General features: G+C 62.8%; 53 protein-coding genes and 1 pseudogene (2 of these 54 cut by a window edge). 27 read left to right on the forward strand and 27 right to left on the reverse strand.

Translation table 11 applies throughout. From position 1 onward, the window contains the following. The 9 genes from ACYVNQ_RS03045 to ACYVNQ_RS03085 all read left to right on the forward strand — a co-directional run. On the forward strand, nucleotides 1-604 hold the 3' end of the coding sequence (locus ACYVNQ_RS03045; protein WP_460900788.1) for a phospholipase A. The gene continues 794 nt to the left of window position 1, outside the view; the window shows 604 of its 1398 coding nt (coding positions 795-1398); its start codon lies beyond the left edge, outside the window; it ends in the stop codon at nucleotides 602-604. Nucleotides 605-711: 107 nt separating this feature from the next. Continuing rightward, the gene (locus tag ACYVNQ_RS03050) at nucleotides 712-915 is read left to right on the forward strand and encodes a DUF1289 domain-containing protein (protein ID WP_460900789.1); all 204 of its coding nucleotides are present in this window, start codon (nucleotides 712-714) and stop codon (nucleotides 913-915) included. A 333-nt stretch (nucleotides 916-1248) separates the two neighbouring features. After that, a complete protein-coding gene (locus ACYVNQ_RS03055; protein WP_460900790.1) occupies nucleotides 1249-2229 on the forward strand; it encodes an aldo/keto reductase in 981 nt (326 codons plus the stop codon). Between the two features lie 82 nt (nucleotides 2230-2311). Continuing rightward, complete coding sequence (locus ACYVNQ_RS03060) at nucleotides 2312-3166, forward strand: LysR family transcriptional regulator (RefSeq protein ID WP_460900791.1); 855 nt, start codon at nucleotides 2312-2314, stop codon at nucleotides 3164-3166. Between the two features lie 196 nt (nucleotides 3167-3362). Then, the gene (locus tag ACYVNQ_RS03065) at nucleotides 3363-3689 is read left to right on the forward strand and encodes a DUF4148 domain-containing protein (protein ID WP_460900792.1); all 327 of its coding nucleotides are present in this window, start codon (nucleotides 3363-3365) and stop codon (nucleotides 3687-3689) included. A gap of 80 nt (nucleotides 3690-3769) precedes the next feature. Then, the gene (locus tag ACYVNQ_RS03070; protein ID WP_460900793.1) at nucleotides 3770-5248 is read left to right on the forward strand and encodes an aldehyde dehydrogenase; all 1479 of its coding nucleotides are present in this window, start codon (nucleotides 3770-3772) and stop codon (nucleotides 5246-5248) included. A gap of 137 nt (nucleotides 5249-5385) precedes the next feature. Next, nucleotides 5386-7491, forward strand: a complete 2106-nt coding sequence (locus tag ACYVNQ_RS03075) for an FUSC family protein (protein ID WP_460900794.1) — start codon at nucleotides 5386-5388, stop codon at nucleotides 7489-7491. Continuing rightward, nucleotides 7460-7876 carry an ester cyclase gene (locus tag ACYVNQ_RS03080; RefSeq protein WP_460900795.1) on the forward strand — a complete coding sequence of 139 codons (417 nt, stop codon included), beginning with the start codon at nucleotides 7460-7462 and terminating at the stop codon, nucleotides 7874-7876. Before ACYVNQ_RS03075 ends, ACYVNQ_RS03080 begins: the two co-directional genes overlap by 32 nt. 931 nt (nucleotides 7877-8807) lie before the next feature. Continuing rightward, nucleotides 8808-9011, forward strand: coding sequence for a cold-shock protein (locus ACYVNQ_RS03085; protein WP_460900796.1), 204 nt, complete (start codon nucleotides 8808-8810; stop codon nucleotides 9009-9011). Nucleotides 9012-9216: 205 nt separating this feature from the next. Here the strand turns inward: ACYVNQ_RS03085 and ACYVNQ_RS03090 are convergent, their stop codons facing one another. Then, nucleotides 9217-10653, reverse strand: a complete 1437-nt coding sequence (locus ACYVNQ_RS03090; protein ID WP_460900797.1) for an aldehyde dehydrogenase family protein — start codon at nucleotides 10651-10653, stop codon at nucleotides 9217-9219. Nucleotides 10654-10940: 287 nt separating this feature from the next. Here ACYVNQ_RS03090 and ACYVNQ_RS03095 point away from each other — a divergent pair, with 287 nt between their 5' ends. From ACYVNQ_RS03095 to ACYVNQ_RS03110, 4 genes are all read left to right on the forward strand, one after another. Continuing rightward, nucleotides 10941-11780: an ABC transporter permease subunit gene (locus ACYVNQ_RS03095; protein WP_460900798.1), complete on the forward strand. Its 840-nt coding sequence runs from the start codon at nucleotides 10941-10943 to the stop codon at nucleotides 11778-11780. Next, the gene (locus ACYVNQ_RS03100; protein ID WP_460900799.1) at nucleotides 11777-12544 is read left to right on the forward strand and encodes an ABC transporter ATP-binding protein; all 768 of its coding nucleotides are present in this window, start codon (nucleotides 11777-11779) and stop codon (nucleotides 12542-12544) included. The genes ACYVNQ_RS03095 and ACYVNQ_RS03100 overlap by 4 nt, the downstream gene beginning before the upstream one ends. Before the next feature lie 33 nt (nucleotides 12545-12577). Then, entirely contained in the window at nucleotides 12578-13585 is a 1008-nt protein-coding gene (locus ACYVNQ_RS03105; protein ID WP_460900800.1) for an NrtA/SsuA/CpmA family ABC transporter substrate-binding protein, read from the forward strand. Between the two features lie 94 nt (nucleotides 13586-13679). Beyond that, on the forward strand, nucleotides 13680-14921 hold the full coding sequence (locus ACYVNQ_RS03110; protein WP_460900840.1) for an acyl-CoA dehydrogenase family protein: 1242 nt from the start codon (nucleotides 13680-13682) through the stop codon (nucleotides 14919-14921). Nucleotides 14922-14972: 51 nt separating this feature from the next. On the opposite strand, the gene ACYVNQ_RS03115 is transcribed toward ACYVNQ_RS03110, so the two are convergent. The 9 genes from ACYVNQ_RS03115 to ACYVNQ_RS03155 all read right to left on the reverse strand — a co-directional run bounded on the left by ACYVNQ_RS03115 (nucleotide 14973) and on the right by ACYVNQ_RS03155 (nucleotide 26468). Next, a complete protein-coding gene (locus ACYVNQ_RS03115; RefSeq protein WP_460900801.1) occupies nucleotides 14973-15266 on the reverse strand; it encodes a TM2 domain-containing protein in 294 nt (97 codons plus the stop codon). Nucleotides 15267-15327: 61 nt separating this feature from the next. Then, a complete protein-coding gene (locus ACYVNQ_RS03120) occupies nucleotides 15328-16008 on the reverse strand; it encodes a hypothetical protein (RefSeq protein WP_460900802.1) in 681 nt (226 codons plus the stop codon). A gap of 17 nt (nucleotides 16009-16025) precedes the next feature. Further along, nucleotides 16026-16832 carry a TPR end-of-group domain-containing protein gene (locus ACYVNQ_RS03125; RefSeq protein ID WP_460900803.1) on the reverse strand — a complete coding sequence of 269 codons (807 nt, stop codon included), beginning with the start codon at nucleotides 16830-16832 and terminating at the stop codon, nucleotides 16026-16028. A gap of 36 nt (nucleotides 16833-16868) precedes the next feature. Beyond that, nucleotides 16869-19877 carry a tubulin-like doman-containing protein gene (locus ACYVNQ_RS03130; RefSeq protein ID WP_460900804.1) on the reverse strand — a complete coding sequence of 1003 codons (3009 nt, stop codon included), beginning with the start codon at nucleotides 19875-19877 and terminating at the stop codon, nucleotides 16869-16871. Between the two features lie 67 nt (nucleotides 19878-19944). Then, nucleotides 19945-20862, reverse strand: coding sequence for a DUF4384 domain-containing protein (locus ACYVNQ_RS03135; protein ID WP_460900805.1), 918 nt, complete (start codon nucleotides 20860-20862; stop codon nucleotides 19945-19947). 49 nt (nucleotides 20863-20911) lie between these two features. Then, a complete protein-coding gene (locus ACYVNQ_RS03140) occupies nucleotides 20912-22270 on the reverse strand; it encodes a caspase family protein (protein ID WP_460900806.1) in 1359 nt (452 codons plus the stop codon). A 125-nt stretch (nucleotides 22271-22395) separates the two neighbouring features. Continuing rightward, nucleotides 22396-23139 (reverse strand): hypothetical protein, encoded by a 744-nt coding sequence (locus ACYVNQ_RS03145; RefSeq protein WP_460900807.1) that lies wholly within the window; start codon nucleotides 23137-23139, stop codon nucleotides 22396-22398. A 700-nt stretch (nucleotides 23140-23839) separates the two neighbouring features. Next, on the reverse strand, nucleotides 23840-25432 hold the full coding sequence (locus ACYVNQ_RS03150; RefSeq protein WP_460900808.1) for an ABC-F family ATPase: 1593 nt from the start codon (nucleotides 25430-25432) through the stop codon (nucleotides 23840-23842). A gap of 136 nt (nucleotides 25433-25568) precedes the next feature. After that, nucleotides 25569-26468 carry an NAD(P)-dependent oxidoreductase gene (locus ACYVNQ_RS03155; RefSeq protein ID WP_460900809.1) on the reverse strand — a complete coding sequence of 300 codons (900 nt, stop codon included), beginning with the start codon at nucleotides 26466-26468 and terminating at the stop codon, nucleotides 25569-25571. A gap of 288 nt (nucleotides 26469-26756) precedes the next feature. Between ACYVNQ_RS03155 and ACYVNQ_RS03160 the strand changes: the two genes are divergently transcribed. Then, nucleotides 26757-26966: a dodecin gene (locus ACYVNQ_RS03160; protein ID WP_460900810.1), complete on the forward strand. Its 210-nt coding sequence runs from the start codon at nucleotides 26757-26759 to the stop codon at nucleotides 26964-26966. A 258-nt stretch (nucleotides 26967-27224) separates the two neighbouring features. Then, nucleotides 27225-28154, forward strand: coding sequence for a LysR substrate-binding domain-containing protein (locus ACYVNQ_RS03165; RefSeq protein ID WP_460900811.1), 930 nt, complete (start codon nucleotides 27225-27227; stop codon nucleotides 28152-28154). A gap of 113 nt (nucleotides 28155-28267) precedes the next feature. Here the strand turns inward: ACYVNQ_RS03165 and ACYVNQ_RS03170 are convergent, their stop codons facing one another. After that, a complete protein-coding gene (locus tag ACYVNQ_RS03170) occupies nucleotides 28268-29656 on the reverse strand; it encodes an 8-oxoguanine deaminase (RefSeq protein ID WP_460900812.1) in 1389 nt (462 codons plus the stop codon). Nucleotides 29657-30159: 503 nt separating this feature from the next. On the opposite strand from ACYVNQ_RS03170, the gene uraH reads away from it, so the two are divergent. From uraH to ACYVNQ_RS03190, 4 genes are all read left to right on the forward strand, one after another. Then, nucleotides 30160-30513 carry a hydroxyisourate hydrolase gene (gene uraH / locus ACYVNQ_RS03175; protein WP_460900813.1) on the forward strand — a complete coding sequence of 118 codons (354 nt, stop codon included), beginning with the start codon at nucleotides 30160-30162 and terminating at the stop codon, nucleotides 30511-30513. 98 nt (nucleotides 30514-30611) lie between these two features. Further along, nucleotides 30612-31805: a urate hydroxylase PuuD gene (locus tag ACYVNQ_RS03180; protein ID WP_460900814.1), complete on the forward strand. Its 1194-nt coding sequence runs from the start codon at nucleotides 30612-30614 to the stop codon at nucleotides 31803-31805. Nucleotides 31806-32059: 254 nt separating this feature from the next. Next, entirely contained in the window at nucleotides 32060-32329 is a 270-nt protein-coding gene (locus ACYVNQ_RS03185; protein ID WP_460900815.1) for a helix-turn-helix domain-containing protein, read from the forward strand. Further along, on the forward strand, nucleotides 32326-33690 hold the full coding sequence (locus tag ACYVNQ_RS03190; RefSeq protein ID WP_460900816.1) for a type II toxin-antitoxin system HipA family toxin: 1365 nt from the start codon (nucleotides 32326-32328) through the stop codon (nucleotides 33688-33690). Before ACYVNQ_RS03185 ends, ACYVNQ_RS03190 begins: the two co-directional genes overlap by 4 nt. 100 nt (nucleotides 33691-33790) lie before the next feature. On the opposite strand, the gene ACYVNQ_RS03195 is transcribed toward ACYVNQ_RS03190, so the two are convergent. The 11 genes from ACYVNQ_RS03195 to ACYVNQ_RS03245 all read right to left on the reverse strand — a co-directional run bounded on the left by ACYVNQ_RS03195 (nucleotide 33791) and on the right by ACYVNQ_RS03245 (nucleotide 44009). Beyond that, nucleotides 33791-34327 (reverse strand): ureidoglycolate lyase, encoded by a 537-nt coding sequence (locus ACYVNQ_RS03195; protein ID WP_460900817.1) that lies wholly within the window; start codon nucleotides 34325-34327, stop codon nucleotides 33791-33793. Beyond that, the gene (gene alc / locus ACYVNQ_RS03200; protein WP_460900818.1) at nucleotides 34324-35334 is read right to left on the reverse strand and encodes an allantoicase; all 1011 of its coding nucleotides are present in this window, start codon (nucleotides 35332-35334) and stop codon (nucleotides 34324-34326) included. The genes ACYVNQ_RS03195 and alc overlap by 4 nt, the downstream gene beginning before the upstream one ends. 70 nt (nucleotides 35335-35404) lie before the next feature. Beyond that, on the reverse strand, nucleotides 35405-35926 hold the full coding sequence (gene uraD, locus ACYVNQ_RS03205; protein ID WP_460900819.1) for a 2-oxo-4-hydroxy-4-carboxy-5-ureidoimidazoline decarboxylase: 522 nt from the start codon (nucleotides 35924-35926) through the stop codon (nucleotides 35405-35407). Continuing rightward, nucleotides 35923-36870 (reverse strand): allantoinase PuuE, encoded by a 948-nt coding sequence (gene puuE / locus ACYVNQ_RS03210; RefSeq protein ID WP_460900820.1) that lies wholly within the window; start codon nucleotides 36868-36870, stop codon nucleotides 35923-35925. The genes uraD and puuE overlap by 4 nt, the downstream gene beginning before the upstream one ends. Before the next feature lie 139 nt (nucleotides 36871-37009). Then, entirely contained in the window at nucleotides 37010-37894 is an 885-nt protein-coding gene (locus ACYVNQ_RS03215) for an aspartate/glutamate racemase family protein (RefSeq protein WP_460900821.1), read from the reverse strand. Between the two features lie 60 nt (nucleotides 37895-37954). Then, nucleotides 37955-39445 (reverse strand): NCS1 family nucleobase:cation symporter-1, encoded by a 1491-nt coding sequence (locus ACYVNQ_RS03220; protein ID WP_460900822.1) that lies wholly within the window; start codon nucleotides 39443-39445, stop codon nucleotides 37955-37957. Nucleotides 39446-39734: 289 nt separating this feature from the next. After that, complete coding sequence (locus tag ACYVNQ_RS03225; protein WP_460900823.1) at nucleotides 39735-40460, reverse strand: GntR family transcriptional regulator; 726 nt, start codon at nucleotides 40458-40460, stop codon at nucleotides 39735-39737. A 346-nt stretch (nucleotides 40461-40806) separates the two neighbouring features. Beyond that, nucleotides 40807-41733: a muramoyltetrapeptide carboxypeptidase gene (ldcA, locus tag ACYVNQ_RS03230; RefSeq protein ID WP_460900824.1), complete on the reverse strand. Its 927-nt coding sequence runs from the start codon at nucleotides 41731-41733 to the stop codon at nucleotides 40807-40809. A 38-nt stretch (nucleotides 41734-41771) separates the two neighbouring features. Next, nucleotides 41772-42302: a tRNA adenosine(34) deaminase TadA gene (gene tadA, locus ACYVNQ_RS03235; RefSeq protein WP_460900841.1), complete on the reverse strand. Its 531-nt coding sequence runs from the start codon at nucleotides 42300-42302 to the stop codon at nucleotides 41772-41774. Between the two features lie 134 nt (nucleotides 42303-42436). Then, on the reverse strand, nucleotides 42437-42838 hold the full coding sequence (locus ACYVNQ_RS03240; RefSeq protein ID WP_460900842.1) for a DnaJ family domain-containing protein: 402 nt from the start codon (nucleotides 42836-42838) through the stop codon (nucleotides 42437-42439). A gap of 526 nt (nucleotides 42839-43364) precedes the next feature. After that, nucleotides 43365-44009: a 2'-5' RNA ligase family protein gene (locus ACYVNQ_RS03245; protein ID WP_460900825.1), complete on the reverse strand. Its 645-nt coding sequence runs from the start codon at nucleotides 44007-44009 to the stop codon at nucleotides 43365-43367. A 159-nt stretch (nucleotides 44010-44168) separates the two neighbouring features. Between ACYVNQ_RS03245 and ACYVNQ_RS03250 the strand changes: the two genes are divergently transcribed. Then, nucleotides 44169-45272, forward strand: coding sequence for an outer membrane lipoprotein (locus ACYVNQ_RS03250; protein WP_460900826.1), 1104 nt, complete (start codon nucleotides 44169-44171; stop codon nucleotides 45270-45272). A gap of 34 nt (nucleotides 45273-45306) precedes the next feature. On the opposite strand, the gene ACYVNQ_RS03255 is transcribed toward ACYVNQ_RS03250, so the two are convergent. Next, nucleotides 45307-46137, reverse strand: a complete 831-nt coding sequence (locus ACYVNQ_RS03255; RefSeq protein ID WP_460900827.1) for a response regulator transcription factor — start codon at nucleotides 46135-46137, stop codon at nucleotides 45307-45309. 184 nt (nucleotides 46138-46321) lie between these two features. Here ACYVNQ_RS03255 and ACYVNQ_RS03260 point away from each other — a divergent pair, with 184 nt between their 5' ends. The 4 genes from ACYVNQ_RS03260 (at nucleotide 46322) to ACYVNQ_RS03275 (ending at nucleotide 51475) form a co-directional block, all read left to right on the forward strand. Next, nucleotides 46322-47170, forward strand: a complete 849-nt coding sequence (locus ACYVNQ_RS03260; protein ID WP_460900828.1) for a carbon-nitrogen hydrolase family protein — start codon at nucleotides 46322-46324, stop codon at nucleotides 47168-47170. A 163-nt stretch (nucleotides 47171-47333) separates the two neighbouring features. Further along, a complete protein-coding gene (locus ACYVNQ_RS03265; RefSeq protein ID WP_460900829.1) occupies nucleotides 47334-48674 on the forward strand; it encodes an APC family permease in 1341 nt (446 codons plus the stop codon). Nucleotides 48675-48774: 100 nt separating this feature from the next. After that, nucleotides 48775-49986 (forward strand): putative DNA modification/repair radical SAM protein, encoded by a 1212-nt coding sequence (locus ACYVNQ_RS03270; RefSeq protein ID WP_460900830.1) that lies wholly within the window; start codon nucleotides 48775-48777, stop codon nucleotides 49984-49986. Between the two features lie 13 nt (nucleotides 49987-49999). After that, on the forward strand, nucleotides 50000-51475 hold the full coding sequence (locus ACYVNQ_RS03275) for a UdgX family uracil-DNA binding protein (RefSeq protein WP_460900831.1): 1476 nt from the start codon (nucleotides 50000-50002) through the stop codon (nucleotides 51473-51475). A 170-nt stretch (nucleotides 51476-51645) separates the two neighbouring features. On the opposite strand, the gene ACYVNQ_RS03280 is transcribed toward ACYVNQ_RS03275, so the two are convergent. Together ACYVNQ_RS03280 and ACYVNQ_RS03285 are read right to left on the reverse strand one after the other, a co-directional pair. After that, nucleotides 51646-52368: a MerR family transcriptional regulator gene (locus tag ACYVNQ_RS03280; RefSeq protein ID WP_460900844.1), complete on the reverse strand. Its 723-nt coding sequence runs from the start codon at nucleotides 52366-52368 to the stop codon at nucleotides 51646-51648. A gap of 36 nt (nucleotides 52369-52404) precedes the next feature. Continuing rightward, nucleotides 52405-52632: pseudogene (locus tag ACYVNQ_RS03285) on the reverse strand (MerR family transcriptional regulator); the annotation flags it as partial. A gap of 268 nt (nucleotides 52633-52900) precedes the next feature. Here ACYVNQ_RS03285 and ACYVNQ_RS03290 point away from each other — a divergent pair. Further along, nucleotides 52901-53632, forward strand: coding sequence for a DUF4397 domain-containing protein (locus ACYVNQ_RS03290; protein ID WP_460900832.1), 732 nt, complete (start codon nucleotides 52901-52903; stop codon nucleotides 53630-53632). Between the two features lie 28 nt (nucleotides 53633-53660). Here the strand turns inward: ACYVNQ_RS03290 and ACYVNQ_RS03295 are convergent, their stop codons facing one another. Then, the gene (locus ACYVNQ_RS03295; protein WP_460900833.1) at nucleotides 53661-54512 is read right to left on the reverse strand and encodes a polysaccharide deacetylase family protein; all 852 of its coding nucleotides are present in this window, start codon (nucleotides 54510-54512) and stop codon (nucleotides 53661-53663) included. Beyond that, nucleotides 54509-55603, reverse strand: coding sequence for a glycosyltransferase family 4 protein (locus ACYVNQ_RS03300; RefSeq protein ID WP_460900843.1), 1095 nt, complete (start codon nucleotides 55601-55603; stop codon nucleotides 54509-54511). Before ACYVNQ_RS03300 ends, ACYVNQ_RS03295 begins: the two co-directional genes overlap by 4 nt. Nucleotides 55604-55918: 315 nt before the next feature. Here ACYVNQ_RS03300 and ACYVNQ_RS03305 point away from each other — a divergent pair, with 315 nt between their 5' ends. Next, the gene (locus tag ACYVNQ_RS03305; RefSeq protein WP_460900834.1) at nucleotides 55919-56236 is read left to right on the forward strand and encodes a helix-turn-helix transcriptional regulator; all 318 of its coding nucleotides are present in this window, start codon (nucleotides 55919-55921) and stop codon (nucleotides 56234-56236) included. After that, nucleotides 56229-57101 carry the 5' portion of a type II toxin-antitoxin system HipA family toxin gene (locus ACYVNQ_RS03310; RefSeq protein ID WP_460900835.1) on the forward strand. It continues 414 nt past the right edge of the window, so 873 of the gene's 1287 nt are visible here — the first part of the coding sequence; it begins with the start codon at nucleotides 56229-56231; its stop codon lies beyond the right edge, outside the window. Before ACYVNQ_RS03305 ends, ACYVNQ_RS03310 begins: the two co-directional genes overlap by 8 nt.

Raw genomic sequence — 57101 nt, forward strand, 5'->3', positions numbered from 1 at the left:
CCTGAGCTCGAAAAGCTTCGTCGACAATCTGTACTTTGGTTACACGCAGACGTCGATCTGGGATCTGACCGCCAACTCGCGACCGTTTCGCGACACCAGCTACCAGCCGCAGCTGTTCTACTACGTGCCCGATACCGGCTGGCGCGCGTCGTGGTTCACGCGCATGGGCATCGCCGCGGGCGTCGGGCACGAGTCGAACGGCAAAGGCGGCAGCGATTCGCGCGGCCTCGACACGCTGTTCGTGCGCCCGACCTGGGAGTTCGGCAATCTCGATGCGGCGCATTGGGTCGTGTCGCCGAAGTTCTACGTGTACGCGGGCACGAGCGATAACGACGATATCGCCGACTATCGCGGCTACGTCGACCTGCTGGTCAAATACGGCAGCCCGGATGGATGGCAGCTCGCCACCACGCTGCGCAAGGGCACCCAACACTGGTACGGCAGCATCGACACGCAACTGACCTATCCGCTCGCGAAGGTGCTCGGCAGCGCTTGGGGCGGTTATTTGTGGGTGGGTTATTTCAACGGCTACGGCGAGGATCTCCTCGACTACAACCTTCGCCAGCACTGGATTGCGCGGATCGGATACAGCATCGCGCGTTGATTGAACGCCGCCGCCTGCGCGACACGCGAAAATGCGCCGCACGCTTTTCGTTTACCATGACGGACCGTTCGCGTTCCCCGAATTTCCCGCGCAAGGCTTGTGTTCAGATGGCTTCTAACCTTCACGATCTTCCCGATAGTCCGTGCATCGGCGTGTGCTCCACACTGTTCGACGAAGTGTGCAAAGGCTGCGGCCGCACCGCCGTCGAAGTATCGAACTGGGTGTTCCTGAGCGACGACGAGAAGCGCGCCGTGTGGGAGCGGATCACCCGCGACGGCACGGCGATGCGCTTCAAATACGACAAGCTCTGACGGCTGCGCCGGCGTGCGGCGTAACGCCCGCCCAGAACCTGATACCGAAGCCGATCACCCGCGTGAAGCCGGCTTCGGGCACAGGCGCATTATTGACACCGACGTCAAGTGAGAACAGCGCGCTGCAGTGCCGCGAGACTCGAAATAGTCGATTGAATGCCGCCCGGTTCCTTTCTACCATTACGATACATTCGTTGAGCCTGACCGCTCGGGCGAATGATGCCGGTTCATTCGGCAGACGAAAATCGTGGCCATCGGTACGACATCGTTTGTGCATCCGGCAGCGAAGCTGCCGATGACCTGTCGCATTGCTTCAATGTGAGGAGCGGACAGATGGACTACGTACAGTTCGGGTCGACTGGGCTTGAGGTTTCCCGCTTATGCCTTGGATGTATGACCTATGGCGACCCCGGTCGCGGCACGCATCCGTGGACACTGGATGAGCAGGCAAGTCGCCCGCTGATCCAGCAGGCAGTCGAAGCGGGAATCAATTTTTTCGACACCGCAAATTACTACTCCGACGGAACCTCCGAGGAGATCGTCGGCCGCGCGCTGCGCGATTTCACGAACCGTGACGACATCGTCATCGCCACAAAAGTGTTCTACCGGATGCGTCCCGGTCCAAACGGCGCGGGCCTGTCGCGTAAAGCGCTTTTCAGCGAAATAGACAACAGCCTGCGGCGCCTCGGCACGGACTATGTGGATCTATACCAGGTTCATCGCTGGGACTACCGCACGCCGATCGAAGAAACGCTGGAGGCGTTGCACGATATCGTCAAGGCCGGCAAGGCGCGTTACATCGGTGCATCGTCGATGTACGCGTGGCAGTTCTGCAAGGCGCTCTACACGTCAAGGCTGAATGGCTGGTCCAGCTTCGTGAGCATGCAGAATCACCTCAACCTGCTGTACCGCGAAGAAGAACGCGAGATGCTGCCGCTTTGCAACGATCAGCGCATCGCCGTGATTCCATGGAGTCCGCTCGCGCGCGGGCGTCTCACGCGTGACTGGAACGAAACGTCTGAGCGTCAGGGATCGGATACGTTCGGCAGCGGCCTGTACGATGCGTCGCTCGATGGCGATAAACGCGTTGTCGATGCGGTCGCGCAGATCGCGCAGCTGCGCGGTGTCCCGCGCGCCCAGGTGGCATTGGCCTGGGTTGCGCAGAAACACGAAGTCACGGCGCCGATCATCGGTGCGTCGAAGCCGCATCATCTGGGCGATGCGCTTGCCGCCCTTTCGCTGTCGCTGACGGACGAGGAAATCGCCGCCCTCGAAACGCCCTATCTGCCGCATCAGATCGCGGGCTTCGATTGAAGCAGCTCAAGCTTCGGCAGCGCCCGTGCCTGTCGCATGTCCCGTCTCGAGAAACGAACGATCACAAAAGAAGGAGAAGGCGATGTTCGACTGGGAGGATCTACGCTACTTCGTCGCCTTCAGCCAGGAACAATCGCTGGCGAAGGCGGCGCGGCATCTGAAGGTCGACCACGCGACCGTCGCGCGGCGCATCGCGTCGCTCGAGCAGTCGCTGGAACTCAAGCTGGTCGATCGCCGCCCGCGCGCCTATGTATTGACCGCCGATGGCGAACGGATCGCCGAACGCGGCAAGCGCATGCAGGAAGAGTCGTTCGCCGTCGAGCGGATGTCGATCGGCGGACAGGATGTGGTGTCCGGCGAGGTGGTGGTCAGCGCGCCGCCGTCGATGGCAAACAGCGTCATCGCGCCGCATCTCGGCAGGTTGCGGGCGCAACATCCGGCGGTGTACGTCCGCTTGATTGCCGATACGCGCAATGTATCGCTGATACGACGGGAGGCGGATATTGCCGTGCGGCTGAGCCGGCCGGCCGAGGTGGATCTGGTCGCGCGCAAGGTCGCCGTGATCCGGTTTGCGCTGTATGCGTCGCCGGCATATCTGGCGTCGCACGTACCCGAAGACTATGAGTTCATCGGCTACGACGACAGCATGGACGGGTCGGCGCAACAGATCTGGCTCGACGCCCAGGCCGGTTCGCGTCCGGTCGTCTTGCGCAGCAACAGTCTCGACGTACAGGCGAGCGCCGCGCGGGCCGGCGTCGGCGTCGCTACCCTGCCCTATTTCCTTGGCGACTGGGATGAGAGTCTGAGCAGCGTCGAAGAGACAGGCGAACCCTTGACGCGTGAAGTATGGCTGTCGATCCACAACGATCTGCGGCACGCGCCTGCCATTCGCAGCGTGATGCAGTTCATCGCGAGCTGTTTCCCGGGGAACGGGTAACCGGACAAACGGCTAACGGCCGACGCAGGGGCCGCGCGGCGGCCCTTGTGCATTTTCTCCTGGACCACACGCACATTTCGGGAATTGGCGGATAGAAGACCGGTGGCAATAATGCATTCACCGATCGACGCAAGGCAAAAAGGCAGTTCGCAGATCCGCCGCCTGAGCGTCGAAACTATCCTCCAAGGAGCACGAAATGAAACGCTTTCTGATCCCCGCTGTTGTCGCTGCGGGTGCAATCGCATCGTCGGCGGTGTTCGCCGACCCCGCCGCCGATGGCAAGACGCGCGCGCAAGTGCGCACCGAACTGATCCAGGCACGCGCTGCGGGCCTGTTCGATGCGCCCGACGCCACCTATCCCGCCGCTCAATTGCGCGCCGCCGCCACGCCGCAGACCGTCAACGCGACAGCCGCGGACGACCGCGCATCGGCCGTCGGCGCCGCCACCGCGGGCCGCTCCGAAAGCGGACGTCGAACCGTCACCGCGCCGAAGGCACGCGACAGCATCTATTTCGGTCAATGACCGTCGAGCAACGGCAGAGCCGGCACGTCCCACAGGCGGACGAAGCGCCGGCTCATCGCAACCAGTCAAGGAGTAACGTGATGGAACAGTTCAAGATGCGCATCGGTAGCGAGTGGCGCGATGCGAGCGATGGTCGGACCTTCGAAAGTCTGAACCCGTACAACGGCGAAGTCTGGGCCGAATTGCCGCGCGGCACCGCCGACGACGTCGACGCCGCGGTGCGCGCCGCACATGCGGCTTTCAAGAGCGGGCCATGGGCGACGATGACCGCAAGCCAGCGCGGCATGGTGCTGCACAAGATCGGCGATGCGATCGCCGCTCATGCCGAAGAACTGGCCGATATGGAGGTGAAGGACAACGGCAAGCTGAAGGCCGAAATGCTTCTGCAGATGCAATATCTGCCGCAATGGTTTTACTACTTCGGCGGCCTTGCCGACAAGATTCAGGGCGACGTCACGCCGTTCGACAAAGCAGGCATTTTCCACTACACCACGTTCGAACCGCTCGGTGTCGTCGCGACCATCGCGCCGTGGAATTCTCCGTTGCTGCTCGCGGTGTGGAAAATCGCGCCGGCGCTTGCAGCAGGCAACACGGTCGTGATCAAGCCGTCCGAGTTCTCGTCGGCGTCCTCCATCCTGTTTGCGAAACTGTGTGAAGAGGCCGGCGTGCCGGACGGTGTCGTCAATATCGTGACCGGCTTCGGCAAGGAAGTGGGCGAGCCGCTGGTCGGTCATCCGCTGGTGGCACGTGTAGCGTTTACGGGCAGCGAAAGCGGCGGCCGCCACGTCTATGAGAATGCGGCCCGCTCGTTCAAACGTGTTTCGCTGGAACTGGGCGGCAAATCGGCCAACATCGTGTTCGAGGATGCGAACCTCGACGACGCCGTAAAGGGTGCCGTCACCGCAATTTTTTCGGCAACCGGGCAAAGCTGCATGGCCGGTTCGCGCCTGCTGGTGCATTCGAGCATCCATGACGAGTTTGTCGAACGGCTGGTGAAGTTCATGCAGGACGTGCGGCTGGGCGACCCGATGTCGCCGGAAACGAACATGGGCCCGGTATCGACGGAGCCGCAATTCGACAAGACGCTGTACTACATCGATGTGGCGAAGCAGGAAGGCGCACGCTGCGTGCTGGGCGGTGCCCGCTCGACACGCCCGGGCACGAAGAACGGCCTCTTTGTGGAGCCGACCATTTTCGTCGACGTGCGTAATGACATGCGGATCGCCCAGGAAGAGGTCTTCGGACCGGTCCTCGCAGTAATCAAGTTCGACTCGGAAGAAGAAGCGATCGCCATTGCCAACGACAGCAACTACGGTCTTGCAGCAGGCGTCTGGACCACCGATTTGCGCCGCGCGATGACGGTACCCAAGCGCCTCGAAGCGGGCAGCGTGTGGGTCAACGCGTATCGGCTCGTCAGCTATCTCGCCCCGTTCGGCGGCGTGAAGGCTTCCGGGATCGGCCGTGAGAACGGCATCCGTGCGGTCTACGAGTATCTCGAATCGAAGAGCGTGTTCATCAATCCGACCCCGGGTGTCGAAAACCCGTTCGTGCTGAGCTAGCCGGCAGCGCGTCAGCCATGACGATCGTTGCGGCATTGCGCAGCAGCGATCGTCGATTCGTTCAAATGTTCTTCGCATAGGCAGATCGCGCTGTGCCGAAGGTCGAAACGGGATAGCGAGGCAAGACAATGCGTTCGATGTGGATCCCTTCTCGCAGCCTTGTGAGGTTCGCGGGCCGCACCGCGCTGGCCGCGACGCTCGGACTGCTCTGCTCGATTCTGGCTGGCTTGCACGAACCGCATTGGGCGGCCTGGACGGTGGTTTCCGTCGGGATTGCGGTGCGCGGCGACGGTTTGCAAAAGTCTCTTAACCGAGCGATAGGAACCGTGGTTGGCGCGCCGGCTGGCGTGCTTCTGGTGTTCGTCGCGCAGGGTAGCGAGCCGCTGCTCGTCGGCATGCTCGCTGTGTGGCTCGCCACGTGCGTCTATGCGGGCGTCCTGCTGCGCAACTACCGCGCCTACGCGGCGGTGCTGGCGGGCTATAGCGCAGTCATCGTGGCGATGTCCGTGACGGGCGAAGCCGGACAGCTGTTCGAGCTCGGCAGAGACCGCTGCGCCGGCATTTTCATCGGCATCGGCTGCGCGCTGCTCGTGCTCCTGTTGTCGCGCGACGTACAAGGCGGACAGGCAAACCAACGTATTCGGCACGCGATCGCTACGGCATGCGCGTGGGGCGCGGAGCGGCTTGCCGGCGTGCCTCGCGCACCGGCTGTCGATGGCTCCGGCCCGCAACGGTTGCGCGGGCAGCTGGGCGCTATTTTGGCGCTTGACGGCGCTGTTCATGGCTCGATAGCCGAGTCGCCGGCGTTGTGGGCTCGCTCGGGCCGCTCGCACAGCGTGGTGTCGGCGCTGCTCGACCTGCTCGTCACGTCGCGAGGCGTCGAGCGGAACTTCGAAGAGGCCGCGGCCAGCAAGAATGTGATCAGCGCCGGGATCGACCATGCCGCCGCTGAAGCATCGGTATTGCTTGCATCGATTGCGCACGCATTGCGCGGCGATCCGGCGGGCGAGTTCGGAACGCTGCGCGCCATTCGCCAGCAGACGCACGCGTTGCGCCGCAGGCTCGCGTCCATGCGCGCGGACCACCCGATCGAACGCCGCCGCATCGATCTTCTGTCAGCGCTCGTCGGCGCAACGCACGCAGCGTTGGGAACCTATGCCGCCTTGACCGGGGAACAGGAAGACGGCACCACGCCCGGCTATCCCGCGCCGGTCTATGCGTTTGATCGCAGTTACGCGGCAGCCGCGGCGCTACGCGCAGGCCTTGCGCTGCTGTTAGCCGGCACCGTCTGGATTGCCACCGGCTGGCAAGGCGGACCGCTGTTCGTCGCCTTCACGGCGATTGCGATCGCGCTGTTCGCGATCCGGCCCGATCCCCGCCATACGGGCATTCACTTTCTCGCTTCGGGTGCAGTTGGGGCTGGCGTGGCATTGCTGTTCTACACCACGGTGATGCCACACCTTCCACATGCGGCTGGCGTCGCGTTCGCGGAAGGCGGCATCGTTTTGCTGGCGATTGTCATCTCGTCGTTGCTGTCGAATCCGTTCTGGGCGTCGGGTTTCAGCCTTGTGTTCCTGGTCGTGTCGGATCCGCAAACCATTGCTCATACGACGGCCGGCGCCGTGAGCGGACACGCGCTGGGCGTATTGGCGGGCTCTGCACTGGCTGCGCTTGCATTCCATGTCGTTCCGTCACGCAGCGTTGAAAACCGGTGGCGCAAGCAGCGTCTCAAACAGATCGTGGACACAATCGGGACGCTGGTTGACTCGCCCGTCGAGCCGCATACGACCGGCACGTATCACGCATGGCAAAGCCGCAGTATCGACAGCCTCGTGCGACTTGCGTTGCCCAGCGCATCCGGAAAGGAAGTGGACGAATGCATGACGTGGATCGAGATTGGAATCGAACTGCTCAAATTGCGCGATGCTTTTCGTGCGGATGCTGAATGGCTTCCAATGGAGGCGAGAAAGGCGATTGACGCATTGTTCGCAGATCTCGGCGATCGCGAACCTCGAACATGGCACGCGCGGCTAGTCGCCGCCAATGCTGAACTGCAGAACGAGACTGGCGTGGCAGATCAGCACTTACTGGGTATCCGCACGAGGATTCTTGAACTCGCCTCGCTCTTGAAGCGCGTTACCGCGGCAACCGACCGCAACGAATCGGAATCCCTTTTTCCGCCTCGTTTTATCAGCCACCGGAGATTTGAAAATGGCACGGCAACCGTCGGTCCAGATCGCTGAGCGATTCTGGCGTGAAGTATGGCAATTGCGTAATCCGGACGCCGCGGACCAGCTGGTTTCGGAGGACTTCACTGTCACGTCCGGCGGTCAGGACATCCGCTCGCGCGAAGCATTCAAGAAGTGGGTGGCAGCGTTTCTCGCAAGCATCGACGATTTTGAATTCAATGTCGTCGAGACCTTCCAGAACGAAGCGGGCGACCGGGTCGTCAGTCGCTGGCGTGTGACCGGAAAGAACAATGGTTTCATGGGTTCCGAACCCAGCGGCTTGCCGATCGACATGACCGGAACTGCCGTGCTGCAGGTCGATGAGGACGGTTGGCTGCGGCACAACTGGGTCGAGCGCAGCGCGCTGGAAGTGCTCCGCAGCATGCAGGCAAGCAGGTGATTCGCACGTGAGGCTGCGCCGTGATCCGGCGTCGACCGGAGAGCGGCCGCCGCCGCTGCGATCCGGGACTTGGGCGATGCAGCGCCGCATCCCCGCGCGCAATTATTGGCGTTACCCGCGGTTACAAATGATGGGCCGCGGTAATAGGTGTCCGCGCTTGCGGACCCTATCCTTTCATGTGTAAGCGGACCGTATCGCAGTGGGACGGAAGCCATCATGAAACGCGCACTGAATTCGCTTGTCGCCGCAGTTGTCGTGGCCTGCGTGTGCGATGTAGCGTCGGCGTACGGGAGCGTGGGGATCTACATCGGTGGCCCCGTCTATGTAAGCCCGCCGCCGGTTTATCGGCCCTATCCTCCGCCTGGGGTTTACCAGGGGTATCCGCCAGTAGTGGTGTACGGCGCGCCGCCCGTCCTGTACCGACCGCCGCCCGTCATTTACGGACCGCCTCCCGGCTACTACTACCGCTACGGGTACGGTTATCGCGGCGGCTGGGGTCGACCGTACTGGCGAGGCAACGGATATGGCTATGGCGGCCGTCCGGGCTGGCAACATAACCACCGGTATCGGCGCCATTGAGCGAGGCCGTCAATCGGGCGCTACAGCCGTCCAAAAGCGCGCGCCGCAGCCTCAGCCCCCTCACGAATCGACTTCGCATGTGGGTGGGATGCTGCTTCGGTAACAGATGCAATGTTATTGCGCACGAAGTAGCAAATGCCGGCGGCGAAGCGAAGTTGAAGGAATATTTGACTGTTCACCCATGAAACGCACACTATTCGTGTCTGGCAATTGAGGACTGGGTAGTGCAACGCACGTTCAGACACAAATGCCTATTGTGGACGGCAATGTTCTCTGTTAGAAGAGAACGGCACGTCCGGCGACGTCAGCCTGGCGTCACCAACACATTAGTTCTTTTCGGAGTTTCAGCAAAATGGCAACGGGTACCGTGAAGTGGTTTAACGACGCAAAGGGTTTTGGTTTCATTACGCCGGATGACGGCGGCGAAGACCTGTTTGCACACTTCTCCGAAGTTCAGGGAAGCGGCTTCAAGACGCTGCAGGAAAACCAGAAGGTCAGCTTCGAAGTGAAGCAGGGCCCGAAGGGCAAGCAGGCTGCGAACATCCAGCCGCAGTAATACAGCGCACTAATACGGCGCAGTAATACGGGTTAACGCTGGTCACAGCGAATAGTCCTTTCTCTGCGAAATCTCCTGTGAGTCCAATGACTTACAGGAGATTTCCGCAGGGAATCCAACGCTCCATCTTCCCCCTTCGCATGGACATCTGCGCCGCCGGCGCGAGCAAGTCGAGTTCTTGTGCAATAAACGCGTTACCGCGTACCTACACCGGCCTGCTTACCGCCAGTTGCATGGCCTTGTACTCCAGGTATTCCTCGAGCCCATACGTGCCGTTCTCGCGGCCGTAGCCGGATTGCTTGTAGCCGCCGAACGGCGCGTTCATGTTCCACGCTCCACCGTTGATATTGATCTGCCCGGTACGAATGCGGCGCGCGACGGCCAGCGCACGCTCGTCGCTGCCCGCCCACACCGCGCCGGCCAGACCATAGATCGAATCGTTGGCGATGCGCACCGCTTCTTCTTCGTTCTCGTACGTGAGCATCGACAGCACCGGGCCGAAGATTTCTTCCTGCGCGATGGTGGCCTTCGGATGCACGCGGCCGAATACGGTCGGCTTGACGAAGAAGCCTTTCGATACGCCATCCGGCATGCCGGGGCCGCCGGTCACCAGCTCCGCGCCCTCCTCGATGCCGCGCCTGATGTATTGCTGCACGCGTTGCTGCTGCGCGGCCGACGCGAGCGGACCGAGGCGCGTGCGTTCGCCACGCGGATCGCCAGCGGTATAGGTTTCGGCGGCGGCGCGGGCGAGCTCGCGCGCCTCGTCGTAGCGCGCTTGCGGCACCAGCATTCGCGTATGCGCGGAACAGGTCTGGCCAGAATTCAGGAAACACGCGCTGACGGTTGCCTTGATCGCGGCGGCGAAGTCCGCGTCGTCGAGAATCACCGCGGCCGACTTGCCGCCCAGTTCGAGCGCGACACGCTTCACGGTTGCCGCGGCCAGTTCGGATACGCGCTTGCCGGCGCGCGTTGAACCGGTGAACGACACCACATCGACCGACGGATGGCTCGCGAGCACTTCGCCGACCACCGTGCCATACCCGCAAACGAGGTTGAACACGCCATGGGGCAAGCCGGCTTCGTGGATCGCTTCGGCCAGCACGAAGGCGTTCAGCGGCGCGATTTCGGACGGCTTCAGTACGACGGTGCAACCGGCCGCCAGCGCGGCAGCGACCTTCAACGTGATCTGATTGAGCGGATAGTTCCATGGCGTGATCGCCGCGACCACGCCGACTGGTTCACGCACCACCAGCGAATTGCCCACTTTCTGCTCGTATTCGAACTCGCCGGCGAGCTTCGCGTACGCGTTCCAGTTGTACACCGCGCTGGCCACCTGAATCGCGCGCGACAACTTCACCGGCATGCCCACTTCGCCGCAGATCAGATCGGCCAGTTCTTCGCTGCGGGCCTTCAGGTTGTCGGCAATTTTCTTCAGGTACGCGCCGCGTTGTTCGGCGGGCGTGGCGGCCCAACTGTCGAAGGCCGCTCGCGCGGCAATGATTGCAGCCTCTGCGTCTGCTTCGACGCCTTCGGGAATACGACCCATGATCTGCTCGGTGCCCGAGTCGATCACGTCGATCGTGCCGGTGCCGCATGGGTCGATCCATTTGCCGTCGATGTAGAACTGGGTGAAGGTTTTCATCGCGGGTCCTTGTGTCGAAGAGGAGGCAAGTATTTTACTCGCGGGGGAATCGCATCTTTGCCGGCGTGAGGTTTGCCCACATGCCCGAAGTGAAAAAGCAAATCACAAATGATCGTTTCTCATCGCATCGGCAAACGGTTTCAATGGTGAGCTAGCCCCTAACGATGCGTTGAACATCTTGTCGGGATTGAGCCCTTTCCGGTCAGCGATGAATCCGCGCTGCGCTGTTGTGGCGCCTGGCGATCCATCGCTGCGGCGGGCTTCTTTTGATTCTTTACGGGAGTGACATGGCTGATCTCACGTCGTCGCACCAGCGCTATGTCTCTTCACGACAGGTGCGATCCGGCATGTCAACCGCATCGCTGTACGTGTGGCTGTCCTGGCTCGTGCCGGCGATCGTCGTGGTGTTCTGGGAAGCCGCCGCGCGCGCGGGTTTGATGTCCGCGCAAGTGCTGCCGGCGCCCAGCAGCGTCGTCGCGACCGCGTGGGAACTCGCCCGCAATGGCGACCTGTTCGTTCATCTCGGCGTCTCGCTGCTGCGTGCCGCAGCGGGTTTTGTGATCGGCGGTGTGCTCGGCCTCGCACTCGGCGTCGCGGTCGGCTTTTCGCCGCTCGCGCTCGCCATCTTCGACCGTTCGATCCAGATGATCCGCGCCGTCCCCTTTCTCGCGATGCTGCCGCTCGTGATCGTCTGGTTCGGTGTCGGCGAGATGGCGAAAATCTTTCTCGTTGCGCTCGCCGTGCTGTTTCCGATCTATATCAACACGATGCTCGGCATCCGCCAGATCGATCCGAAGCTGATGGAGTTGTCCAAGGTGATCGGCCTGAGCCGCGCGGCGGTCGTGCGGCAAATCATTCTGCCCGGCGCGATGCCGTCGATCCTCACCGGCGTGCGTTATGCGCTTGCACACGCATGGCTTGCGCTGGTCATCGCCGAGACGCTCGCTACGACCAAAGGCATCGGTTTTCTCGCGATGGATGCGCGCGAATTCCTGCAGACCAACGTGATTGTGCTGACCATGGTGATCTACGCGATCATCGGCGTGGCGGCCGACTCGCTGGTGCGTTTGCTCGAGGGCCGTCTGCTGTCGTGGCATGCGAACTACGCAAAAGGAGAGCGCAAGTGAGCGTGAGTACAGCATTGCCCCCTGGCGCTCCAGCTTCGGCTCCCGCTTCAGCTTCACGCGCGCCTAAGAAGCAGGACCAGGTAACCCAGACACCGCTCGCGGTTTCAGTACGCGGCCTGCAGCGGCGCTACGGCACGCGCGTCGTCATCGATGCGCTGGATCTGCAGATCCACGAAGGCGAGTTCGTCGCGCTGCTCGGCGAAAGCGGCTGCGGCAAGACCACCTTGCTGCGCGCATTGGCCGGCCTCGATGTGCCCGACGCGGGCCACATCAGCGCGCCCGAGCGCCCTTCCGTCGTGTTCCAGGAACATCGGCTGCTGCCTTGGGCTACCTTGTGGCAGAACGTCGCGCTCGGTCACGAAAGCACGATCGGTCGAGCGGGCGCCGCGCGTGCGCTGGCCGAAGTCGGACTTGCCGGCCGCGAAGACGACTGGCCGCGCAATCTGTCCGGCGGGCAGTCACAACGCGTGGCACTGGCCCGCTCGCTGGTGCGCGACCCTGCGCTTCTGCTGCTCGATGAACCGTTCGCGGCGCTCGATGCGCTGACCCGCATCAAGATGCATGGGCTCGTCAAGGAACTGGTGGCGCGCCACCAGCCAGGCGTGCTGCTGGTCACGCACGACGTCGACGAAGCACTGACGCTCGCCGACCGGATCCTCGTCATGCGTGCGGGGCGTATCGCCGACTCTTTTTATCCCACCGATCACGCGCCGTCCGCGCTGCGGCCGATCCTACTCGCCGCGCTCGGCGTCGGGCACGACTGAAACGCTTATCGCAACACAAAGGACCTGAGCAGAATGAACGATTCATCGCTGAGTCGCCGTGCGCTGTTGCGCGCGGCGGGTGGCCTGCTGGCGGGCGTCGCCGCAAGCAGTCTGTTGCCGGCGGCGCGTGCCGCCGAGCCGCGCAAGCTGACGCGCAATACCGACCGGGTGCGTCTTGGCTGGGGGTACGGCGCGTTGCCCGACATCGCCAGGCAACGCGGCGTATTCGAAAAGACACTGGCCGCGAAAGACATCAAGGTGGAATGGGTCGGCCCGTTTCCGAATCACGCGCCGTCGATTCAGGCGGTGATCGGCGGCAGCGCCGATTTCGGCTTCTGGGGGTCGACCACGCCCGCGCTCGCTGCGATGCTGGCCGGCGCGCCGATCGTCTTCACCGCGTTCGATGTCTACTCGCCGCGCTCGACCGCGTTGATCGTGAAGAAGTCGAGCGGCATCAATTCGGTTGCCGATCTGGCGGGCCGCAAGGTCGCAGTGAACCGTTCGGGGCTGGGCGAATTTCTGTTGATCGCGGCACTCGAGAAAAACCATGTCGATCGCAGCAAGGTCGAGCTGGTTTATCTGAATCCGCCCGATGCCGCGCCGGCCTTTGCACAAGGCAAGGTCGACGCGTGGTCGATGTGGTCGCCCGCCGTGGACATCGCGCGCTATTCGAACGACGCGAAGGATATTTTCAACGAAGGCCGCGACCTCGATTTTCTGATCGACTACAGCTCGCTGGTCACGCGCCGCAAGTTCGCCGAAGAAAACTCCGAACTGGTACGCGCGGTGATCGATGCGTACTACGTCGAAGGCGCATGGCAGTCGGCGCATTCGGTGCAGGCGGAACAGCTCTCGCAGAACGAGGCGAAGTATCCGGACCCGGTGCGCGACTATCTGGTCAGCCTGAAGCGTGTGAACACGTTTCACGAGCCCGACGATGCGGCCTTTATCGCACAACTGCAGCGTGCCGCAGACTGGCTTGCGCAGCGCAAGATCATCAATGCGCGTATCAACGTTGCGGATTACAGCGTCAAGGTTTGAGTGAGGACGGCAACGATGACACAACCAGTCAGCCTTTTTAAAGCCTCCGCTGCTGCGCTGCACAGCCTCGACGCACAACGGGAGCGGCATGGCGATGTGTGACACGGCGAACGTTAGCGGCAACGGGCCGGTGCTCGTGTCGCCACTATCAAAGGCGCTCGGTTTTTCTGACGCGCTTGCCGATATCGCTCGAGATGCGCCGGGCCGCGAACTCGAACACCGGCTGCCGCACGACGAAATCGCGCAGTTGAAAGCGCTTGGGTTCGGTGCGTTGCGTCTGCCAATCGAGGGCGGCGGCCGCGGTGTTTCGTTGCGTGACCTGTTCGTCGTGGCGCGCGATATCGCCGCAGCGGATTCGAATATCGCGCATGCGTTTCGCAATCATCTGTGGCAGGTCGAAGCCGCGCTCAGGCAGCGGGAGCACCCTTTCCATGCGCACGTACTGCGCCTGACGGGCCAGAAGAAAACGATCGGCCTGAGCTTCGTTGAGACCGATGCAAGCGCTGCCGGTGCCCGGCCGAGCCGCGTGCTGAGCCGGCTCGAGTGGGACGAGCGGCGCGAAGCGTACGTCGGTTCGGGCGACAAGGTGTACGCGACGGGCAACCTGTATAACGATGCGTTCGTCGGCCCCGCTGTCGAAAGCCGCGCGGGCCACACCGTGCAATACGTGTTCGAGCGCGGCGAAGGCGTCGGCAGCGATGACGACTGGCTGGGTTTCGGTCAGCGGCTCACCGGCTCCGGCACGGCGAAGTTCCGCTCCGTGACGGTGCCCGCGTCGCACGTGTACCCGCCGGACCCGCCAAGGCCCGACGGTGCGGCGCCTTGGGGCTTTACGTTCCATCAGGTGTACCTGACCAACTGTATTGCCGGGATCGTTCGGCGAGTGGCATTGGACGCGGTAGACGTGCTGCGCAAACGCGGCCGTAACTTCTACCACGGGCAGGCGGAGCATCCCAGCGAAGAGCCGGTACTGCAGGCGCTGCTCGGCCGGATCCGTGCGTACGCGACGAGCATCGAAGCGACCACAGACCGCGCCATCGACGCATTGCAACGCGCATCGGATAGCTATGGCACCAGCGGCGAATACGATACGGTGCTGGCCGCGACGCTGGCGGCAGCCGAGGCGAAGGTGGTGATCGACGACCTCGCTCCGCAGGTTGCCAGCTGGCTGATCGACCTCGGCTCGGGCTCCGCGGTGTCACGCATCGCGGGTCTGGACCGGCACTGGCGCAACATCAAGGTGATCGCATCGCATAACCCGCGGCTTTATAAGGAAGGCTTGCTCGGGCAGAACTCGTTGAATGGGTATCTGCCGCCTACGGGGGCGTTCTTTTGATTGCAGCGCGCGCGTCAGGCTCCGAAAAAAGCCGACGCGCGATGCTTCGCGTCAAGCGAGCCGATTCGCCAGCGCCAGGTTGTGCGTGCGAATAATGCCAGGCAGCAGGAACGCGTCGACCAGCACCCAGAGACCCACAAAACCGACTACCAGGTAACCCACGCCGATCAACATCGTGCCGATGCCGACCAGCGTCAGCAGCAACTGCACGATCGCCGTCACAATACGGCCGGCGTAGAACCGGTGAGCGCCCAGCGAACCGAGGAAAAACCACAGCAGATAAGCCACGCCGAGGCTCTTTTTCTGCGCGTCGTACATCATCATTTCACGAGCGGTGTCGTTCATTTTTTACTTCCTCCCTTTTGCCTGTCGTTTGTCGCAGTGAAATTTGCCCTTCAGCCGGCGCTTACTGGTAGTGCGCTACTAACGCTTTATATCGGACGTCGGCTCTGAGCGAGGCGAACTGCGGCGCGGCCGCGAGTTGCGCGAAATCGCGGAAACCCGACTTGAACGCATCACTGAGGAACTGAAGTGCGTCGCCAGTCGAGCCGTGCTGCGCCGCGAGCAATGCCATCTGGTAGTCGCCGTAACCTGCAGGTGTCGCACGTGCGGGTGCTGGCGGTACGATCGGGCCGGCCGTGGCCGCGGGCGGCGGCGGTACCGCCTGGACTTGCTGGACTTGCGGGGCCGCCTGCACCGGCTGCATCTGCGCCGCCTGTCCATGGCTTGCCGCCGCCTGGGTACCTGGTGCATCCGGCGCATCGGCAACGCGCCGGTAGTAGACCTTGCCGAGCACCGGCACATTCAGATACATCCGGTCCGGCCCATCGAAATAGAACGTCAGGCCAACACCGTATTGAAGGTCGATGGTCGTCTCATCGCCTTTGCGCTCGATGCCGCTGACCGGCAACTCCGCATCCATGCCCGGCGATGTAATGCGGTGCTCGCCGATCACGAGATCCGGGCCGACCGGCAACTTCGCGCTGAATACGGTCACCCGCTCGGCGCGCCAATGCCCGAGCACGCCCGGTTCGACGGGCTTCGAGCATGCGCCCAGCGACAGCAGCGCGGCTACCGCACTCAACATGTAGCGCCGCTTCGGCATCACGTGGTCGTACGATACTTTTTGACCAGCGCGACAAAACGCGGATCGTTGCGGATCGCATCCAGATCCGGATCTTTCTGCATCGCGTCGAAGTACGTGAAGCCGTTCAGGAAGCTCGCCTCGAGTTGCTGCAGCGCGTCGTCGGTGCGCCCTTGCTTCAGGCGCAGCACCGCCATGTTGTAGTACACCAGCGATTGCTTCGGGTCGCGCGCCAACGCGTCGCCGAGTTCTTTCTCCGCGTCGTCGAGCTTGCCTTGCGACATCTGCGCGATGGCAACCTTCACCATTTCTTTTGCGGCGGCCTGGTTGCTTGCCGCCTCGGCACCCGACGCATCGCCCTGCGAGAGTTTCGCGTCGCCGTCCTTGCGCTGCGCGCTGATCTCCGCATCCGACGGTGCGATCCCGCCATTGCTCGCAGCGGGCACGCTAGCCGGGGCAGCCGCCATCGTTGCCGACGCTGCCGACGCTGCCGGCGCGGTGGCAACCGGCACCGTCGATGCCGGCACCGGCTGTTGCGCAACGGCTGGCGGCGTCGCCGCGGCAGCCGCTGCAGCGGCCGCTTCCGCTGCCGCCTGCGAGCGCTTGTGATAAATCCCGCCGCCGACGCCTGCGACGATCACCACAACCGCGGCCACGGCCGCACCGATCAGCTTGAAGTTCGGCTGCTTAGGTTCGGCTCCGGCCTGCCGCACGAGCAGCGTCGAGCATTCCGGGCACCGCAGATCGTCGCCCGGCGCACGCACGAAAATCTCGCCGGAGTTGGCCTTGTCGCAATCCCCGACGGTAGGACATTTATAGTTTGGCATAGTGTTGAATTCCGCTTTTAATCCTGAAAACGACCATCAATCCAGCGCAGGCGGCAGGCCGATAATTTCCCGAACCGGCTTTTGCATCGCGCTCAACGCAAGGTATTGCGGGTCCTGATCGTCCTCGCCCGCCTCGTTAAAGCGCGCGGTTGCGAAGTCGATATAGCGGCCGAACAGCTTTTCCTTGTCGTCCTTGTGCTTGAGCTCGGCCTCTACGCGGCGGCCTACTTCGCGTTCGATCAGGCCCTGCACGTCGGCCGGGTGGTCGTCGTTCATCACCGCGTGCCAGTCCGCGCCGCGCAGCACCTTCGAGGCCGGCAAACCGTTCGCCTTATAGATGAGCGCCCACTCCTGCTCGCCGGTCGTCTTGTTCGGCCGCTCCTTGAGCATCTCCATCAGCCGCGCGACCAGCAGATAAGGCTTGCGCCTCGCCTGCGCGCTGACTTCTGCGCTCGAACGCGCGTACAGAGGCGGCAGCTTCTTGCCGTCACCGTGGCTATGCAGCAGGTGGGATTCGTTGAAATCCGCCAGCAGCCCGTCGTAATGACGCTTCATCATGGCGAGCGGTTCGATGAAACGCACCGGCATCAGCGAAGCGATTTTCAGAATGACGATTTCATTGGACAGCTTGCCGGGCGCGATTACCGTGTCGGATGCCGGATCTTTCTGCTGGTTGAACAGCGCCTTCAACGTTGCATGAAACTCTTTCTGGCTGTCGCATTCGGGCAGAAACACCGCCACGGTGTTGGCCGTGCCGCGTGTGCCGCCCGCGTTATTCGACACCGACCGGTCCACTTCGGTCTTGTTGTATTGAATCATCGTGCCGGACTTCTCATACAGTTCCGACACGAACGCCTTCAGGCCGTTCGGATTCGCGTCGTACTGCTTTTGCAGGCGCTCGACAATATTCACCTGCAGCACCGGCGGCAGATTCTTCGAAATTTCCGCATGCGCAAGTTCGACGATGGTCGCCGACACCTGTGTGATGGTCGACACCACCGCGCCCAACGACACGCTGCGCACCAGCTTGTCGAACGAATCGACTTCGGTGCCGGCCAGATCGATCACCGACTGCCGGACCTTCTGCGTGCGCGCAATCTGGCTCGGCTCGTCGATCACAACAGCCCGCATGATGTTGGCGATCGCATTGCGGTCGAAAATGCGCTGCTGGTAGATCGCATCCGCGCCGGCCAGGCGCGCGGCCTGCTCGTCGTGCACCATCTCGGTCGCGGCGGCGAGCGTCTGATGCAATTCGTCGATATGGCCGCGCAGCGACGTCAGCTCGTCCTTGATGAACGGAATCAGACTGACCGCGAATTTCTGCCCTTCCAGCAGCGTGCGCATCGCATACAGGTCTTGATGGCGCGCCGCGATATCGGCGAACAGCGAGCCGCGCTTGTCAGTCAAATGCTGGCGCAGGAAGCCGACATTGTTGAACTCCGCGGCCAGTTTCTCGACGTTCTGCTGCAACGCAATCAACGTGGCCGGCGCCTTCGTGATCTCGTCGGCAAGCACCGCGAGGCGTTCGTCGAGCAGCGCGAGCAGCGCATCGGTAAACTGCCGCAACTGGATCAGCGAATGCGTGCCGATGCGCCAGCGGCCGAACATGTCCTTCTCGATCTGCCGGCCGATGTGACGCGCCATCTCGAGGCGCGCATTGCCCTTGATCTCGTAGAACTTGCGCACGCCGCCGAGCTTGCGGTAGGTCTCGTCGAATACCTTGGCGAGGCGCGTGTTCAGCGCATGCGTCCAGGTGGTTTCTTCGAGCGTCGGGTCGTTGCGCACTTCCGGCGCGACCACGCCGACCACCTGCTTCCAGAATTCGCGCGCCGGTTTCCAGCCGCCGGTTTTCGCGTCGTCCTCCAGAATGCCGACTTCGAGCATCAGGTGCTGATCGCTCAACAGCATGTTCTGCAGCGTGTCCGGCTTGCGTGCTTCGCTGCCCCAGTCTTTCTGCACCGGTTCGTCCGCGTAGCCTTCGCCTTGCCGGAAATTGTTGAACATCAGCTGCCGGGTGGCCTGCTCGGCAAAGCCGTAAGCGAGATATTCCTTGATCTCCTGCTCGGGCACCACGATGCGTTCGACGCCGAATGACAGGAACAGCTTGGCGCGTGCCTTGCCGATGTCATCCTCGCTTTCGAAGTTCTTGATGTCGTTCTCGCCCTTCTCGGCGCGGCCGAGGCCTTCCCATTCCTTGTTCAGCGTCTTCTGGTAGATGAACTCCGCCACCACGCGCGGAATTTCCGTATCGACGTCGAGCTGGATGCTGTGCTCGTTCAGGTTGTTGACCAGGTAGCAGCCGTTGAAATACACGTCATGCTGCATCCGCGAACCGTCGAGCAGATTCACCGGGTGATATTGGCCGACCGCCATTGCGTTCAGTTCGGCCAGCGCCGCGTAGCCGTTCGCGTAATAGTTCGAATAGCCCGATACGTCGCGCACGCGCTTCGAGTCTTTCTCCGGCAGCAGCGCGTACAGGATGATGCGGTATTGGTCTTCATTGCGATACTTGTCGCGGATCAGCGCGACCGCATCGACCACCGAGCCGCTGCCGGTGCCGCCAGCCAGACCGCACACAATATGAATCACTGCGCGAGCGCGCCCGGGGCCGTCCTGCAGGATGCGCATGCGGTCTTCGACCGCCTTGACGAAGTGCGGAGCGTTCTGCGCGAACACCAGTCGCCCAAGCTTGCGGCGCTGCGCCGCGCCCGCGATGCCAGGCTTCACGAAATCGAAGATGCTGCGCGGCTCAACCCAGTCGCGCAGGCCCGGAAACGAATCCGGATCGTCCAGCACCGGCCGCACGCTGCTCGCTGTGTTGATCATGTACTGGCTGCGCGCAAGGTCGATTTCCTTGCCGAGCACCTTCCATTCGTCGCGCTTGTCGATTTCGTCGCTCGACGTGTCGACATACAGATATTCGAAGCGCGCGTCCGACGGGCTGTTGCCCTGCGCATCGCGATTGCGTTCGATCGTCTTGCGCAGATGGCGGATGATTTTTCCGCCTGAGCCGCCGAGCCCGATAATCAGATGGTTATGTTCCATATGCGGTGTTCTCTGTAGCGTGCTGCCGTGCCGCGTGAGGGTGTCCTCTACGCGGCATGCGACGGAGTTATTCGTGTGCGAGGTTGATCTTCAGAAACAGCGTCTTGTCGACCTTGGTCGTGCGCTTCACGACGTACGATGCGACCTGTTCGCCGGCAGCGGGCGCGCTGTCGTCGCTGAAGACGATGCCCTTGGACGCGTACGCGCCGCTGTCCGCCTGCGCGTACGGACCTGCGCAACCCGAGCCGGCCGGCTGATCCGGCGCGAAGCCGATGCCCTTGGACGCGTAGTCGGAGCCGGGGCTGGGGCCGGCGCTCGCATACTGGTACTGGGTCGACGGGTCGGCTTGCGCGGCCTGCTGCTGTGCCGCGCCGCAGGCGCCGGCGGCAGCGGTCTGCTGCATCACCGGGCTCGCCACGAGGTCCGGCGCCGCGTCGCGCACGCGCTGACGCACGTCGCTATGCACGCGCTCCGACGACAGATACACCAGCAGCTTCTCCATGCCCGGCTTGTCGTCGAACTGGAACGAGCCTTTTGCCGGGAAGAACACCACGCCCATCGCATCGACGAAATTGTCCTGCGACGGCTGCGGGTAGATCTGCGTGATGGTGCCGTCCGGTGCCTGATTCAGGATGTACACGTACGACGGACGGCTCACCTTCACGCCAAGCTGAAACTTCTCGCCGCTACGGAACACGCGGCGCGTCAGCACGTCCTGGGTGCTGCCGTCGTCGTTCTTCAAACGCACGAAGTAGCTCAGGCCGAGTTGCGGCGAATGCTTGCGGCTGTGGGTCGTGACTTTCACGACGCCGGGCGTCTGCGTCGGTGTAGTGGCGACGCTGGTGTCCGGTTGCTGCGGCCCGGTGCCGACTGCTACCACCGCGTCGTTCTCCGAGAAGAACAGCGACTTGGCACTGTACGCTTCCTGCGCGGATGCATGCATGGCCAGTGCTGCAAGGGTCAGTGCGACGAATGGATATCGCATGGTTTTCTCTCCGTTTTTGCAGCGCTTGTGGAGCAAGCGCAACTCGTTATCAGTGGATCGCGCTCTGCCCGTCGGGAATCGTCGAGAATTGACGCGGCGTCTGGTGTTGGGCGCCCTGCGTCACGTCGGCCACTTTGCGCGAAGTGAAGCCTTGCGCGTCGCGAAACGCCGGGCCGAGCTCGCCGCTGTCGCGATCCAGATAGGCGAACAGCGACTGCGTGAAGAACGAGCCCTTCAGCGGTGCGCCGCCGGCGATCGGGTTCGGGAAGGTCTGGCCGGATGGCGGCCCGAGTGACTCTTCGTCGGCGCTGGTCGCGGTGATGAGGGTGTAGCCGTTGCGGTTGCGGTCGATCGCGGTGGGAGCCTTTTTTGCGGCTGCTGCGGTTGCTGCGGTTGCATTTGCGCTCGTGCCGGCATTCTTGTCATCGCTGTCAGCAGCGAAGCGAATCCCCTTCGACGTAAATGCCGGCCCGGTCCACGATGCTAGCGAAATCCCGGCCTGCTCCGTCTTGCCGCCGTTCGTTTGCACAATGTAGGTGGTGCTTTCGTCCACCACGTCGTCGAGCATATCCCCGCTGTAGCAGGTGTCGATCAGCACGCGGGTCTGGTGGCTTGGCCTGCGCGCCACGTCCTGCACCAGCGTATCGGGCACCGAATGACGCTGGATGTACAGGTAGTACTCGGTCTCGTCCTTGATCGCCATCGCCGTGCGGTCGCTCGAGTCGTACGCGATGATCGACATCTTGCGCTGGTCCTGCCCGCCGGGCGTCGGCACTGGCGCCGCGCCGTGGCTCGAAATATAGACGAACACATCGTCGTTCGGCCCAATCGAGCGATCGAGCGAGGTGAGCGCCCCTTCAATACTCGCCTTGGTCGCGCGCTCGTCGAGCAACATCGTGACCGAATAACCGGCGCGCTTCAGGTAATCGCCAACCACGATCGCATCGTCGCGGCCTTGAATCATCTTCACGTGCGGATCGGAAAAACGATTCAGGCCGACCACCAGCGCACGCTTGACCGGCACAGCCGAGCGCGGCGCAACGTGGTGCGCAACCGCATCGAGCGCCTCACCCGCTTCTTCCTCCCACCGCTTATGCTGGATGTTCTGCGGATAGAACGGAGACGTCGATTTGATGCCGACGATCGATTGCACGATCGTGAACGCATCGTCGACCTCATCCTCGTTGCGGTAGCTGCCCGTCAACTGGATGCGCCCGGTGCTGTCGCGCATCACGTCGGCGCGCTCGAGTCCGTGCTCGTGAAATTTCACCTTGATCCGCTCGACCAGCGGCTGCGGAACGTTGTAGCCGTGATAGGCGTTCTGAAAGCCTGGCAGGCTGCTCGCCGCGCAGGCAGTGAGCAACACGCAGCCCAACACGATTGCGGCACGCGTAAAGAACGTATTCATCGATTCAAACGAGTGGACCGCGCGATCGATCGGCACCATCACCGCCCAGCTTCAGCGTCGATCGGTCGCGCGCTGTCTCCGTGCGATGCGGTGCAGCGCGCCGGCATCGCACGGAGCGCAGTGGTTTAGTTTGCGATTACAAATTTCTGCGATGCGACCGACGCCGGCTGGTTGTCCGCGGCCACGCTGAATTCGACGCGGTACGCGCTGCCCGGCTTCGCGTCATGCGGAACCGGAACGCGCACGGTGTCTTTCTGCTCGCCTGGTTCGAACGTATGCTGCTCGGACGCGTGCCCGGGGAATTCGACTTGCGTTTCCTTGCCGTCGTCACCCACCACGTACAGCTTGCGCTCGACCGTGACGGGCGCTTCGGCGCCGTCCGGCGTCATCAGGATGAAATCGCTGTTGACCACCGCGAGGCCATCCGCCTTGACCGGACCGTCGATGGTGACCGATTCGGCGCGCGTGACGATGCCCTGGCTCTTCTTGTACTTGATCTGCTTCTTGACCTCGTCGTAGGACCTGGTGCGCTGGATATCCGATTCCGGAATCCACGCGGGGTTCTTCTTGAAGCAGGTATTCACCGCCGTGTAGTAAGCGGTGGCAAAGCCCGCGATGCCGCCGACTGCCGCACCGATCACGGCGCCCTTGAGCGCGTCTTCCTTCTTGTGCGTGGCAAGCATTGCCGTGAGGCCGGTCAGCGCGCCGATGCCTGCGCCTTTAGCGGTGGTGAGGATCTGCTCCTTGCGCACGCAGGAATTCAGATCGTCGTTTGCCGATTCCTGAGCATAAGCGCCGCTTGTCAGAAACAGCATCCCCGTGACGGACGTGACGAGCACGGCCGCTTGCATGCTACTTTTTATGGTCATGGTCTTGTTTGGTCTATGGACTATTCAATGCACCAGCGCCGCAGCGCTACCCCGTATTGCATGAACGCGCGTTCTCTCATTCGCGCCGATGTCTTGCTGCTCATGCATCGGTGTCTTGTGAGAGTAACGGCTGGTGCGGAAAAAACTTTAACACTTCGCGTATGTAAAAAGTCACGCGGCGTACTTTATTTTTGTTTTCGCTGCGGCATCAGTGTTTTAGATCCGGGTGGTACCGAACGCGCAAACGTTTTAGCGGAACAGGGTGAAGGAGTGGCGCCGACACAGGATGTAAAGGGCAAGAATCGATGTGCTGCGTGCAATGCGGGCGTTACGCGCCCGTCTGTGCCGGCACTTTAATTTTATGCAAAACACATTTAAACAACGTCAGGCCGTTTTCGTGGAAACGCGCCTGAAGCGCCATCAATCATCTGATGCACGATGCGTCTTGCGGTGCAAGTAGAGAATTAGAAAAACTCAAGGCGAAGCGTGTATTTTTTGTGTATTTTTCTTTTAAATGTGCTTGGCGAATCAGTACTTCTGGCAATCGAAAAATCGATAAAACCGCTTTAAAACAGTGTTTTACATATCGCATAGGGTATCGCATAGGGCGCGATTGAGCGCACCTAAAAAAAACAGCCATCGGTGCTGGCGAACGGGTCGCCGCAGCGATGGCTGCTTGTGCCATACCAACTATTGAAACTTACTGCACGCCCTGGCTCGCGAGGAAATCCTCGTAGTTGCCGCCAAAGTCCCGCAGCGTCCCATCGGTCTTCACTTCGATCACGCGATTGGCGAGCCCGCTGACGAACTCCCGGTCGTGCGACACGAACACCAGCGTGCCTTCATACTTGTCCAGCGCGATCTGCAGCGACTCGATCGACTCCATGTCCATGTGGTTGGTCGGCTCGTCCATCAGCAGCACGTTGTGACGGCCGAGCATCAGCTTGCCCCAGATCATCCGGCCTTTCTCGCCGCCCGACAGCACCTTCACCGACTTGCGGATGTCGTCCGCGTTGAACAGCAGACGGCCCAGCGTACCGCGCACCGACTGCTCGTCGTCGCCTTCCTTGCGGTAGTTGTCGATCCACTCCATCAGCGTGACATCGTCCGGAAACTCTTCGTACGTGTCCTGCGGCATGTAGCCGATGTCTGCGTTCTCGGCCCATTTCACTGAACCGTACTCGAGCTCGAGGCTGCCGCGCAGCGCACGCAGCAGCGTGGTCTTGCCCGCGCCGTTTTCGCCGATGATCGCAATGCGTTCGCCCGGCAGCACGCTGATGCTGAAGTTCTGGAAGATCGTGCGGTCGTATTTCTTGGTCATGTCCTCCGCGACCACCGCGACGTTGTGCAGCTTCTTCTCGTACTCGAAGCGGATAAACGGGTTCTGCCGCGACGACGGCTTGAATTCCTCGATCTTGATCTTGTCGATCATCTTCAGGCGGCTGGTGGCCTGGCGTGCCTTCGACTTGTTCGCCGAGAAGCGGCGCACGAAGTCCTGCAGATCGGCCACGCGTTCCTTCGCCTTCGCGTTGGCCGCCTGCTGACGCTCGCGTGCCTGCGTGCTGGCGAGCATGTAGTCGTCGTAGTTGCCCGGATAGACCTTCAGCGTGCCGTAATCCATGTCCGCCATGTGCGTGCAGACCTGGTTCAGAAAGTGTCGATCGTGCGAAATGATGATCATCGTCGAGTTGTACTGGTTCAGTACGTCTTCCAGCCAACGGATCGAGTTGATGTCGAGGTTGTTGGTCGGCTCGTCGAGCAGCAGCACGTCCGGCTTCGAGAACAGCGCCTGCGCCAGCAGCACGCGCAGCTTCCAGCCCGGCGCGACGTTGCTCATCGGCCCGCTGTGCAGATCGATCGAGATGCCGATGCCGAGCAGGAGTTCGCCCGCACGCGCTTCGGCGGTGTAGCCGTCGTACTCGGCGAACTTCGCTTCGAGTTCGGCGGCGTGCATGTAGTCGTCGTCGGTGGCTTCGGGGTTGGCGTAAATCGCGTCGCGTTCGGTCATCGCGCCCCACATCTCGGTGTGGCCCATCATCACCACGTCGAGCACGCGCGTGTCTTCGTATGCGAACTGGTCCTGGCGCAGCTTGCCGAGGCGAATGTTCGGTTCGAGCATCACGTTGCCCGAACTCGGCTCGAGATCGCTACCGAGGATTTTCATGAACGTCGATTTGCCGCAGCCGTTCGCCCCGATCAGCCCGTAGCGGTTCCCTTCTCCGAACTTGACCGAGATATTTTCGAAGAGAGGCTTCGGCCCGAATTGCATCGTGATATTGGCAGTAGACAGCACGGCGCGTCCTTTTGTACGGTTAATACGGTGAATCCGGCGCGGGCGCACCCGCGCCGGATAGAGATCGCTGAAAAACCTGAAATTTTAACAGGTTGTCGTGGCATGCGGCCGCGTGCGCCGCGCCATGCCGTCCGCGTCAGCGTGCGCGGCCCGGCTGCAGCACGTCGATAAAGGCCGCGAAGTCGGCGTCGGCGAGGCCCATTGCCGCGGCGAGGCGCAGTACCTGCTGCACGGTGCCGGACACCGGCATCGGTGTACCGGTTTCGTAAGCGGTCGCGGCAATCGTGTCGACGTCTTTCTGGAACGTGCGCAGCGCGCCGATCGGCGGTTCGACGCGCTGCGTCATGCGCGGGACGAAAGTCTGCAACAGCACGGAGTCGGCCCAGCCGCCGGCGAGCGCTTCGGTCAGGCGGCCGGCATCAATGCCGCTGCGTTGCGCGAGGCTCACTGCCTCGGCAATCGCGGCCACCGTCGAGGTAACGATGGCCTGGTTGCACAGCTTCGCGGTCTGGCCAGCGCCGGCTGCGCCCATGTGCGTGACACGCGCGGCGTACGCGCGGATCAGCGGCGTGACCGCGTCGACATCGGCTGACGCGCCGCCGGCCATCACCGCCAGCGTGCCGGCCGTGGCGCCCGCGACGCCGCCCGACACCGGCGCGTCGACCCAGCCGATACCGGCCTCGCGCGCGCGTTGCGCAAATTGGCGCGTCGCAGCCGGCGCGATGCTCGAATGGTCGACGATGCGGCGTACGCGCGCTGCGCCGCTGGTTCGCTGGGCTGCTGCGGCGACGGCGAGGCCCTGTTGGGCGTCGAACACGACCTGTTCGACCGCGGCGGCGTCCGATACGCACAGGAACACTGTTTCCGCGCATGCGGCCAATGCGCCGGGCGTTTCGGCAATCCGCGCGCCTTCGCCGGCAAGCGCTTCGGCTTTGTCCCGCGAGCGGTTCCATACATGTACCGTGTGCCCGGCTTTCAGCAAATGCCGGATCATCGGCGCGCCCATCAGACCCGGGCCGCAAAAACCAATTTCCACCTTTCGTTCCTCGTTGTCAGATTGTCTTGATGCGTGCCGACGGCAGCGCGCGATCCTGCTGCAGCTTGCCGTGCCGTTGCGGCGAGATCGACGGGCTTGCGCCCGTCGTTCGCCCATCATAGCGCCGCCGCCCGCTCGCCTGCCCGTCGCGCGGCAGCGGGTGTTTTCTGTTTCCGCGGCGGCGGGCACGTTGCGTGCGGCTCGTTCTGTCTATGCGTTGCGGTCGTTGCGGGCTTTGCGGCCCCATTGCCTATACTTTTTTGACCCTTTCGACCACGGAGGTGGACCATGAGTAATCACGTGTACAAGCAGATCGAATTGACCGGCTCGTCGCCGACTTCAAGCGATGACGCGGTCCGTTGTGCAATCGACAAGGCGTCGAAGACCTTGCGCAATCTGCATTGGTTTCAGGTAACCGAGACGCGCGGCTGTATCGAGAACGACAAGGTTACGCACTGGCAGGTCACCATCAAGGTGGGGTTGCGTATCGAGGATTAGTGGCTGTGTATGAGGCTGCCGCGGCGCAGCCTCGTAACGTTGCACCTTCTCGCACGCCGTGGCCACCGCGCGCCGCGCCCTCGCCCCTGCTCCCGCCCCTCTTCGCATCTCAAAAATATCTCTCCGAGCCGCCGCTCGCCCCGCCCACTGCGGGAAAGCCTCCCTTGACGCCCCTTTACGTCTATATTAAAAATGATATGCCCCTGCCCCATAGCGATCAGCCCGGCCATATACACAAGCACATAAGTTGGAGAAGTCATGAGTCAACAACGCGAGGCGATCGACACTTACCTGCTACGCGTCTTGCACACGTTGCTGATGGAACGTAGCGTCACGCGCACGGCGGTCAAGCTGAACCAGTCGCAGCCCGCGATCAGCGCCGCGCTGCGGCGGCTGCGCGATATCACCGGGGATCCGCTGCTGGTGCGCGGTAAGTCGGGCATGGTGCCGACCGAATACGGGTTGCGTCTGCTCGAGCCGACGCAAAACGCGTTGCGCGAAATCGAGCGCATCAAGTTCCAGCAACACAATTTCGATCCGGCTACGTCGATCCGTTGTTACCGGATCGGCTGCCCGGACTATCTGAACGTGCTGTTCGTGCCCACCGTGGTCGAACGATTTCGCCAGGCCGCACCGAATGCGACGCTCGAGTTTCATTCGCTCGGCCCCGCGTTCGACTACGAGCTCGCGCTCGAAGACGGCAAGCTCGATACGGTGGTCGGCAACTGGCCCGAGCCGCCGGAGCAATTGCATCTGTCGAATCTGTTCGTCGACCAGATCGTGTGTCTGATGAGCACGACGCACCCGTTCGCCAAACGCGGCGCGATTACGCTCGATCAATATCTGAACGCGCCGCATCTTGCGCCGACGCCCTATTCGGTCGGCCAGCGCGGCGCGATCGACGTGCATCTCGCGCGCGAGCGCCTGAAGCGCCATGTGGTCGTGACGCTGCCGTACTTCAATCTGGCGCCATACGTGTTGATCAAATCGGATCTGATCTTCACGACCACGCGGCTCTTTGCCGACTACTACGCGAAATTCCTGCCGCTCACCGTGATGCCGGCGCCGCTCGATTTTCCGCCGATGCAGTATTACCAGCTGTGGCACGAGCGCGTGCATTACTCGGATGAAGTGCGCTGGCTGCGCGGCCTGGTGGCGGATGCGACGCGCACACTGATCGACAAGTAGGCAGGGCGGCGTGTGATGTGCGAAGCACGTGGCCGCGATGCGATACTGCTCCGCCGGCGAGTGCAAAGCTCTTCGCCGGCGGCAGCGACCGCGCTATCACCCACTCGAAAAACTCACGCGGCCGCTTCGTATAACGCCTTCGCCAACCGGTTGTGCCGCTCGATCACCGGCGCGAGATCGACGGTGGTCAGCATGCCGTCCTGCACCACGCGTCGTCCGCCGATCACGCTATGCGCTACCTGCGACGGCGCGCAGAACACCAGCGCCGCCACCGGATCCGACAAGGCGCCGGCAAACAGTGGCTGACGCAAATCGAATGCAACGAAATCCGCTGCCATGCCTGGCGCGAGCGCGCCGATGTCGTCGCGATTCAACACCCTGGCGCCGCCCAGCGTGGCGATTTCCAGTGCTTCGCGCGCCGTCATCGCATCGGGACCGAAGCCCACCCGCTGCAACAACAGCGCCTGGCGCACTTCAGCAACCATCTGCGCGCCGTCGTTCGACGCCGAACCGTCGACCCCCAGCCCCACCGGCACGCCGGCCAGACGCATGCGTTTGATCGGTGCGATGCCCGATGCAAGCCGCATGTTCGAACACGGGCAATGCGCGACGCCCGTGCCGGTGCGCGCAAACAGTTCGATACCGGCTTCGTCGAGTTGCACGCAGTGCGCATGCCACACGTCGCGCCCGACCCAGCCGAGATCTTCCGCGTATTCGGCGGGTGTCATGCCGAACTTTTCGCGGCTATAGGCGACGTCGTTGACGTTTTCCGCCAGATGCGTATGCAACGAAACGCCGTAATGACGCGCCAGCGTCGCTGCCTCGCGCATCAGGTCGCGGCTGACCGAAAACGGCGAGCATGGCGCGACCGCCACGCGCAGCATCGCGTAGCGCCCGGCATCGTGATACGTCTCGATCACGCGCTGCGTGTCCTTCAGGATGTCGGCTTCGCGTTCGACCAGCGCATCCGGCGGCAAACCGCCCTCGCGCTGACCGACGCTCATGCTGCCGCGACACGCATGAAAACGCATGCCGATCCGGCGCGCGGCTTCGATGCTGTGGTCGAGCCGGCTGCCGTTCGGGTAAAGATACAGATGATCGCTCGACGTCGTGCAGCCGGACAGCAGTAGCTCGGCCATGGCGGTGAGTGTCGATACTTCGATCATGTCTGGCGTCAGATGCGCCCATACCTTGTACAGGTTCGTCAGCCAGCCGAACAGCTCGGCGTTCTGCGCAGCAGGCAGTGCACGCGTCAGGCTCTGGTACATGTGGTGGTGCGTGTTGACGAGCCCCGGCAGCACCAGATGCCCGCGCAGGTCGAGCACGTCGTCCGCGCTCTGCGGCAGTTCGGCGCTCGGGCCAACCGCGACGATCCGGCCGCCTTCGATAAAAAGACCGGCATCGCGCAGTTCGCGACGCGCGCCGTCCATTGTCACGAGCACGTCGGCGTGCCGCACCAGCATGGTTTTTTCACGGATGCCGCCGGATTGCATGACCGTCATTCGCTCCTCCTCGATGCGATGGTGCGTCACCTTCGGCGGTCAAAAATGCGCTGGCAATTCGTGCCGCGCCGATATTCCGCCTCACGGCAGCGATATAGTGCCTGTTGTCGGTAGTCGAAGAAGCGCATCACATCCAACCAGCGCCTGCACCGGCGTCACGCGTACTGCAGCTTACCGCGCCGCGCGGCCACCGCACGCGCAAGCGGCGCGGACATACGTGGCAAGGCGCCAGCAGCCCCGCTGCACAGGCTGCAGCCCGTGCAGCACACGCCCGCCGCGCACTTGCGTCACACCCTGCCGCACCTGCTGACAAGCCGTCATGCGTCAGCCATTATCTTTCCTATCGCGCGCGCGGCGGCGGGTTCAATGTTTCTACAATGCACGTCACGGCGCTCGCTTGAATCCGCCGACGGGTATGTAGCCACTGACGTGGAGCCTCGATCCGCCGCCCCCGGGATCGGGTCGCCGCTGAAACCTCGCATCTACACAAAGGAAAATCGCGAATGGGCAAGCTCACTACCCACGTGCTCGACACCGCGAACGGCCGTCCGGGCGCAGGCATCCGCATCGAACTGTTCGCGCTCGCGGGCGACACGCGCCGCGCGCTGAAAACCACCACCACCAACGAAGACGGCCGCTGCCACGAGCCGCTGCTCGAAGGCCATGCGTTCGCCGCCGGCGAATACGAACTGGTGTTCCATGCCGGCGACTATTTCGCCGCCATCGGCCCGCAGCTGCCGCAGCCACGCTTCGTCGACCGCGTCGTGCTGCGCTTCGGCGTGGCGGATGCCGATGCGCACTATCACGTGCCGCTGCTGGTTTCGCCGTGGTCGTACAGCACGTACCGGGGCAGTTGACGCTGCGCTCACCCCGCAGTCGGCATGGCGCCGCAAGCGATGCATCCGAACACCGCTCAGGCGCCGCGCACAACACGAATTGGAAGTGGAGGAGTTTCATGGAAGGCTTTATCACCGACTGGCTGAATCTCGCGATTCGCTGGTTTCACGTCGTCGCCGCCATCGCGTGGATCGGCGAATCGTTCTATTTCGTCGCGCTCGACAACAGCCTGAAACCGCCGCAAGACCCTAACCAGCGCCGGCGCGGCGTGTTCGGCGAGCTGTGGCACGTGCACGGCGGCGGCTTCTACAACATGCAGAAGTACACCGTCGCGCCACCCGAAATGCCCGACGACCTGCACTGGTCCAAATGGCCGTCGTACACCACGTGGCTGTCCGGCTTCGGGCTCTTTACCGTGCTGTACCTGCTCGCGCCCAATACCTACCTGATCGACAGAAACGTGCTCGACATGGGCCCGGTGGTCGCGATCTTCTCCGCACTCGGCTTTCTCGCTGGCGGCTGGATCATCTACGACACGCTGTGCCGCGTACTCGGCAAAAACGACCGCTTGCTCGGCATCTGCGTCGGCATCATGGTGCTGATCGGCGCATGGCTCGCGTGTCACATCTTCGCCGGGCGCGCCGCCTATCTGATCATGGGCGCCACGCTCGCGACCATCATGTCGGCGAACGTGTTCGTGGTGATCATTCCGGGCCAGCGCAAGATGGTCGACGCAATGCTCAAGGGCGATACGCCAGACCCGATCTACGGCAAGCGCGGCAAGCAGCGCTCGGTGCACAACACGTACTTCACGCTGCCGGTGGTGTTCGCGATGCTGTCGAACCACTATGCGATGACCTACACGCACCCGTACAACTGGGCGGTGCTGGTGCTCATCATGCTGGCGGGCGCACTGATCCGGCAATTCTTCGTGATGCGTCATCGCGGCCAGGTGCTGTGGTATCTGCCGGTGGGCGGCGTCGCGCTGATGGCGGGCGTGCTGTTCTGGACCATGCCGCGGCCGGTCGTGCCGCAGGCGGAAGCCGCCAATGCGCCGAAGCTCAGGGTTGCGGATATCGCGCCGGTGCTGCAGCAGCGCTGCGCCGCGTGTCACTCCGCCCACCCGACGCTGATGGGCAGCGCACCGGCCGGCGTGATGTTCGATACGCCGGCGGAAATCTCGCAGAACGCGCAGCGCATCTATCAGCAGGCGGTGACGCTGAAGGCGATGCCGCTCGGCAACGTCACGCATATGACCGACGAAGAGCGGCAGAAGATCGCCGCGTGGTTCCAGGGTGGCGCGTTGAACTAGCAACCTTGAAACGTTGGAGCCTTGGCATCGCACTGAGGGAAAACACGGGCCTGCGCGCGAGCACAGGCCCGTTTTCGTTGATACACGTCGCGACGCACCGGTCGCCCTGGTGGCCTCCGTAGCTTCGAGGCCACAGCACGCAAGAAATTGCACGGTTATGTGGCCCAACGGACACTGCGCCGTTGGCTAAGCCTTGCCTTGGGGCTACAGTGGATCACTTCAGCTGCAGGTTTTTTAACGTCAAAAGGATGCCTATGACCACCCTCGCCGACGTTTCAGACATGCTAAAAGGCGCCCGCCGCGAAACCAGCCTTTCGCAACAGGAACTCGCCAACCGGGCCGGCGTCGCGCGCACCACGGTGGCCCGCATGGAAACCCTTGCCAAAGGCGATATGAGCGTATCCGTGCTGGTGCGGCTGCTCGAAGCCGCGGGCTACGACCTGAAGGTCGTCGCGCACGGCCAGGGCCGCACGCTCGACGACATCCTCGCCGAACAGCGCCTGCCGCAGAGGCCCAACCATTGAAGCTCGACGTCCACGTACAGGGGCGGCGCGTCGCTACGCTGTATCGTGAGCGTGGCGACTGCGTGCTGCAATACGAGCCGGATACCGCACCCAGCGATTTCGTCAGTCTGACGATGCCGGTGCGCGAAGCACCATGGCGCTGGCCGCGCGAATTGCACCCGTTCTTCCGGCAGAACCTGCCCGAAGGCCAACTGCTGAACCTGATCCGTGAACAGTGCGGACGGCCGCTCGACAGCTCGGACCTCGCGCTGCTGGTGGTGGTCGGCGCGCTCGGCATCGGCCGCGTGACGGTCACGCCGCAAGGCGTCGGTCCCGGCACCGCGTTGCGGCCGATCGATATCGGCAACATCCTGCATGGCGACAACAACGCCGACTGTTTCGCCGCGCTGGTGCGCGAGTATGCGTGCGCGGCGGTGTCCGGTGCGGCGCCGAAGTTCCTCGCGCCGTGCTGGCCGCGCGCGGCCGGCGCGCAGTACACGCTGCCGCTCGACGTGACGACGCCCGGCAAGGCGACGCTGCGCGCCAGCCGGCACATCGTCAAAGGCTCCGACGACGATACGCCGTATCTCGGCTTCAACGAGTTTTACTCGATGCGCGTGCTCGGCCGGCTCGGCGTTGCGCGCGTCGCGCAGACGCAGATGTCGGATGACGGCCGTGCGCTGGTCGTCGAGCGCTTCGATGTCGACGAACACGGTTTCGCGCGGTGTGGCGTCGAGGACATCTGCAGCCTGCTCGGCTTGCCGCCGCACGAGAAATACAACGCCAGCGCCGAACAGGTGCTGCATGCGGCAAAAGCCTATCTGCTGGATCGCGATACGCTGCGTGAACAGATCCGTCAGTTCGGCTGGCATCTGCTCACCAACTATGTGGTCCGCAACGCCAGCTGTCATGCGAAGAACATCGCACTCGTCTATACGAGCGTCGAAGATGTCAGGTTCGCGCCGGTGTATGGCATCGTCACGACGCAGGCCTATTCGCAGGGCCGCGTCGATCCGCCGGGTCTTGCCGTCGATGGGAGCCGGTCATGGGTGCCGGGTAAATCGCTCGAGCGCTTTTTCAACGCGCGGCTCGGTATTGCGCCGCGTATCTATGCCGAGATGGTCGAAGCATTGTGCGATTCGGCGGTGTCGGTCGGCCATGAGGTGATCGCCGCGGCGCATGACGAGCCGCGCTGGTATGGCATCGCGAAACGGATGCTGCAGGCGTGGGATGAAGGCATGGCTTCGTTGCGCTGTCCGAAGCGCGGCGTGAGTGTCGCGGGTCTCGCGCCCGCGCTCGAAGCGGCTAGCGGTGCGGCGGCGCAGCCGGGCCTGCGCGCGCCCGACGTCATTCAACGCGCGCCGGTGCTGCGCAAGCACTAGTACTGACGCTAGCATTGGCGCGCGTTGCTTGCGCCATCATGCAGGGTCCCGCCGCGCTGCTGCGCCGGCACGCGTAGCGTATGCGGCGATGCGCGAGCGCCTAGCGTATCGCGGCGCGCATCGCCTCTTCAGTCAGCCACACCGGTTCGGCCAGATCCTGCTCGTGCAGATTCAGGCCTTCGCCGCCGCGATCGACGACGATAAAGTCGCTCACCTCGCCCAGCGCCAGCAGCGGATGATGCCAGACGCCCTTCGCATAGTTGACGCCCTGCCACCCGCTCGTCACGAACGCACGGATCGCCGCCGGATCGAGTTCGCCGGCCGGCGCGACGACCACCAGATACGGCTTGTCGTTCAGCGGCACGAACGCCTGGCTGCCGAGCGGATGCCGTTCGAGCATCGTCACTTCGAACGGCAGCGCGCGCGGCTGCCCGCGAAACAGATTGACGAGCGTGCGGCCATCCTGGTCGCCGACATCCACGTTCGCCAGATCGTGAAAGCGGATCGTCGTGCCGAGGTTGATCGGGATCTGCTTCGCGCCGTCGAGTTCGATCACGTCGCCGAACGGCGCGAACGCGGCGCGCGTCAGCGGCTCGATCCTGAGCGCCCGGCTCGCGTTGATCGTCTGCGCGTTCATGCCAGCGTGCCCCACAAGCGCAGACGCGACACGCCGCCATCCGGAATGATGTTGAAGCGCACGTGCGTGACTGGACCGAGCGATGCGAGCTCGCTTTCGAACTCGTGCTGCTTGTCCATCTGCAGTTTCTGCTCGCCGAGCAACACCGGCCAGAACATCGCCTGCGTGACCAGCGAGCTGTCGGTGCCGCCCGTCACATACGCGGCCTGAATCGAACAGCGGTCGGGGAAATTGCCCTTGAAGTGCGCGGTATCCACTTCGACCTTGCGGATCACGCCCGGCTGCGCGAGCGCGACGATCGCCCAGTCGTTGCCCGGTTCGCGGCGGCGGCGCGTCTCCCAGCCGTCGCCCATGTTCACGCCACGGCCCGGCATCAGCAGCGTCGATGCGAGCCCGAAGTGCTGGTTGTTCGCCGCGACGATGTACGCGCCGTTCTCCATCGCGGCAAAATCGAACGTTTCGGTGCGGCTCGCGCCTTGCCAATCCACCTGCGGCTGGCCGTACACGCGCAGGCGTGCGATGCCGCCATCCGGATAGATGTTGATGCGCAGATGCGTGTACGCGGCACTGTCGGGCACGTCGAGGTAGTGATGGCTATTGCCTTGCAGCGTGGTCGACGGGACGATCTGCGTCCATTGCGTCGACTGGTTCGGGGCGCCGTCCGTCACGCGCGCCGCCTCCACCGAAGCGGCCGGCGGAAAATTCCCGGTGAAATGGCTGGTATCGAGATCGAGCCCCTTGATCACGCCCGGCCGCGCCAGTTTCACGATGCACCAGTCATAGCCGGTCGTGCGCTTGCGGCGCGTTTCCCAGCCGTCCATCCATTTGCCGTGCTCGTCATACTTGCCTGCGATGAACACGGCCGGCTCCGGGTTCAGCATGCGGTCCTTCGGAGCGAAGAATTCGTCGCTCGCTTCGAGCGCCGTCGCCCCCAGACGCGGGTCCGCCAGATTCACATAGCGGCGCGTGAAGTCGGGAGCGTTCGGGTCGAGAGTCGGGAGTGCCATCGTTGTCTTCCTTGAAGTCGGGTGAGGCGTAATGTGACGTACGCGTTCGTGTTGCGCATTCGCGCGCGCTTTAGCCGCCGAGCAGATCGTCGAGCCTGAAGCGGGCAATGCGGTAAATCTGCTCGAGGCTGGCGCGCAGTTCATCTGCGCGGTTGTGCTGCACGCGTGCCTCGAAGTTCGCGATGATGCCGTGACGGTCGTAGCCGCGCACCGCCAGAATGAACGGAAAGCCGAACTTGTCGCGATACTCGGCGTTCAGGCGCAGCAGTGTTTCGAATTCCTGATGGGTGCATTGATCGAGGCCGGCACCGCTTTGTTCGCGGGTCGACTCGGCCGTCAGTTCGCCGCGTACCGCAGCCTTGCCGGCGAGTTCCGGGTGCGCGTTGATCAGCGCGAGTTGCTTCTCTTCGCCGGCGGCTTCGACGATCTCGCACATCCGGCGATGCAATGCGTCGATGCTGGCGAAAGGCCGTTCGCCGGCGGCGGCTTCGGGCACCCACGGCGAATGCTCGAAAATGCCCGACAGCGCCGCGACGAATGCATCTTGTGAAACCCGGTTCAGCTGATCGAGGTTGTATTGCATCGCCTTCATGCGCCAGCCCCGCGGTTGGATTCGTACGGATTGTGTTCCCGCCAGTGCTGCGCGATATCGATGCGTCGCGTCACCCACACGCGGTCATGCGCTTCGATGTGGTCGAGAAAACGCTGCAGCGCGCGAAACCGCCCAGGGCGTCCGAGCAGCCGGCAGTGCATGCCGATCGACATCATCTTCGGCGCTTCATTGCCCTCTTCGTACAGCACGTCGAACGCATCGCGCAGATACGTAAAGAAATGATCCGCGGTGTTGAAGCCTTGCGGCGACGCAAAGCGCATGTCGTTGGTGTCGAGCGTGTACGGCACGATCAGTTGCGGCACGCTCGTGCCGTCGCTGACTTCGACGTCCATCCAGAACGGCAGGTCGTCGCCGTAGTTATCGGAGTCGTACTGGAAGCCGCCGTATTCGGCCACGAGGCGATGCGTGTTCGGACTGTCGCGGCCGGTGTACCAGCCAAGCGGCCGCACGCCGGCAATCCGTTCGATCGCTGCCATGCCGAGGCGCATATGCTCGGCTTCGCGCTCCGGCGTGAAGTCCTGGTAGTGAATCCAGCGATACCCATGACAGGCGATTTCATGGCCCAGTTCGACGAACGCATGCGCCACTTCCGGATTGCGCTCGATCGCCATGCCGACCGCGAATACGGTAAGCGGCAAACCGCGCTTTTCGAACTCGCGCAGAATGCGCCACACGCCTGCACGCGAACCGTATTCGTAGATCGACTCCATGCTCATATGACGCGCGGGAAACGATGCGGCGCCGACGATCTCCGACAGGAACTGCTCAGAACCGGCATCGCCATGCAGCACGCAGTTCTCGCCGCCTTCTTCGTAGTTGAGGACGAACTGCACCGCCACGCGGGCACGCTGCGGCCAGTTCGCTTGCACCGGATGTCGGCCGTAGCCGATCAGATCGCGGGGATAATTCGGATCGAGTGACATGATTTGACTTGACGTGCAGTTGATTTCAGGCGTGCGACAACTCTTGCATCAGATAAGTTGCGAAAGCGCGCCGCGGCAGGGTTGAGCCAGTGTAGCCAAAACGTCCAGGCGCGCCATACCGTCGTGCAGATAGTGCCCGTCACAGCGAATGTATGTGCGGCGCGCGACCGGGGCCGGTGGGTGCGGCGACGTCGGTGAGCGGGTTGGGCGCGGCGCTTGATCCAGCCGTCGATTCCACCCGTGCCACCCTACCCGTGTTAACCCGCAGCGCCGCTTCATCCTTCGTGTTGCCAGTGGGACTGAAGTGCGCCAACGCGCCGTCGTAACGCTTCGCGAGCGGCCGTGCGTAGTCGCCGCGCTTCGCGGTGCCCAGACGCAGCGACACCAGCGCTTCAGTCCATTTGACAGCGGCCGTCACACCCTCGATCACCGGCGCGCCGAGCGCATCCTCGATCTCGGCACACAATTCGGCCATCCCGGCGCAGCCGAGCACGATCGCATCCGAACCGTCTTCGTCGAGCGCGCGCCGGCATTCGTCGAGAATGATCCGGCGTGCCGCCGAGCCCGGCTGATCGAGTTCGAGCACCGCGACGTCGGTCGCGCGCACGTTGCGGCAAAAGCGCTTCATGCCGTAGCGTTCGGCCAGATGCCATGCCATGCCGCAGGTTCGCGCGAGCGTCGTGACCACCGTGAAGCCTGGCGCAAGCACGCTCGCCGCGTGCATCGCCGCCTCCGCGATGCCGATCACCGGGCCGCGCGCCAGTTCGCGCGCCGCATACAAACCCGGGTCGCCGAAGCACGCGATCACGTAGCCGTCGCAACCGTCGCGTTCACCCGCTTCGACTTCGGCGAGCAGGCCCAACGTGGCGAGCGCTTCGTCGTAGTAGCCTTCGATCGACGGCGGCCCCATCGTCGGGCTGACCGCGATCACTTCGGTGCCCGGCGCGACGACGTTGCGTGCGCAACGACCCATCGCATCGGTCATTCGCTGCGTCGTGTTCGGGTTGATCAGTTTGATACGCATGTCGACTCCTGTTGCATGGACTGAGCGGGCCGCGTCGATGCGCTGCCCGCTCTGCCTCTATTACTTGCGGCGGGCCAACGCGAGATAGAACAACGCGCCCAACGCCGCGCCAATAAACCATGTGAAATTCGCGAGCCCGCTCCACGCCGGCACCATCACGCACAACACGGCGATCACGGCGGCCGGCAACAGCGCGTACACCGCACGATAGTTGACGCCATTGCGATACCAGTACGCGCCCTTCTCCGACACGCTGTACAGATCGTCGAGCACGATCTTCTGGCGCTTCATCAGATAGAAATCGACGATCAGGATGCCGTACAACGGTCCGATGAAGCTGCCGAGCACGTCGAGCGTGTAGTGAATCACAGCGGGATTGTTGAACAGGTTCCACGGCGTGATGAAGATCGAGGCCACTGCGGCCAGCATGCCGCCCGCACGCCAGCTGATCAGCCGCGGCGCGACGTTCGAGAAGTCGAACGCCGGCGACACGAAGTTCGCCACGATGTTGATGCCGATCGTCGCAATCGTGAAGGTCAGCGCGCCGAGAACCACGGCGGTCGGATGATCGATCCGGCCGACCGTTTCGACCGGATCGGTGATCAGTTCGCCGAACACCGGCAGTGTGGCGGCCGTGGTGATCACGGTGACCAGCGAGAACGCGAGGAAGTTGACCGGCAAGCCCCAGAAATTGCCTTTCTTGACGCTGCGAAAGCTCTTGCCGTAGCGCGAGAAGTCGCCGAAGTTCAGCATCGGCCCAGAGAAATACGACACCACCAGCGAGATCGCCGTGATCATCACCGGTATCACTTCGGCACCGTGATACTTGACGCCGCCGAGATTGATGCCGATGTTCTGCCAGCCCGCGCGCCACACCATGTAGCCGGCGAGCAGGAACATCACGACATAGACGGCCGGGCCCGCGAAGTCGATGAACTTCTTGATCGTCTCCATGCCGTTCCAGAACACCAGCGCCTGCAGCACCCACAGCACCATGAAGCCGGCCCAGCCAACCGCCGACAGACCCATGAAGCCATGATGATGCACATCCGCATACGGCAGCAGCTGTGGGACGAACTTGAGCACGACGATCACCAGCGCGCTCGAGGCCAGATAGGTCTGGATGCCGTACCACGCAACCGCGATCAAACCGCGAATCACGGCCGGCACATTCGCGCCGAGTACGCCGAAGGTCGCGCGGCACGCAACCGGGTACGGCACGCCGTTCTGCTGGCTCGGCCGCGCGATCAGGTTGCACAGCACGTTGACGAACGTGATGCCGACCAGCAGCGCAATCAGCACCTGCCAGCTCGTCAGGCCGAGTGCGAACAGGCTGCCCGCGAACACGTAGCCGCCGACGCTATGCACGTCCGACATCCAGAACGCGAAGATGTTGTAGGCGCCCCAGGTCTGGTGGCGCAACGGCGCGAGGTCTTCGTTGTACAGGCGTTCGCTGTAACCGGCGGGCAGCGCCGTTTCCGTTCCTGCGACGCCGCTGTCTTCGTAGGCGGGAATGCCCGGATGATCCGGTGCTGCGCTGAATTGAGCCATGACTCCTCCAAAGTTTGGAACCATCGGTTGAAGAACCGATTGGCCACTGCATCGTGCATGCCAGCTGCACGGCTGCCCTGATGGATCTGTCCCGTGTGCTGTCGTTTGCGCTGCGCCGCGGTTGTCTGCGTACTTACGTACTTGTTTTGATAGCTTCGGCAGCGCCCGCGGAGCGTTGCCGGAACCTTGCAGCCCGCTCCATGCATCGGGGCTGCGATGCGTGAGTTGCGGTCATCCGGTTCGAATTCAGTGCAGCGCGCACCGCATCTGAGCGTGCGGGCGCCCTGCCTTACTCTGTTTTGCGCCTCGCGGCGCGCGTGCCGAACACTTCGTGCAGGTCGGCCGCGCCGGTGGCCGGGCGGTCGAGCATCTTCAGTTCGACGCTTTGCAGGTGGCGCGCCATCAACGCAGCGGCCTCCTTCGCATCGCCGGCGTCGAGCGCGGCGAGAATGGCTTCGTGATCCTCGAACGAGCACGGGCTGCGTCCCAGCGATTCGTACAACGCGGAGATCAAGGTTGAGCGCGCAACCAGTCCGCTCAGGCATTCGCACAGCACGGTGTTGCCGGTCAGCGACGCGAGTTCGGTATGGAACTGGCCCGACAGCCTGATCCACGCCGGAAAATCGCGTGTCTCGAAGGCCTTGCGTTCCCGGCCGATCATGCCGCCGATGTTCTTCAGACGCCGCGTGCCGTGACCGCCCGCGCCCGCGCAGATTTTCTCGACCACCGCGAGCTCGACGATGCGGCGCATCTCGAACACTTCGTGCACTTCCTGCAGCGTCGGGCTGGCGACGAAGGCACCGCGGTTCGGTTCGAGATCGACGAGGCGGTCGGCGGCCAGCTGCGACAGCGCCAGACGGATCGCGCCACGCTTTGCACCGAACACTTCGCAGAGCTGGGCTTCGGTGAGCTTGGCGCCGGGTGCGAGACGATGCTCGAGGATGGCCGCGCGGATGCGCTCGGCGATCGTTTCGGGCTTCAAACCTTGCGGTGACTGGGCGCTTGTCTCGGACATGATCGGGGTGCTGTTATGGGTTGCATCTTAGGGGGAGGCTCAAAATTGTCAACAATTTTGACTGTGGATTTGCGACAATTTCTGGAGCTTTTGTGGCGCGTGACGCCCGCCGGACGGCCGTGTACTGGTGGTTGGGCGCTTTTGCTGCAGGGCGGAAACCCGCTGACGTCGTTTCTGTCGATACTTTTTTGTCAACAAAAAGTGCCGAGATGGTGACGCGATGGATCGGCCGCGTGCGCTACCCGCGTGCCACATCTGTTAGACGCGCGGTCGGCCCGAAAAAACAAAAAAGCGGAGCATCGCTCCGCTTCGTCTGTCGTTTTGCCGGAATGCCCGGGATGCCGCTTTAGCCCAGCGTCGGATGTCCCGATACCGTCAGTGCGAACCCGCGCGGATGCGCGATCAGATGCGCATCCGCACCGACCGGCAGCGTCACCATGTCCGGTATATGGCCGAACTGCAGCCCCGTGACGACCGGAATGCCGATTACCGTGCGCACCTGCTCGATCATCGCGTGCAGGTCGTAGCCGTTGTCGTAGTCGAAATGCTTGCCGCCCGAAAAGTCGCCCAGCACCAACGCCTGCTGCTGCTCGAGGATGCCGGCCAGATGCAGCTGATAGATGGCGCGTTCGAGCCGGAACGGCTGCTCGTTGACGTCTTCGATAAACAGGATGCCGCCCTGCACCGGCGGTAGATACGGTGTGCCGATCAACGCGGTCAGCACCGCGAGATTGCCGCCCCACAGCGTGCCCGTGACGTCGACGGATTCAGCTTGCGGCGCATGGCTGTGGATCGTGAAGGTCGGCTGCGTCAGCGCTTGCCAGAAATGGCGCATCGTGAATTCGCTGACCGTTTCCGCACCGAAATCGCTGACCAGCATCGGCCCGCCGAACGTCGTGATGCCGCATTGGGCCAGCAGCGCGAGTTGCACTGCGGTGAAGTCGCTGTGCCCGACCAGCGCGATCGGCTCGTCGCGCAAACGGCTTTGCAGGCCGTGGTAGTCGAGCCCGTGTAGCAGACGCACCGCGCCGTACCCGCCGCGCACCGCGAGCACGATGTCGGGCAGCTCGCGTGTCGGGTCGGCCAGCCGGTTCAGCTCGGCGGCGCGCTCGCTGTCGGTGCCGGCGAAGCGCTGGTAGCGCCGCTGCGTCGCAGGCAGGTTTTCGACGTGATGCCCTTGCGCCTGCAGACGACGCAGGCCGAGATGCAAGGCAGCCGGATCGTGCGGATAACCGGAGGGGGCAATCAGTTCGATGGTGCGGTGCGCGGTCATGGGCGACGGGAATGAGGCGGGTGGTTGGTTGGAGCCGGTTAATCCGCGGCGCGTTTGCGCGCTTCTCGAGCAGCACGCCGCCGATCCGCGAAAAAGGCACTCAACGCCGCGCCGCATTCTTCTTCAAGCACGCCCCCGGTCACCGTCGCATGGTGGTTGAGCTGCGCGTTCGCGAACGCATCGACGACGCTGCCGCACGCGCCCGTCTTCGGATCGCGCGCGCCGAACACCACGCGCGCTATACGCGCATGCATGATCGCGCCCGCGCACATCAGGCACGGCTCGAGCGTGACGAACAGTTCGCAGCCCGGCAGCCGATAGTTGTCCAGCGATTGCGCAGCGGCGCGCAAAGCGGCCATTTCAGCGTGTGCGGACGGATCGTGCCCGCTGATCGGATGATTGAAGCCCCGCGCGATGACCTCATCGCCGCGCACGATCACCGCGCCGACGGGTACTTCGCCTGCGGCGCGCGCCTCTTCAGCAGCGGCCTGCGCGAGCCTCATGTAATGACGGTCGCGCTCGGAAACTGCGGGTGAAGACGTGGAAGAAGCGAGAACCTCGGCGGGCACGCGAGCGGGTGCCGGCTGCGCTGCGTCAGCCGTTGCTACTTCACGCTGGGCTGCATCACCCGTTATCTGGGATGTCTCGACGACATCGGCAGAAGCCACGCGTTGCGGCGCATCGGGTGGGTCGGATGTCGCACTCACTGCCGATTCGCGTCACCGGCATCGTCGCCGGCGACACGCTCAGACAGGCGCTCGGCGATGCGGCGGCAGTATTCGCGCGGCAGGACCATCGGCCCACCACGCAGCGATTCGAGCGCCATATCGAGCGCAAGCATTTTCGCCTGCAGCTGGCAGCGCGCGGCTCGATCGCCGACTGCGGCCAACTGATCCTGCAGACTGCGCAGCGACCGCAACTGTTCGATTGCCGGCGGAACAAAACCGGCATTCTTCAGGATACGATTGGCAATGCGCACTTCTTCGGGAACCAGCGGGTCGTCTTCGAAATTGAGCGGCGCTCCTGCACCCGGCAATTCGTCGAATTCGCCACGCGCAGCGGCGGCGGCAATGCGTTGTTCGACTAGTGCATCAAGCAATTTCATTTGCAATCCACTACGTTGCGGCTCGGGCATTCTAACAGGGTAGCGCGCGCGTGTTTGGCCCGTCACATAGACGAGACAACCTGGATTGAGATTTATCGTATTGGGTAGCGCATGCGGCAAAGTTATGGTTGATGTTTTCGTCACTAAATATGCAAAGTCATGCACATTGAAAGCCTATCGATAGGTTTCGGGCGCGCGTTTTTACGTGCTTTTGAGGGGTATCTGTGCGCCGACGCACTGCGCTTGCGATTGCGACCGGATGCGGGGCCGGTACGGGTGTCGACGCGGGGTCTGGCGCTGGTGCGAATCAGGCGATGCCGGTCTTTGCTACGCGCGCTCCTCGCCGGCGTTTTGCTGTCTATGGCGCTGAGCGGTTGCGGCGTGTTCTGCGGTGCTGGAGGCGGGAGTGGCGGCGGCTTCGGCGGGGGGTGCTCGACTGGCGTGCGCTTCTAGCTTCCAGTCGTGTCGCGCGCGGCGCGTGCGCGACGCGCGAACACACGTGCCCCGCGCAGGAATCACGCTGCCATCACGCGCCCAACGGCCAGCGCGCTAACGCGACGTGGCGAGTACGTCCGAGCAGGCTATGGACCAGCACGAATTCGCGTACCGTCCAGCGGATCGCTTCATCGAAGTGCTCGACCACGCGACGCCTTACGTGAGCGGCATCGCGATAAGCAAGCGTCACGTGCGGCGTGAACGATGTCCGCGTGCGCGCTGCGAAGCCGACACGCTCTAATGCCGCGCCAAGCGAATGACGAAACGCCATCAGCGCGAGCACACCTTCATCGGCGCGCAGCACCAAAGGACGGCCGCGAAAATTTTCGGCGCGATCGAAGGCCACTGCAAACTGGCGCGCGTCGATGGTCGCTGCAGCCCTGATCGCACGCGCAACCAGCGCCTGCGGCAAACCACCCGCGTAGTTACCCAGATGATGCAGCGTGACGTGATAGCGTTCCAGCGCCAATGGCGCGACGGCAATGCCATGTTTACCGCAGATACGTTGTGCCGTTTCCCCGATGTGCGACGCTGTCTGCACATCGGGAAAGATCGCAAAGAACAGGCCGTCGGTGGGCAATGGCACCGCGTCGAAGCCGGCCAGCGTCAGTTGCTCGTGCGGGTTGATGTCTGTGTGGTTTGAACGGTTTGCGCTGCTTGCGCCTTTGTTGCGCATCGTCGATCGCCTCGCTTCGTCGGTTCGCATGCATCGCGGCCTGCCACCGCGCAACGATGCGCAATTTACACACTGTTACGCGCGCCGCCCGTCTACGCAGGCGCGCGCTCACTATACTCGTCGCCGTGCTCGACCCTCGCTTCCCGACGACCCTTGATCATGCCGCACTTACGCTCCAACAGGAACATCCCGCTTATCGCGCTTTGCGCGACCTTACCGATTGCCGGCTTCATCGTGCCGGGCACGATATCGTATGCGGCGGGCTTCGCCTCGCCGCCAACCTACGCGCAACAACCGGGCTATCCGCAGTCCGGCTACGGACAGCCGCCCGTCTATCCGCAGCCGCAACCGGACGATGACGACGAGCAAGGGCAAGACGATCAGCAGCAACCGGTGTATGCGCAACCTTCGCCGTATCAGACGCAGCCCGCTTATGGGCAGCAGGCGCCGTATCAGGCAGGTCCCGGGGCTCAGCAACAGCAACCGGATCAGGGGCAGTCGGGGTATTCGCAGCAGCCGTATTCGCAGCAGCCGTATTCGCAACAGCCGGATCAGCGGCAACCGTACCCGCAGCAGCCGTACCCGCAGCAGCCGTACCCGCAGCAGCCGTATTCGCAGCAGCCGGATCAACAACAACCGGATCAACAGCAGCCGTATTCCGGCCAGCCGGATCAACAACAGCAACCCTATTCGCAGCAACCGGATCAACGCCAACCGTATCCACCACAACCCTACGCGCCGCAGTACGACGGGCAGCAACAGCCCGACGCGCCACAGCCCGCATACCAGCAACAGCAGCCGTATCCCGGCCAGCCCGCGTACCAGCAAGCGCCCTATCAACCGCCTTCCGCCGACGACGAAGACGAAGACGCCGACAACCCATACGCAGCACCACCCAACGCTGTCGCTGGCTACCCTGTGCAATACGGCGTCATCTCGTCGATCCAGCCACTCGGCAATCCAAACGCGGCAGGCGCCGGCGGCGTTGCCGGAACGGTGGTCGGCGCCGTCGTCGGCGGTGTACTGGGCAACCAGATCGGCCACGGACACGGGCGCAATGCCGCCACTGTGATCGGCGCACTCGGCGGCGCAGTGGCGGGCAATCAGATTGGCCAGCACTACGGCGCGGCGACGCCGGGCGGTTACCGGATCGCGGTACAGCTGCGCGATGGCAGATTCCGCTCATTCGACGTCAGCAGCGCCGGCGATCTGCATCCGGGCGACCGCGTGCGCGTGGCGGGCAACCGGCTCGACCGGTACTAGGCGAGACGGCCGCGTCGCGCGTCGTTGCGCGACGTCACAAAACCACTTGCTCCCCTTCTCCACGCCGCGGCTCGTAAAACATCGCGAACAGTTCCGATTGCGAGCCGACGCCAAGCTTCGCGTAGATATGCTTCTTGTGCGCGCGCACAGTTTCAAACGAAATCGACAGCTTCTCGGCAATCGCGCGCGACGAAAACCCGCTCAACGACAGCATCGCCACTTCGATTTCGCGTGCGGTCAGCGCGCCGCGCCCGCTCTTGCCGGTCAACATGCCAAAGCGCGCATGCGGATCCGGCACGCCGGCATCGGCTGCGCGTGCAGTGTCGTCGTTCGCAACGAACGATTCAAAGCGCAAGCGCTGCTGCATCAACGCCAGCACCCATGGAGAAAACAGCGTCAGCAACGCGATTTCGCGCTCGTCGTAGCGTCGCGTGTTGCCGAGTGAAAAGCCCAGCGTGTAATCGGCATCGATCACCACGTTGAAATGCACTTCGTCGCCGACGATGTTCTTCTTGAAGTAGCGCTGGTAATACTCCGTCATCCTGAAGTTATCGGGCGCAACGTCGGCCAGCGTAAAAAAGCCGGATTGGTGCTGCTCGAATGCCGCCAGATAGAACGGATCGAGTTGATAAAGGGCGGCCAGATAGTCCTGAAACATCAAATCGATCTTGCCGTCCGGCAGCGCCTGCTCCGCGCAGACGAGCGGCGGCCCATGGCGCGCAAAGCGCAACGCCACCCAGCTGTCGAAACCGATGTGCCGCTCGAGCACACGGGTCAGACGTGCCCAGAAATGCGGGCCATCGAGGGCATCGATGGCCGAACCGATCTCCCGATGAAAGGCGAGATCCCGCCAGTCGAACTCCATCGTGTGCTCCGGTGAGGGTAACCCTGCCGGGTAATTTCGAGACAAAAATAATAACCCGATAATCGCGCTGAACGAATCAACGACAGCACGCACGAAGCGCGCGCGGCGATAGTGCGCGAAACGTGCAGCGGGCGACCACAGCGACCGTCGCTCAATGAAAGGAAACTGGAAGGAGGCAATTCGCATGCAAGTGGAACTCGCACAACTCGCGCTCGTCGATGGCGACGTCGAGCACAACACACGCAAGGTCGTCGATGCGATCGGCCGTGCCGATACAGCCGGCGGCACGAAGTTGATCGTGTTTCCTGAAACGACGCTATCGGGTTTTCCGACCCGCGAGAATGTGGCTGATGTCGCGCAAAGCCTGGACGGTCCGGCACTCACGCGCGTGCGCAATGCCGCGCGGCAAGCGGGCGTCGCAACGGCAGTCGGCCTTGCCGAACGCGACGGCGCGCAGTTCTATAACACGACCGTATTGATCGATGCAGCCGGCGACATCGCGCTGCGTTATCGCAAAACGCATTTGTGGGCCTCGGATGTCGGCGTCTTCACGCCCGGCGACCGCTTCACGAGTTGCGTATGGAACGGCATGACGGTGGGCATGCTGATCTGCTACGACATCGAATTCCCCGAAACCGCACGCGCGGTCGCAGCACTCGACGCCGATCTGCTGATCGTCACGAACGGCAATATGGATCCGTTCGGGCCGGTGCATCGCCGCGCGATCGTTGCGCGCGCGATGGAAAACCAGATGTTCGCGCTGATGGTGAACCGCTGCGGCACAGGAGACGACAACCTGAGCTTCCCCGGCGAATCGGCACTGGTCGATCCGTTCGGCGAGATCGTTGCCGCAGCCGGCGCTGACGAAGCCGTGTTGCGCGCACATCTCGACCGCACGCGCCTCGAAGTCAGCCGCGAGCACTACAGCTATCTGCATGACGCGCGCGTGCCGCTCGGACTGACGACGAGCGTGGCCGCGGATGGCTCGCGCTCGCTCGTGATCGATGCAACACGCCGGCGGAGCATCGACTAAACCGCACAACCAGGCCGCGCGACTCGTGCGCCACTCGAGCGCGAGTCGCGCACGACTCAAACATAACCGCTGCGCGCTGCGATGTCTGGCGCAGCCATCCAGCCGTGCGACGCGACCCGCGCCGCACGCGCTCTTCAAGCCTGACGACAAAGAGGAGACACCCATGCAAGACTCGTCGACCCACGCAGCGCCCCACCTGAAACGCACCTTGGGCCTGCCTTCGGTGCTGCTGTTCGGCCTCGCCTATATGGCGCCGCTAATCGTGTACGGCACCTACGGCGTGCTCGCCAAAGCCAGCGACGATACGGCCGCCCTCGCCTACCTGCTCGCGCTGATCGCGATCGTCTTTACCGCGCTTAGCTACGGCAAACTCGCCCGGCTGTTCCCGGTGGCAGGCTCTGCTTACACCTACACGCGCAAGACCTTCAATGCGTATCTCGGCTTCCTCATCGGCTGGGCGACGCTGCTCGACTACTTCTTCCTGCCGATGGTGATCTGGCTGATCGGCGCAGCCTATCTGAACGCTGCGTTTCCGCACGTGCCGGGCTGGGTATGGATCGTCGCGTTCATCGTGTTGACGAGCGCATTGAATGTGGTCGGCATCGAGCTCGCCGCGCGCTTTAACATCGTGCTGATGATCGTGCAGCTGGCGATCGTCGCGATCTTCGTCGCGCTGTGCTGGCACTACGCTTCGGCAGCGGCGGGCCCCGGCGGCATGGCGATGGCCGAACCGTTCTTCAAACCGCACGTGCCGCTCGGCGCGACGATGGCCGGCGCGGCAATTGCGGCGTATTCGTACCTCGGCTTCGATGCCGTATCGACGCTCACCGAAGAAACCATCGATCCGCAAAAGAACATGCCGCGCGCGATTCTGTGGATCGCGCTGATCGGCGGCGCGATCTTTGTGGTGGCCGCGTATGCGATGCAGCTGGCGCACCCGGGCGTCGACTTCAAGGACACCGATTCAGCTGCCTTCGAAGTCGCGAAGATGATCGGCGGCGACGTGTTCGTGACGGTGTTTCTCGCCGGGCTGATTCTCGCGCAGTTCGCCTCGGGCATCTCCGCGCAGGCGAGCGTCGGACGCTTGCTGTACGCGATGGGCCGCGACGAGATTCTGCCGCGGCGCGTGTTCGGTTTCATTCATCCGCGCTTCAAGACGCCAGCCATCAATATCGCGATTGCGGGCATCGTCGGGCTGATCGCGTTGAAGCTGGACGTGGCGACATCGACGTCGTTTATCAACTTCGGCGCGTTTCTAGCGTTCACCGCAGTCAATCTGTGCGTGGTGCGAATCTATCTGTCCGGCAATCATGGCGAGCGCAGGATCGGTGTGATCGGCGGCCTGGTGTTTCCGTTGATCGGCGCGGTGGCCGATATCTGGCTGCTGGCGAGCCTCGAGAAAACCGCACTGATCCTCGGCGCGATCTGGTTCGTTATCGGCATTGCTTACCTGTGCTGGATCACGCGGCTGTTCCGGCAGGCGCCGCCGGAAGTGGCGATCTGATGCGTGGCGCCGGGAACAACCGTGGCGCCGGAAAAGCCCTTGTGCAAACCCGCTGAGCGCGTAGAATACTGTACATATATACAGTGTTTTGGCGCCTCACATGGAATTGCTCAAAAAGCTGGAAGTGCTGGCGGATGCGGCCAAGTACGACGCGTCGTGCGCAAGCTCAGGCGCGCCGAAACGCAGCTCGCGCGGCGTGGAAGGGCTTGGCGCCAGCACGGGCTCCGGTATTTGTCATAGCTTTACGCCGGATGGCCGTTGCGTATCGCTGCTCAAGATCTTGCTGACCAACTTCTGCCTGTACGACTGCCAGTACTGCGTGAACCGGCGCACCAGCAACGTGCCGCGCGCGCGTTTCACGCCTGAAGAAGTCGTCAGCCTGACGCTCGACTTTTACCGCCGCAACTACATCGACGGGCTGTTTCTCAGTTCAGGCGTGATCCAGTCGTCCAATTACACGATGGAGCAACTGGTGCGCGTCGCGCAATCGCTGCGCGACGAGCATCTGTTTCGCGGCTATATCCATCTGAAGACGATTCCCGACGCCGATCCCGCACTGATTGCGCAGGCAGGCCGCTACGCGGACCGGCTCAGCGTGAACATCGAATTGCCTACTGAAGCGAGTCTCGAACGCCTCGCGCCCGAGAAAAGCGCACGCACCATCAAACTGGCGATGGGTTCGATCCGTCTCGCCCAGGACGAAGCCCAGAGCGACACGCGCGCACCGAAGTTTTCGCCGGCGGGCCAGAGCACGCAAATGATCGTCGGCGCGGACACCACCAGCGACAGCACGATCCTGCAGACTGCCGAAACGCTGTACGGCTCGTACCGGTTGAAGCGGGTCTACTACTCGGCGTTCAGCCCGATCCCGGAGAGTCCTACGGCATTGCCCGCGCAGGCGCCGCCGCTGTTGCGCGAGCATCGGCTCTATCAGGCGGACTTTCTGATGCGCGGCTACGGTTTTCGCGCCGACGAACTATTCGAGCGGCCGGGCAACCTGTCGCTCGATATCGATCCGAAACTGGCATGGGCACTCGCGCATCGCGACAGCTTTCCGGTCGATCTGAATCGCGCGCCGGTGCGGGTCATCGCGCGTGTGCCCGGCATCGGCATGCGCAACGCGCAACGGCTCGTCGATCTACGGCGGGCACGGCGCATCCGCTATCACGACCTCGTGCGGCTGCGGTGTCCGATGGAGAAGATCAAGCCGTTCGTCGTCACGGTCGACTACCGGCCATTGGCAGACGACATCTCGTCGGAACGCTTGCGCCGGGTGCTGACGCCACCGCCCGTGCAACTCGCGCTGATCTAGGCGGTGCAGCACCATGTCGATCTTCGTCATCGAGGACAGTTATCAAGCATGGCGCGCTGCCGCCCTGCAGGCACTCGCGGATAATCTCGCGCCCGAGACGATCGAGTGGCGCATCGAAGCGCCGGCTTCCGCTTCTTATGAACAAGCGGTGCTCGACTATGGCGAAGGTGCGCTAACTGTGCGTGATCCACAGCAAGCGGCCCCTGTAGGCATCAATGTGCGGATCTCGCGCGACCTCGCCGAGCAGCTGAAAGACGCCGCGCTGTTTCGCGATCCGCAGCGCTGGGCGTTTCTGTACAAGGTGTTGTGGCGCTGGCAGCACGGCGACCGCGCAGTAACCTCGGCTGCCGACGGAGACGGCATGCGTCTGTACCGGATGGCCAAGACCGTGCGCCGCGACAAACACGACATGATCGCCTATGTTCGCTTCAGTCCGTACCAGGCCAAGGCCGGCGAATCCAGCGCAGACGCACCCGAGTTCGTGTCGTGGTACGAGCCCGAGCACGATGTGCTCGCATGGAGCGTCCAGCACTTCGCGCGGCGCATGGGCCGCCTGACATGGCTGATCACAACGCCGCGCGGCGCGGCGTTCTGGAATGGCCGCGCGGTGCATCTGACGCAGCGCCGTGCGTGGTCCGTCGACCATCGGCCCGATACGGCGGACGAAGCCGAGTCTCTATGGCTTGCGTACTATCGCAGCACGTTCAATCCGGCGCGGCTCAACGAAACTGCGCTCGAACAACATATGCCGGTGCGTTTCTGGAAGGGCTTGCCCGAGGGCCAGCTGATTCCGGCAATGATCAGCGAAGCGAAGAGCGGCGCACAGCGTATCGCGCAGGCAAGCGGAGTCGGCGCGTTGGGCGGCAAGGTCGTGTCGGTCGAAGCCGGGGATGCGCAGCCGCAGCGCGATGAGCCCACGTCGCTGGACGCGTGCCGGCGCTGCGAACTCTGGCAGCACGCGACACAAGCCGTCGCCGGCCGTGGCCCCGCGGATGCTCGCATCATGCTGATCGGCGAGCAGCCCGGCGATCAGGAAGACCTTGCGGGCAAGCCGTTCGTCGGACCAGCCGGACAGTTGCTCGAGGTCGCGCTGACGCGGGCCGCGCTGCCGCGGGCCGAGGTCTACCTGACCAACGCGGTCAAGCATTTCAAATGGACGCTGCGCGGCAAAAGACGCATGCACAAGACGCCGAACCAGCGCGAGGTCGATGCTTGCGGATACTGGCTCGAACACGAGTTGCAGCGCGTGCGGCCGCGCGTCGTCGTCGTGCTGGGCGCGACGGCGTTGGGGGCGTTACTGCATCAGACGGTGAGCCTGCGCGATTATGTCGATGCGCCGTTTGAAGTGGATGGCATGTGGGTGATCGCGACTTACCATCCTTCGTTTGCGTTGCGGCAGACGGATGAGGATTCGCGGGCGCGGGTGCTAGATGCGATCAGCGATGCGCTGGCGCGGGCGCGGGAGTTGAGTGAGAAGCTGAAGCCGTAATTAGCCTGGGCAGCGTGCTTGTGATGTCGAACAAAAACGATTACGTGTACCGGCGAGCCGCATCAATCGAATTATGAGTGCGCAAAAACGATTAGAAATCGATCATTTTGCTCAAATTCAATTACGCACCTGCTAAGGGCGCTAGGTCAGAATGGGCCATCAACCGCAACCTACCCCCGGTTCGCAATCCATCGCTCCTCCCGCTCGAGGCGTGCGAGCGCGAGTTCGAACATCTCTCTGGCCCGGCCGGACACGTTCGCAAGATAGCCATGCAGGAATGCGTCGGCGGGCGTGCGCGCCATGCATTCATTGCTGTAACGCTCGAACGCCGACAGCTGCATGATGATGTCGGCCAGATGCCGCGGACATTCACACGCAATGGTCACCGATGCATTAGCCATGGTCGTCAGAACGTCGTCTGCATAGCGCCGCGGTGCCGGTGGACGGTAATCGGGTTCATCGACTGTGAGGTCATCGGGTGGCGCGTCGAGGAGCTCTAGCACCACGCGCCAGGTGTCGGACCAGCTGAGTGGTTCCCGCAACGTATGCACGCCAGCCTGTCTGAGATGCTCGACTGTGCGCTCCGTGGAGAATGCGTAAACCACCGCTACCTTCGCAGCATGACAAGCAGCGCTTAGTGCAAGCACGCGGCCGATGTCGTCAGGGTGAAGCGACGGAAGATGCAGCATCAGCAGATCGGCGCGGTGCACGAGATGACTCGCGAATGCGTCGGTCATGTTGTCGAACACCGTTGGCACGATCTCAGGGTCTCGCTTTAAGGTCGACAGACTCTTTCGCACCATCCCGGCCAGCGCTGCGCCGACCACCACGATCTGCAAATCGGTGTGCGTTCGCGGCACACGCGCAGCGGATGACTTGTCGATGTGCATCAACGCGAGTCTCTCGAGCTGCTGCGCATCGAGCCTCGCGATCGATCCGATCGCGTGCCCCCGATCGACCAGGTTCTTCAGTAGCGCGACACGATGAATATCCGCCTCGCTGTAAAACCGGTGTCCCGACGCGGATTTGGGTGGCGACACGACGCCATAGCGCCGCTCCCACACCCGCAATGTCCCGACGGGCACGTTAGCAAGTTGCGCAACCGCCCCGATACGGTAGCGCGGCACGGGATCGGATGGTGCGCGAGGCGGTTTCATTTTCGCTTGTCCCACAAGGTGCCGAGATACAAGTCTAAGTACTGCCGCACCGGAAATGAAGCGCTTATCTGCAACAACCGGTGCAGATCAATCGTCTGCCAAAAGAGCGAATGGATGGCCTCGTACTGGTTTATCAGAGTCGCGGTCCAGATACGATCGCTGTTGCCGTAGAACGACTCGCATCGCTGTCTCGGTTTTGACGCAGATTGCCGCTTTCCGTCCAACTTCCCGGCTTCTATGCTGATCGCAAGGTCGTGAAAACACCGGATTGATTGTCGCTGGAAGCGCTGCTGCCGCCTGGCTGCGGGCTATGTGCAACAACAGGGAGGCTGCGATGCGAAGCGTTCTCGGCATACTGTGCGTGGTTCTGGCAAGTGCACTCGTCGCCGCATGCGGCGGTGGCAGCGATAACAATTCATCACCCGCGCGCGTGCGCGTGCTCCATGCCTCTCCAGACGCGCCCAACGTGGATGTGTATGTCGATGGCAGCAAGGTTCTTTCCAATGTGCCCTATCCGACTGCGTCTGCGTATCTGACCGTTGCCGCCGGCGCACATGAGATCAAGGTCAACGCCACCGGCACCACGACGACGGTCATCGACGTGAAGCCGAATCTGGCCAGCGGTGGCGCATACACGGCAATAGCGGCGAATTTTGTGGCAAACATTCAAGCGCTGCTAGCCACAGACGAAACATCCGCCGCGCCAGCTGGGCAAGCACGGGTTCGCGTGATCCATGCGGCACCCGATGCCGGGCCTGTCGATATTCTGGTGAACGGTTCGGTGGTGCTTTCCAACGTGAGTTTCGGCGCAATCAGCAGCTATCTGACGCTGCCCGCCGGTAGCTACAACGTCCAGGTGAATGCGACAGGAACGGCGAACACGGCGATACAGGCAACGCTGGCGGTTTCCGCCGGCGCAAACTACTCGGCCGTTGCGATTGGCTCGGTGAAGACCTCGCCGGCCAATCCTCTGGCGCTGAAGGTGCTCACGGACGGCTAGGCCGGACTCGCGCGTCGCGGCGGGCCACTTATGCCCGGCCCTTGATGCGCAGGTAGGTCCGGCTCAGTGCAGGTCGCGAATGAATCCACAGACGCCGGGCAAGCCAGGCCGCCGGCCGGTCGCGTACTTCGAGCCGGTTGATCGAGTGCTCCGCCTCGCCGGCACGCGCTTCAGCGCTTTTGTTGGTGCCCGGATGGCAAGTATAGAAATGGCGGAAACCGGCATCGAGCGCGACTTCGCGGTAGTCGTCATCGTAGTAGCCCTGCGGCCAGCACAGATGATCCGAATCGCCGCCCAGGCGTGCCTGGAACGTCTGACGAGCGGCGCTCAGGTCGTCGCGCAAACGCGTGCGTTTCTCGTCGCGACTTTGCGCGATCTGATCCCAACGTCTATGAGTATGCGTATGGCTGTGAAATTCGAACGTCCCTGCTGCACGCATCGCGTCGATTTCCGACCAGCGCAGGATTGCTTCATCCGCGCGGCCGTCGTCGATGGCAAGCTCGCCTTCGCGATGATTGAGCAGGCGCGGCAACGCCGCGGCATTCGACGCAGTATGGGCATTGGGCCGCACGCCACCCTCGCACGGCCACGCGCTTACCAGAAAGCATAGTGCCGTCAATCCATGCCGTTGCAACACGGGATGTGCGTGGACCCAGTTGTCGAGATAGCCGTCGTCGAAAGTCAGGATGACAGACTTCTCGGGCACAGGATTTCCAGCGAGGAAGGCAGCGAGTTGCCGTGAGCCGAGTGTCCGATAGCCGGCATTCGCGATATGTGCCATCTGTGCCGCGAAATGTTCCGGCGAGACCGTAATCATGCCCGGCGAGCTACTGATATGGTGATACATCAGCACGGGCACAGCGCGCGCACTGCCGGTCATGCCTGATACTCCCGACGGCACAGGCCGCGCCGATAGAAGTCGATGGTTTCGTCCGCCATATCGTCGATACCGAACTGGCCTTCGGTGATGCGGTGGCCCGCCTCACCCAGACGGGTGCGCAGTTCCGGATCGTCGATCAGTTGCACGAGCGCTGCGCGCAACGCGTCAGGATTCTTCGGCGGTACCAGCAAGCCATTCACATTGTGTTTGATCAGTTCGGGCACGCCGTCGACGTCGGTACCGATCACCGGCAGCCGTGCCGCCATCGCCTCGATATACGACTGGCCGAGCGCTTCCTGATGCGTGGGCAGCACGAACAGGTCGCAGCCTCGCAGCACATTCGGAATATCGGTACGAAACCCGAGCAAATGGATACGCTTTCGAAGCGCGAGACCGTTGACGATACTTTGGATCCGCTCAAAACGGTCACCGTTGCCTGCCATCACGATGTGCAGGTTTGGGCGCGCCGCCAGCAGCGGTTGTGCGGCAGAAATCAGGTCTTCGTGCCCCTTCTTGTCGCGCATGATCGCGACCATGCAGCAAAGCACCGCATCTGCAGCGAGCCCGAGTTCCGCGCGCAGCGTCGATTTCAGGATGGGTTCGGGCTTGACGATGCCGTCGTAGATTGTCTCGATACGCTCGGCTGCCACGCCGGCGGAGATCAGGTATCGCCGCACGTATTGGCTTACCGCGATCACGCGATGAGGGATCCAGCTGTAGGTGGCGAGCGAACTGATGGGTAGCGCGAGATGGCGGGTTCTTACCACTAGCGGCGTACGCACGAGGCGCGCGGCGGAGCCTGCGACGAGGCTGTCGTGACCGCTATGTGTATTGAGCACGTCGAACGAGTGGCGCCGCAACAATGCCTGGATAGTCATTGCCGAGCGGACATCGGCTGCGCCGCGCATTCGTGCGTGGTGCACCTTGAAACCCGATTCGGCAGAGCGCACGCCGATCCGCGCATCGTGAGGGCAAACGAGTTCCACGGTGTGCCCGCGTTCACGCAGTGCCAACATCTCCTTCAGAGTTCGAACTTCCTGGCCCCCCCATCCTTTAGACGATTCGCTGTGCAACACCTTCAATGCTTTCATCCGCCTTGTCCCCGCACGATTTTTCTGGAAGAGATGCTTGTTGCATGAAATATACCGTAACAAAGCGCGGCGTTGTAATACCTTGTATTTTTTCGGGGGATCTTGGTTTGGCTTGCTGGCGCGGCCGGGAGATGGGGGTCCGGGGCCGGTGAATCTGTCGCATGATTCGACCCAATATAAATCCAATAAAACGTGTCTTATTTCAATATTTCTTATATAAGACACAAAATTATGGAATTATTCGCCTTGATCGAAACTGAGGGTAATTCTATAATTTAGGGTGTTAACTGGCATAAATCGATATCGGTACACAATATGTTGGATTTAAGCTTCAGCAAACCGAGTGAGATCGTCAAGCGACTTTGCGAACGTCTACGCACGGAGCGGCTGGCGCAGCAGATGACGCAAGCCGACCTGGCCGGGCGTGCCGGCATCGGCACCAATACCGTGTCCAACCTTGAAGCCGGACGCAATGTCGGGTTTGAAAACGTAGTTCGCGTGGCGATGGCTCTTGGTAGAACCAAGGAGCTCGAAGATCTGTTCCTGCCGAAGCTGGACAGCATCGAGGACATTCGCCGCTATGAAAGCAGCGCCAATCGTCATCGTATAAAGAGGAAGCCCGGCAATGCCTGAGCAGGTGAACGTCTACTACGAGGGCTGGGGCGAACGGCGGCAATGGGGCACGCTGGTGTCGACGACCGCCCTCACTGGTCGTCCACAGGTCGTGTTCGAGTACAGCAATGACGCGAGGCAAAGAGGCCTTGAACTGTCCTCTTACAAGCTCCCGTTGGAGGGGCCCCAGTTGCGCCGCAACTTTCCGCCTCACCAACTGGACCTGCCAGGCCCTGTCTACGACTCGTTGCCTGACGGTTGGGGCATGTTGCTGATGGATCGCATGTTCAGGCGGCGCGGTCTCACTACGGCGCGCATCGGCCCACTGGAGCGGCTGACCTACGTTGGTAACAATGCAATGGGTGCCATGACGTTCGAGCCGGTGGCGCCCGAAGGGCATGAACCAGACGTGCATATTCCGCTGGAGCAGCTTGCCGCAGAAGTGCAGAACGTGCTCCACGGCGAAGGTGGCGAGTTCCTGCAAACCTTGCTGCTGGTAGGTGGCTCGCCCCAGGGCGCCAGACCGAAGGCCCTGGTCTATCGCGATCCCCGAACCGGCGGATTTACCACCGCCGTAACACCGGGGTTTGAAGCCTGGTTGGTGAAGTTCCCGGCCAGAGAAGAGCATGCCGAGGTGTGCGCTATCGAAATGGTCTACGCCCACTGCCTGCGCTTGTGCGGCATCGAGGCGCCCGACACGCAGTATTTCGATCTTCCCAATGGATTGGCGGCGTTTGCCAGCAAGCGCTTTGACCGCAAGGATGGCCTGCGGGTGCCGATGCAAAGCCTCGCAGCCTTTACAGGCGCCGATTACCAATCTCCAGGGGTGTTGGACTACGTCAATTTCTTGCGCGCGACGCAGATCTGTACAAACGATGTGCGACAG

It is taken from the genome of Paraburkholderia jirisanensis, from assembly GCF_054782355.1.

Coding starts and splice junctions, on each gene's coding strand:
- ACYVNQ_RS03050 (WP_460900789.1), top strand. CDS start 712: ATGGCTTCTAACCTTCACGATCTTCCCGATAGTCCGTGCATCGGCGTG.
- ACYVNQ_RS03055 (WP_460900790.1), top strand. CDS start 1,249: ATGGACTACGTACAGTTCGGGTCGACTGGGCTTGAGGTTTCCCGCTTA.
- ACYVNQ_RS03060 (WP_460900791.1), top strand. CDS start 2,312: ATGTTCGACTGGGAGGATCTACGCTACTTCGTCGCCTTCAGCCAGGAA.
- ACYVNQ_RS03065 (WP_460900792.1), top strand. CDS start 3,363: ATGAAACGCTTTCTGATCCCCGCTGTTGTCGCTGCGGGTGCAATCGCA.
- ACYVNQ_RS03070 (WP_460900793.1), top strand. CDS start 3,770: ATGGAACAGTTCAAGATGCGCATCGGTAGCGAGTGGCGCGATGCGAGC.
- ACYVNQ_RS03075 (WP_460900794.1), top strand. CDS start 5,386: ATGTGGATCCCTTCTCGCAGCCTTGTGAGGTTCGCGGGCCGCACCGCG.
- ACYVNQ_RS03080 (WP_460900795.1), top strand. CDS start 7,460: ATGGCACGGCAACCGTCGGTCCAGATCGCTGAGCGATTCTGGCGTGAA.
- ACYVNQ_RS03085 (WP_460900796.1), top strand. CDS start 8,808: ATGGCAACGGGTACCGTGAAGTGGTTTAACGACGCAAAGGGTTTTGGT.
- ACYVNQ_RS03090 (WP_460900797.1), bottom strand. CDS start 10,653: ATGAAAACCTTCACCCAGTTCTACATCGACGGCAAATGGATCGACCCA.
- ACYVNQ_RS03095 (WP_460900798.1), top strand. CDS start 10,941: ATGGCTGATCTCACGTCGTCGCACCAGCGCTATGTCTCTTCACGACAG.
- ACYVNQ_RS03105 (WP_460900800.1), top strand. CDS start 12,578: ATGAACGATTCATCGCTGAGTCGCCGTGCGCTGTTGCGCGCGGCGGGT.
- ACYVNQ_RS03110 (WP_460900840.1), top strand. CDS start 13,680: ATGTGTGACACGGCGAACGTTAGCGGCAACGGGCCGGTGCTCGTGTCG.
- ACYVNQ_RS03115 (WP_460900801.1), bottom strand. CDS start 15,266: ATGAACGACACCGCTCGTGAAATGATGATGTACGACGCGCAGAAAAAG.
- ACYVNQ_RS03120 (WP_460900802.1), bottom strand. CDS start 16,008: ATGTTGAGTGCGGTAGCCGCGCTGCTGTCGCTGGGCGCATGCTCGAAG.
- ACYVNQ_RS03125 (WP_460900803.1), bottom strand. CDS start 16,832: ATGCCAAACTATAAATGTCCTACCGTCGGGGATTGCGACAAGGCCAAC.
- ACYVNQ_RS03130 (WP_460900804.1), bottom strand. CDS start 19,877: ATGGAACATAACCATCTGATTATCGGGCTCGGCGGCTCAGGCGGAAAA.
- ACYVNQ_RS03135 (WP_460900805.1), bottom strand. CDS start 20,862: ATGCGATATCCATTCGTCGCACTGACCCTTGCAGCACTGGCCATGCAT.
- ACYVNQ_RS03140 (WP_460900806.1), bottom strand. CDS start 22,270: ATGAATACGTTCTTTACGCGTGCCGCAATCGTGTTGGGCTGCGTGTTG.
- ACYVNQ_RS03145 (WP_460900807.1), bottom strand. CDS start 23,139: ATGACCATAAAAAGTAGCATGCAAGCGGCCGTGCTCGTCACGTCCGTC.
- ACYVNQ_RS03160 (WP_460900810.1), top strand. CDS start 26,757: ATGAGTAATCACGTGTACAAGCAGATCGAATTGACCGGCTCGTCGCCG.
- ACYVNQ_RS03165 (WP_460900811.1), top strand. CDS start 27,225: ATGAGTCAACAACGCGAGGCGATCGACACTTACCTGCTACGCGTCTTG.
- ACYVNQ_RS03170 (WP_460900812.1), bottom strand. CDS start 29,656: ATGACGGTCATGCAATCCGGCGGCATCCGTGAAAAAACCATGCTGGTG.
- uraH (WP_460900813.1), top strand. CDS start 30,160: ATGGGCAAGCTCACTACCCACGTGCTCGACACCGCGAACGGCCGTCCG.
- ACYVNQ_RS03180 (WP_460900814.1), top strand. CDS start 30,612: ATGGAAGGCTTTATCACCGACTGGCTGAATCTCGCGATTCGCTGGTTT.
- ACYVNQ_RS03185 (WP_460900815.1), top strand. CDS start 32,060: ATGACCACCCTCGCCGACGTTTCAGACATGCTAAAAGGCGCCCGCCGC.
- ACYVNQ_RS03195 (WP_460900817.1), bottom strand. CDS start 34,327: ATGAACGCGCAGACGATCAACGCGAGCCGGGCGCTCAGGATCGAGCCG.
- alc (WP_460900818.1), bottom strand. CDS start 35,334: ATGGCACTCCCGACTCTCGACCCGAACGCTCCCGACTTCACGCGCCGC.
- uraD (WP_460900819.1), bottom strand. CDS start 35,926: ATGAAGGCGATGCAATACAACCTCGATCAGCTGAACCGGGTTTCACAA.
- puuE (WP_460900820.1), bottom strand. CDS start 36,870: ATGTCACTCGATCCGAATTATCCCCGCGATCTGATCGGCTACGGCCGA.
- ACYVNQ_RS03215 (WP_460900821.1), bottom strand. CDS start 37,894: ATGCGTATCAAACTGATCAACCCGAACACGACGCAGCGAATGACCGAT.
- ACYVNQ_RS03220 (WP_460900822.1), bottom strand. CDS start 39,445: ATGGCTCAATTCAGCGCAGCACCGGATCATCCGGGCATTCCCGCCTAC.
- ACYVNQ_RS03225 (WP_460900823.1), bottom strand. CDS start 40,460: ATGTCCGAGACAAGCGCCCAGTCACCGCAAGGTTTGAAGCCCGAAACG.
- ldcA (WP_460900824.1), bottom strand. CDS start 41,733: ATGACCGCGCACCGCACCATCGAACTGATTGCCCCCTCCGGTTATCCG.
- ACYVNQ_RS03240 (WP_460900842.1), bottom strand. CDS start 42,838: ATGAAATTGCTTGATGCACTAGTCGAACAACGCATTGCCGCCGCCGCT.
- ACYVNQ_RS03245 (WP_460900825.1), bottom strand. CDS start 44,009: ATGCGCAACAAAGGCGCAAGCAGCGCAAACCGTTCAAACCACACAGAC.
- ACYVNQ_RS03250 (WP_460900826.1), top strand. CDS start 44,169: ATGCCGCACTTACGCTCCAACAGGAACATCCCGCTTATCGCGCTTTGC.
- ACYVNQ_RS03255 (WP_460900827.1), bottom strand. CDS start 46,137: ATGGAGTTCGACTGGCGGGATCTCGCCTTTCATCGGGAGATCGGTTCG.
- ACYVNQ_RS03260 (WP_460900828.1), top strand. CDS start 46,322: ATGCAAGTGGAACTCGCACAACTCGCGCTCGTCGATGGCGACGTCGAG.
- ACYVNQ_RS03265 (WP_460900829.1), top strand. CDS start 47,334: ATGCAAGACTCGTCGACCCACGCAGCGCCCCACCTGAAACGCACCTTG.
- ACYVNQ_RS03270 (WP_460900830.1), top strand. CDS start 48,775: ATGGAATTGCTCAAAAAGCTGGAAGTGCTGGCGGATGCGGCCAAGTAC.
- ACYVNQ_RS03275 (WP_460900831.1), top strand. CDS start 50,000: ATGTCGATCTTCGTCATCGAGGACAGTTATCAAGCATGGCGCGCTGCC.
- ACYVNQ_RS03295 (WP_460900833.1), bottom strand. CDS start 54,512: ATGACCGGCAGTGCGCGCGCTGTGCCCGTGCTGATGTATCACCATATC.
- ACYVNQ_RS03300 (WP_460900843.1), bottom strand. CDS start 55,603: ATGAAAGCATTGAAGGTGTTGCACAGCGAATCGTCTAAAGGATGGGGG.
- ACYVNQ_RS03305 (WP_460900834.1), top strand. CDS start 55,919: ATGTTGGATTTAAGCTTCAGCAAACCGAGTGAGATCGTCAAGCGACTT.